This is a genomic window from Bacillus salacetis (assembly GCF_003581585.1).
Lineage (GTDB): Bacteria > Bacillota > Bacilli > Bacillales > Bacillaceae_B > Rossellomorea > Rossellomorea salacetis.
Window position 1 is genome coordinate 1 of sequence record NZ_QXIR01000038.1, and the last position, 51,231, is coordinate 51,231.

Below are 51,231 nucleotides of genomic sequence, written 5' to 3' on the forward strand. Positions count from 1 at the left end.
GAGCACATATGTCTATTCCCAAGGGTACCTTCCTTGGCTAATCATTCCCCTTCAGGCTGCTAGACCAGACTCTAAGGGCATGTTTATCCTCTATTCGTGCCTCTTGAGCAAACTTTCCCTATTTCCAAGGGTTCATTTATTTGTCAATCCTATCTTTACTTCATGCGGGACCTGTCTCCAAGAGCACAATCCCTCATTTATCTTACCCTTTCAAACTGCCATTCTTGTCTTTAAGGGTATATTTACCTTCTATTCGTACCACTTACGACCGCTCCCCTTCCTCTGGTGATCCCCATACCAGATATCATTCACTCCACCTCGAAACATCATGCTCATTTAGCCCTCTTCTCAAGATCCTTGACGGTTTGACTGGTTTCAACTTCTGTCTGTTCCTTCAGTGTCCCAAAGATTGCATCGACAAAAGGAGTTGAAACACCGTACCAATAGTTTTCATTTTTGAAGTGGTGAAGGGTATGAGTCCTTTTCACCCATTTCCCGAACCTGGTCTTAGGCTTTATCGGCCGGTGAGCGATGAAATGTCTCCACTCATAGACGAGCAGCAACGTGATCAACCCCGCACCGAAAGCCACTGTACCTTCCACTGTTCTGGTAATCAGATAGAATATCACCGACAGGGCTGCAAAATTAGGGAGGCTGTACCATACTGGTAAAAACAGCAGCTTTAAATCATTAGGATACTTATGATGATCATAATGTAAGCGCTTTAAAAATTTCAGAAGATAAGGATTATCAGGAGCTTTTAAATGGAAGAGAAAACGATGTGTGAGGTATTCACTGAACATGAATATCAACAAACCAATTCCGAAATATAATATTTCATAATAACCGGGAACCATGAAAATGGACAAAACGGCCATCACACCCAAAATGGACAGCATAATCAAAATATCGATATGAAAAAAGAAATCACGAAATTGACCTTTATTCTTCAAGGTTTTCACCCTCCACTTGTTTTTCATCCCATAAATCAAGACTTCTTTTCATCACATCCTTTGTAAGACGATCCGCTTCCTCTACCTTTCTGTTCAGCAGCGCTTCTAGAAAAGAATGATAATAATTCAGGGAAACCTGGCGATGGTTCTCATGACTGAAATATCTTTCTCCTACTTTCAAGTAAACGTCTCTAAAACTATTCAGAATCAATAGATAAATAGGGTTTGGGGACATACCTGCCATGCTGTGCTGAAGGTTCCAGTCAAATGCTGCAAATGATTTGGGGTCGTCCTGCAAATCCTCCCATTCGGAAAATAAGGAGATCACTTTTAGAAGGTGATGCGATACAGCATCTGAAATATACGCTGGGGCAAGAGTGATGCGCAATTCCAACAGGTTTCGGATAAAAGTGTCCGGAATATCTTCATAGAACGAGAGGATTTTTGCAATCGTCATTAGATTACCGTTTTTCCAATAATCATTGATGATAGCCGGCATTCCCTTCCGGACCGTGATCCAGCCATCCCTTTCTAATCGCTGCAAAACTTCTCTTATCGTCGGCCTTCCGACGTCATAAGCATCTGCCAACTCTCTTTCTGGCAGCAAAGAGGTATTGGCGGCGTATTCCCCTTGGAGAATATTTGTAATCATTTGTTTCTCAATTCTGTCGGTAGAACGTTCTTTCACAGAGGTTTTTCAGCCCCTTCCTAATTTGGTATTACCAATTTTATTCATGGTAATACCAATATATGATTTTATCATCCTATTTGTCAAATTTTTCAGTAAATTTATTATACTTTTAAATTTATTCCTTGCTTTCCTCATAAAAAAGCCGTTTTCAGAAAAATCCCATGTGCAGGATTTTTCCCCTGTTTTCAAAATTTTCACTATCAAATAGAACGAGCAACTCTTTTCTTTCCTGCTCACCAGGGTTTTTTACGGCGATTTACCAGGATATTATTTGAAATTTATAAGAAATAGCAGCAAAGTTTAAGAAAAAAGCCAAAAAAAAAGAGCCATCAGTAGAAAGCTCTTCACTCATGTACCTCTTCCAGTACCGTACTCAGGTAGTTGCCGTATCCTTCCTGGATATGCAGTCCCTGCTTGATTAATTCCGTCCATATCTTATGGTCTAGTTTGAACAATCCGGTGCTATGCAGCACATGCACTTCCTGATCGGTCATCTTCACCTGGAATTCCTGATCAAGATTTTTGATGACCAGTTCATAATCCCTGAGCTTCATCACCAGGACCTTATAGCTTACATCCCACTCATTAAGCTGCCGTTCAACAGTTTCAGCCACATGTTTCAAGAAGTCCTCGCTGTTCATGATCTGCACCATATAGCTTCTGACCATTCGATTGATCTGCATGAAATTTCCTCCCGGTTATAGCCTAAGGTACTATTATATATCCTATATTCCCTCCCGAGCTTAGGTGAAACTTTTCAGCTCTTAGTTTTGCCGGGTAACTGTCCCACTATCCAGTAAAAGGTTTCCTTTTGGCATTTGCTTTCCTTAAGTTTTATAGTCTTTCATATCTCAATTAGTTCTTTTTTAGAGTAAAAAATCTTTTGCTAGTATCCATAACTTCTTTGTTAATGCGGGAAAAAAAGCAGGTTATGAACGGTGTCTTCCACTTTTCCGAAGATGCTTTTGACTCCGTTCTTGATGAAGGTCCTTATTTTGGCGGTGGTCATGACATTGTAAGGAACGTCCGGTTAGGAATTCATTTTGCCGGCTTTGCTCAGTTTGCTGACTTTGTCTACGCCCTTGATTCCGAAAATGGATGCGGCGATATAGGTCACCGAATAGGTGAAGTACCTCGATCTGCTTCGAATATCCCCCATTAACGACATCCTCTTCAAAGGATTGCTTCAGGCCTTTCCAAATATATTTGGAGGTGTCTATCGGATGCAGGACGGTATCTTCTTGCGTAAAAAATGAAATCCAAAAAGCACTTGTTTCCTTATTGGAAATCAAGTGCTTTATAAGTTTCAATTATAAATCTGCTTTACAATCAAAGTTTATAGTTTATTATTTTGCACCTCTTCAAACCACTCATCAGCAATCTGGCGAGCGGTTTTAGTTTCGTGATTTGTATAAAGTAAATCATACTTGTATTCAGCTTTGAGTTTATTATTCTTAACATCATATGTTAACTTCATTTCAGTTGGCATGTCTTTTTCATAATCCATACATAGTTCTTTAACTTTTTCAATATCTTCATTTAAGACTTCTAAAACCATAAACTGTCGTTCAGAAGATACATTGTATCTTTCAGCACCGTTCGCCAAAGCATCATTCACTTTATGAGGCTTTACATACTTATTATTAATTAAATAAAAAAACTTGCTCGAAATTATACTTTCCTCACATGAAGCATAAACATATACTTTATCCGCTTTATCTTCAATATATTCCATACAAATGTCTATCATATCAACTTGCAATTCACTAAATCTATCTTCAAAAGTATTCACCTAGTTTTCACTCCTTGGTTTAGTTTAAAAGGACTTCAGAGAACGACTCACCATCAATTGTGTATTTAACTAGGAATTTTTCCGGTCTCACATTATTACCAGAATAAATTACTTCTAGATTGATTTTTACTTCTTTTGGTGGGATTTCCTTTAAGGCTGCAGCCCATTCATCTTCAATCTTCTGAGGGACGAAGGGACAGGTTCCATGTCCCATGCTGGTTCAATTTATTATATTCAGAAAAAAGACATGTGGCGATGACATGTCTCTTTGGCATGCCCAAGGGATCAATAGGTAATTCACACCTCAAGCACCTAGATCAAAGCTAAGAATATTCAAAGTTAAAGAATTTTTACTGGGAATATATGGAGGGATGAGGAATCTGTCCCTATGTCCCACAGTGTACCAAGAAACTGGGAAAATTTTTGCGACATCCAAACAGAAGCATCTATTTTCAATAAATAAATTGCCTTAATTGTATATACATCATGAACTCTCGATTCTTTTTCTCCACAAATGTCAGTTTTCCTATTAGTAAAACTAAGAAGCCCTGAAAGAAACCTTTCAAGGCTTGTTTTATTATTGGTCATAAATCATCTAATAGTTCCAAATAATATTTATCATTTTCTTTTATTTTCCTTAAAAATTCTTCAAGAGAAGTCGCAATTTGAATATCGTAATAATAAACTGCACTTCTATCATTTTCATTTAATTCTATAGACAATAAAGCAGATTCGCTGCCTTCAAAAAATATTAGTTTGTTATCCTCAAACTCATCATAGATTTCTATATCGGGATAAAACTCAAAATCATTAACTCTTAATCGAAAATCTCTTACAGAGGATGGGTCCATTATACGATTAATACAAAACTCTGATCCTTTAATAAATCCGTAGCCGACTTCTTTATAAAAATCAACTAATTCCTTGGGGAAACTTAACTCGAGTTCCTTCTCAACCTCTGATAATTCGTTCTCAGTCACAGGGTAAAAACTATTTTCTGGGTTTGCCTTTATAAATTCATAGTTCATTATTTTTTACCTCCTTTAAATAGTCTATTTGCTGGTGAACCAGTTCCATGAATACCAGCTTGATGCTCATTTGGAAATTTTGCAGGATGAATATTCCACCATACATGTTCTCCTCCAAAAGTATTCTCAATTATATGATGGGCATCATACTTATCTCCTTGTTTCCTAACAATTCTACCTGTTTTTTCTGAAATAACATTTGTATTATATACAGGCCAAATTTGTCCAGTATTTTTTTCCCATTCTTTAATTACTTTAATTCTTACTTTATCAAATTCTACCCTATGCCTAGCTGTTTCTATAGGTGGCATTTTTTTATTCTCTTTATTTCTTAATGCTTCCTTCAACTTCTCTATTTGGTTTTTAGGTAACTCTCTACCTGTTCGGCTCTTTATATCTCTTAAATATTTTTTTATTGAATCAGAATCAATTTTTTTACTCGAACCGTTATGTCCACCATCAACCCTCTCACCCTGCGAAACCTTCCCAGGAATCACCACATGCCCCTGTTCATTCAACAAAACTCTGCCCATCCTGGAGAAGACATCAGATTGAACAGCCTTGGAGATCGGTCCCGCTACCACTTTTTGATAGGTTTTGTCGATGGCGGTTTTGATTTTGTCCGGGTTGAGGACGTTTCTGGTTTTTCTAAATAAGTCTTGGAGGTGCGTGGAAAGTCTGTTTAGTTCCATTGCTCTGATTCCGCTTCGGGAAGAAAGCAGATTATGAATGGTGTCTTCTACTTTTCCGAAGGTGCTTTTGACACCTTTCTTGATGAAGGTCTTTATTTTGGCGGTAGTCATGACGTTGTAAGGAACGTCCGGTTTGGAGTTCATTTTGCCGGCTTTGCTCAGTTTGCTGACTTTGTCTATAACAGTAACAAATCAAAAAAAGAAAAACCTTTAAGAAAATATTTCCATTCAAGGTTTTAAGTATCTACGAATTATCTTTTATAAAACTATAATTAACAATTAAAATATGCCTTCAACAAATCAAAAAACGATGACCAACTTTCATGTAACTCACCTTTAATAAGCAGTTCATCTCCACCCTCAAAATTAACTATATAAACTTTATCTGTTACAGTATCCAGTACTAATACAGCATTTGCTGACATTTCACTTAAAACCAGATATTGCTTCGGTAAACCATGTTCTTTTCTAGAAATGAGTGTGTATGATTCAATATTGTTTTCTTCATCTGCTATATCAAGTAATTCAAAAGGTACATGCTCTTCCCAAAAAGGCCCTGCATACTGGGTATAAAATTCTTGGAAAGTATCCGATGCGTTTACACATAGCCTTATTAAAGCATCCTGTACTAAATTGCTATCTTCACGTTTATATATTTCCTCTCCTAGAACTTCATCAAGTCTCTCAGGCAATATGCTCATATTATCTTCCTACTTTAATCTTTGACCCTGTGGTAGAGACCAAACCCCACCCTCTAATCTATAATTAGCCCAGTTATTAAGTCGTCTAACAAAGGTATTATAGTCCCTATAAGTATCTATTATTGCTAACAATTCATTATGTGCCTAGTTGAGACTAATCCTCCATGAACACGATTTGAAAATCCTTTATTTCACAATCAAGGCTTTAAGTTCATATGTTTTTAACTAGTACAAATTTGTAAGATTTTATTTTAACAGTATGACACGATTGACATCACTACTACTGTATCAAACTTAATAATTTGTATTGGTACGTAATTTCTGCATAAGTATCCCCTGCATAACCTAATAGTATTTTACAAGTTATCAATTCCTTCTTGAAAAATGTCTATTACATAGTCATCAAATGTTTTATATCTTGGATGTAAATCTGTTCCCCCCCTTTCCCAACTAAAAACTCTGTCATCATCAATTTCTGCACTATATATACATCTAGCAAACTCTCCTGAGTCCTCTACCACAATTAAGTTCATAGCCAACCCTAATTTTCTCCATCTCTCTGTTGCATCAACTACAGATGCTCCTAACTTGTCCTGAACACCTTCAAGCTCAACCCCACAAATCCCCCCCGAACCATATTTTTTTATAAAATCGCGATATCTTTGAGGAAATTTAACTCTAAGTTTTTCTTCAGCCTTATTAACATATTCTTCTGATACTTCTCCAAAAAAATCATCTTCTTCACCATAATTTTCGACCATCTTAATAATTCTTTCATCCATAAATTATACTCACTCCTATTATTCATTAGCACGCATTTTCCAATAGTTACTTCTAAAGTTATTATACGTTTTTTCAAGTTCTGGATTATTTCTAAAACTCTTCCCATTTTCAACCAAACCATGTAACGTCATATCGTATTTATCATGAGTTAGCTCCGCAATTTCAATCATTCCACCTGGCTCTTTTTGAATTAAATGGTGTAATTCAATTTTACTTTCAACCCCATCTTTTACAATATAAGGTGATTTGCCCTTTTTCATTAATTCTCCATTTGATTTTCCTAGTGCTTTTGGATTATTAGGTATATAATTTTTATCAATCTCAATTTGGTAGACTCTTCTGGAAACATCTACTTCCGTTCCACCAACTTTAACTGTTCCTTTCACTTCTACAGCAGTATATTTGTCAGCCAGCCAATCTAATTCAATTTGTTCAGAGGATAATTTTCTGGATTTAAGCCCTGCAACTTTACCCATACCCTTAGCCCCGTTAAAATCCTTCCCCTTCCCAGGAATCACCACATGCCCCTGTTCATTCAACAAAACCCTTCCTATCCTGGAAAAAACACCAGATTGAACAGCCTTGGAGATTGGTCCATCTGCTACTTTTTGATAGGTTTTGTCGATGGCAGTTTTTATTTTGTCCGGGTTGAGGACGTTTCTGGTTTTTCTAAATAAGTCTTGGAGGTGCGTGGAAAGTCTGTTTAGTTCCATTGCTCGTTTTCCTTCGGGATGAAAGCAGATTATGAACGGTGTCTTCTACTTTTCCGAAGGTGCTTTTGACACCGTTCTTGATGAAGGTCTTTATTTTGGCAGTGGTCATGACGTTGTAAGGAACGTCCGGTTTGGAGTTCATTTTGCCGGCGTTGATCAGTTTGCTGACTTTGTCTACGCCCTTGGATCCGAAAATGGATGCGGCGATATAGGTCACCGCATAGGAAAAGTATCTCGATCCGCTTCGGACATCCCCATTGACGACTTCCTCTTCATAGGATTGATTCAGTTCATTTCAAATGTTAGGGTTTTGATTTCGATAAATACATATTTTCTGATGATATCTAAATGTATAATAAAAAGAAAACACTGGATGCCTAAAAGAAGACTATCAAGTGTTTAAAATTAAATTAATAAAATTCGTGAACTGAACTGCCTACTGAATTGGTCCCCTTAATTCAGTAATTAAGAAGATATATTCCTTTAGTATACAATTTTATGGCTTTTCTAGTGACTGAAAAAATAGCTAATACCTAAGTAAGTTCCTCGAACACTGCACAATCCAATTTAACATCAACCAATTTCTTTAACATTTAATATTGTTTTTCAAGTAAGGACTTCCTTTACTTAAGGAATCTATCCAAAAACCGTTTTAATCTTCATTAAACATTTGCTCATCAACTTCTTCTAAATATCTTTCTGTATCTAAATATGATTCTATAAGATTATCTAAAAATTCAATACTAACCTCTCTGTTATCTTCATAAATCTGAACATTAGCACCAGCCTCTAATAATAAGCTTATTATTTTTCTCATTTCTAGCAATTCATCAGTTTCTAAAAGATCATACGATAAAATGAAATCATTATTATTAATTAATTCTTTAATTTCAGATATACTCTTATTAGTATTTTTTCTTAAAATAGAAATGTATTTAACCTCATTAGCATCTTTTTCTATTTGAACATTCATTTTGGCCATTTAAATACCTCCTCAATAAGATTAATTGGTCTACCTGGTAGGCTATTTTTCCAATTACCGCCATGCCAACCTTTTAAATGCTCATTAGGTGTTGCTGGATATATAATTTCCCCTTTATCCGCTAAGTGAGGATATTGTGAAGCGCTATAGGAATGATGTCCTTGTACGATTTCTCCATTTACCTTAGGTTTCTTACCCTTCAAAATATCATTTATTTGTTCTTGATTCCAGTTTCTTGTTGGAGTTTCGTTATTTAATATTCTTTGACGTTCTTGATACCAAAAATCGAAAACACCAGAATTCCTATGTTTAGTAAATTTTTTATTCCAGGTATATTGTTGATATTCAGCTTTGGTAATAGTCCTATTCTCTATTTTTCCTTTCAATTCTTTCATCTTTTTAGCACTTAATTGTTTCTGCTGAATAGGATGTGGGTTTAAATCTAATCCCTTAGTTCTATCAGCTATAATTAGCTCTGCTGGTTTAGTTTGGCTGGTTTGCTTAATTCCAATATCCGTACCCTTAGCCCCGTTAAAATCCTTCCCCTTCCCAGGAATCACCACATGTCCCTGTTCATTCAACAAAACCCTTCCTATCCTGGAAAAAACACCAGATTGAACAGCCTTGGAGATAGGTCCAGCTGCTACTTTTTGATAGGTTTTGTCGATGGCGGTTTTGATTTTGTCCGGGTTCAGGACGTTTCTGGTTTTTCTGAATAAGTCTTGGAGGTGCGTGGAAAGTCTGTTTAGTTCCATTGCTCTGATTCCGCTTCGGGATGAAAGCAGATTATGAACGGTGTCTTCTACTTTTCCGAAGGTGCTTTTGACACCGTTCTTGATGAAGGTCTTTATTTTGGCGGTGGTCATGACGTTGTAAGGAACGTCCGGTTTGGAATTCATTTTCCCGGCTTTGCTCAGTTTGCTGACTTTGTCAACGCCCTTGGCACCGAATATGGATGCGGCGATATAAGTCACTGCATAGGAAAAGTACCTCGATCCGCTTCGGACATCCCCATTGACGACTTCCTCTTCATAGGATTGCTCCAGGCCTTTCCAAATGTATTTGGCGGTGTCTATCGGATGCAGGACGGTATTGAGAGTGCCCTTGAAGAAGCCGATGGGATCCGTGAACAGGGCGATGAGTGAGTCGGCCAGACCGCTCACGATATCGACGATCGCAAAGAAACCCCCTTCCAGTGTACCAAGGAACTGGGAAAATTTTTGCGACATCCATGCAGAGGCAAACTCTGATAATGTTGATTGAAACGATAATTCCTCAATACTGATCTTATTATCCTTCTCTATTATACCAAGCTTTCCTTTTTGAAAAACAGTTTGAAGCTGCGTGATTTCCTGCATCATGGAGTGGACTTGCTTTTCTAAAGAAGAGAGGGATCCGGTTTGAATATGGTCGAATTCGAGCAGCCTTTCTATGCTGCGTTCTTTTTCCCGCTGGGCGATGGCTGCCTGTTGAAGAAAGGGCCTGTCCTGTATCCGTGGCACTGACACGATATCTGATACCCTCCGTAGTGCGGCGTTTGCCTCACTGGTCAGATCCATGGTCGTCTGCCGTGCACGCTGAATGCCTTGCTCGACATCGCTTTCCAGGAAACTCTGCCTGATGTACCCGGCAGGGGATGGTTCAAGGGAATAAAGGGCTTCTTTCATTTGCCTCAGGACGGATTGGTAGTCTGATAGAAACAGCTGGTACTTTTCCAGCATGGGAAGATGCTTGCTGCGGTAAAAATCGCGGATCGCACCCCCTCCTTCTCCCTTGAAAGCATCATCCAGATTGACTACCTCAGTGACGGCTTTTTCAACCTGCTCTACCTGATCTTTCTGTGAGGACAAGGTTTCCTCCATTTCTCTCAATCCACTATGAAAGGCTTCCACATCTAGTATTTTCATAGAGTGCCTCCCTACCGGCTTAAGGTGATCATGGAAGAAAGGGAATGATCGGTTTCTTCCATGGTTTCTACGGAATATTGTGCAGCCGCTTGATTTTCCAAGAGAAGCTGTTTATAGCTCTCAAGCATTTCCTGACATTGTTCGTTGAGCTCATTCAGCTTGTTGATGACCTGCAGTTCATTATCTCCGCCAACCTGCCTTGGATAAGCGGAGTTCCAGGCATGTACTGCCTGCCTAAGCATCGAAAGGGCTCTTTCCGTCTCTTTGTACTGAATTTTGATTTCAGTGGCCATTTAATCGGTCCTTTCTAATTGTTTTTAATTTAGATATCATTATTTAAAAAACACCTATAAAATTCCAATTCATAAATATAGTACCATCGTTTACCAGAGCATTCTATTTTTAACCTGATTTTTAGCAAAAACAGGAAAATGCTCCTCGTACTTTAGTATTGTTAGTGAACTGTTAATTAGGTTGTATTTTATAAAAAATCATCCAATAAACCCAATTCCCACCCATTTTTATGTTAGCATTACATTTGTTGGTTAATTTCCAATTCATTTGTAATTACAGAGGGGGAGATAAAGATGAATAAGCGATATTTAGTAGTAATGACTTTATCGTTGATGTTACTGTTACTCGCTGCCTGCGGAAATTCTTCTGAAGAGTCGAATGCGGGTGCTGATAACCAGGAATCCACTCAAAATGAAAAATCCTCGGATACAGAGACGGACGATAAGAAAGCAGAAGAAACGGCAGCTGAGTCAGATGATGAACCATCTGAGCAGGATAGCACGTCCTCTGATTCAGACTCAAATGATACAGCACAAGCCACTGATGAGACTGATTCGGATGCAAAAACCAAATCAGAATATCTGGAAAAACTGAACAAAATGGAAGAAGAAGATAAAAATGCAGAGGCCAAAGAGACAACGGTTGAAATGGAAGAACAAGAGCAGGAAAGATATGCGAAATGGGATAAAGCGTTGAATGAAATTTATGGAACGCTGGAGGATCAGCTAAGCAAAGAAGAGATGGACAAGCTGCGTGTTGAGCAGCGGGAGTGGGTCCAGCAAAGAGATGAAGAAGCAAAGAAAGCCTCCCTAAAGTATGAAGGCGGCACGACAGAATCATTGGAATATGTAGCGACACAGGCCACGCTTACTAAAGAGAGAGCGTATTATCTTGTATCCCACTATATGGAGTAAATCGAATTCACTTTATCGCTTTAAAGCGCGAAGAGGGACTGTCCCTTTTCGCGCTTTAAAGCATTAAACTATCTTGTGGAATTTTCAGGACGGAGAAATGGAACTTCCTGCCTGCTTATTGCTATTGGTCAATTGAAAAGATAAAAAAAGATCCAGGCAGCGGTAATTGCCTGGATCTTTTTTAGTAATGACAAGTCAAAACTTTTCTGAGAAGAAAATTAGTTTGCCTATTAAACTTTAAATGGCCATCTCACTCAAAATGCGCCAGATGAACTACATTTGTTCAAACTCCAGAGTCACTTTTTCTGTTCCTTCATTTGGCAGGATGTTTATATGGGCAATGTATCCTTTTATTTCCGACCTGCCATCCCATACAGCAGCCTCCTGGTATTCAATTGTCTTGATTCCCTCTAATTCATCTATGCTTTCTTCATCATCCAGAAGCAATTCCTGTATTTCCGGACTGGCGTCATAGGGAATATAATACATATCCAACCGATACCTTTGGTCCGGCTCGGGTAACTCAAACACAGCAGCCCTTGCTGTGCCTCCTGTTCCAATCTCCCTTGCATCCCTTTCTATTTCCTTTGCCTTGGGTTCCGCTTTATATTGCTCAAATTCCTCTAAATCCGCGTCAGGATAATATTGTTTGAGTTCATATCTGACTACTGCACCAGCTGGAAGGTTGGTCTGGCCCGTAACTACAATACTATTGCCTTCTAATTCCGCTCTGCCTCCAAGGGTAATCTTCCTCTCACCTTTTGGAGCCTCGCCCACCTCTTCCTGCTCCTGAACCTTAACTACTTTACGGTGGTCCTTCTGGGTTTCTATTTGTTCTTCCTTTTGGGCCGTGGGGTCAAAAACAATCCGGCAGCCAGTCAGAATTAAGAGAGAGAGTACTAATGGTACAAAAAACATTGCTTTTTTTCCTGACATTCAATCACCTGTAACTTTCTAGTTTATTTACATCATCTTACATAATTGTAACATGACTGCAAAAACATTTGTATTATCCGGCTGGAAAGGCAGGTTCGTGTATCTGATCTGAAGACCGTGTCTAACAATAGACTAAACCCTGTCATTTTATCTTAAAAGCTTCATTTATCCTATAACATCTCTTCAAATAAAAAAACGCCTGTGAGCACAGGCGCGTCTACAATTCTTTTCATTTACTGTCTTATCCCTAAGGCATAAACCAGATGTTCATCCGTATCCCATTCTGGCTGCCTTTCCAGCCCGCATTTCTCCGCAACCTGGATGGACGGGATATTGGCCTCACGGATTTGGGCGGCCACCGGAATGTCAGGCAAATGGGTCCTCCCCATTTCAACAGCATACCTGGCAAGCTCGGATGCATATCCCTTTCCCCATGCTTTAGGGGAAAACCGGTAGTATAGGTTTAACACTTCCTTCTCATCCCAGCGGTTGGGTCTCAGACCGCCGATCCCGATAATTTTCTTTGTTTCGGGCAGGCTCACCAACCAATAGCCGAAGCCATGGGTGTCCCAGTCCAATTGCCATGTTCTCAGGTTTTCCTGCGCTTCCTTGATATCCTTCATCGGTCCTGCAGGTCTGAACAGATTGGTCTTCGGATCGCTCTCGATTCGAAATACTTCCTCTGCATCATCCATCTTTGGCCGAAGCAATAATAGCCTCTCTGTTTTTGCATTTTCAAATTGTTTTTTTATCCTTTCTATTGAGAAAACATGAGCCATTCAAAGCTCTCCCCTTTTCAGTCTATTATTATTAAACCTGTAAACTCTTACTCTCAGCTTCCTTTTCTTCCTCAGGAGATGCGGGTTTTAACAGGATAGTTGTAATTGTTCCCCATCCAACTTTACTAAAGACCCTCATGACCCCTGAATAATCATTGATCAATTTGAAGCAAATGGTCAAGCCGATTCCCGTTCCTTTTTCTTTATTCGTATAGTACGGCTCCCCGATCCTCATTAGTCTGTCTTTTGAAATCCCTTTCCCGTTATCAATGATCCGGATCCGGATGTTTCCGTCTGTTTCATCCAGCTTTATTTTTATCTTACCCTTATCAGCCGTTGCCTCAAAACTATTTTTTAAGATATTCAACATGACTTGTTTGAAGTGGGAAGGATTGAATACAGCCAGCCGGTCATTGTCCAGTCGGTTAACAAGGATCAATTCTTTATTCTGTTCAGCTGCCACGGCATTAAAGAGGATTTTGATGTTGCAGAGCTCCTTGTGGACATCAATCTTCATTATGCCTTTTTCAGCTTGGGGCTGTGCCTCCGGCCTTGCCAAAAGCAGCATCTCTTTCAGCACCTCATCGATTCGGTCGATTTCTTCTAAAATGATTTTTTCATATTGAGGTTCATTGTTTCTCTCTTTCAAAACCTGGATGAATCCGCGGATGGTCGTCAAAGGATTGCGGATTTCATGGGCGATACTTGCTGACAGCTCGCCAATCACTTTAGATTTTTCCGAAGAAAGCTGCAGCTGCTCATTCATTTTTTGATTGGTCAAGTCGACCCCGAAGTATAGAGTATATGACTCTTCGTCAAATTGATTCAACACTTTGGAGCCCCACTGAACATACTTGTTCTCTCCGTCCCGGCAGTTGATGCGCACCGTCTCCCCTTCCTGTATTTCAAGGTTGAAGGGGGCCATTTTCATCCTATCAAAATCCTGTCCCACTACCTCTTCCTTCCCGCAGGCGAGCAGGGACTCCATTGCATCATTCATTTTAATGATCCGATTATCCTTGTTGAGAACGGTTATGAAGTTCGGATTGTTTTTCATGATTTCTTCGAGCAAACTGCTCTGCTTGGCCAGGCTTTGATTGGCTTGGTTCAAATTTTGGGCTTGCATTTGGAAGAAACCCAGAAACAAAACAACGGCCACAAGAATGGAATTGAAACTGGAGATGTATAAAGGGAGCGTTCCAAAACCGCTTATTACGCCATTCACAAAAATGAAAACGGCTCCGATCACAAGCTTTTGATAAAAGGCCCTGTAGTAACGATCCCCCAGTTTCAAGGAAATCACCAGCAGGAAAGCCGTATGGACAAAGACTAAGATAATATTGATGATATAGGTAATATGAAATGAACCATATACCGGTAAAAGATGCGGGTGTGAGAGCATCCTCGACGGCATCCATGTATAGGATTGAACACCGGAAGAGGTAAAGTTGATTGCATAGACAAGCACACTGTAAGAAATCATTGTCCAAAACAGCTTCCGGTTAAAGAACTTTTTATAATATGTCATTCCAGGATTATTTCTCACCAAATAATAGGTGAAGAAATAGATGATCGGCATAATCATAATCGGTCCTGCCCTGAAGATCCTGAATAAACTATCTATGGTGTCCAGTGATAAAATTTGATGAGAATATAGCAGGGCAATTTCCACCTGCCAAAAGCTCAACATGAGCAAAAATAGTGATAAGCCGATGGATAAAGGCGATCTGGATTGGAGCATTAGTGATAATGAGATAATCAATGGTATTATGGCAATCGACAATAATAAAGCAAAATCCATGGTCTGTCCCTCCTCCTTCTTGGCATCTACTCTTTCATTCTACAAGTATCGACAAAGAAAATCCCCGCTTTAGTGAAATTCATCCGAAAAGAAGGTCCTTTATCCTATTGAAGACAACCCCAACGGTTCCTATTTCCTTAAATTTAGTCCTTTTACCTAAATTAAAAGGTTTTATCCAATGAGTCACGAAGTAGTAGGGTAAGAGAAGGAAGGTGTCCCAATGTCAAAACATGTATGTAAGCATGTGAATAGCAACACTTGCACTCACATTCTTTATTGTTACAAAGAAATAGACTCTTATATGAAGAATGTCATGGATTACTTGGTTGATGGAGTGGAATCTGGAGAATCTGTCCTTTTAATTGAAAGTGAAAGAAATCTAATGGTATTAGAGGTTTTGTTAAAAGAGAGGTTGACTGACAAGCAAATGCAGAAAGTCAACAGGATAAACAATTATGAGTTCTACCAATCCAGCGGCAGCTATCATCCTCCGGCAATTTATGAACAGATGAATATAGCTTTAACCCCTTATTTTAAGAATGATATACCTTTTCGGACCTGGACTAATGTGGAATGGGGTACATTGGAAAACCCATCCCACATTGTCGACTTTTTCGAAGAGGCAGTTGATCACGTGGTACTTGAAAAAGACCTGACTCTAGTCTGTGCTTATGACGGCAGAAAAATGCCCGAGGGTTTGCATGAGACATTAGCTTTATCCCACCCTCACATCATGACAGATGAAGATTTAGTAAGGTCGGTCATGTACAAATACAGGGGAAGTGACGCCGTTAGTCTGCTTAATGAAGACCCTGGCCGTAAACTTTCCTTCTAATGATATTAGAGCCCTTTGAAGGCCAGTCATAACGAAAGCAGGGGTGTTGCCTGGTCTTCTGAAATTGCAGTGAAATTTCCCTATCCAGTTTAATAGGGATTTACTTAAAAAAACGCCTGCATAGACAAGCGTTTCACCTTCCGTTATCCGGACAATCAACAGGTTCCCATCCCCGTCTTGTTATCCTACGTTTAATAGAGGCAATGCTGCCACTGTTTTATTAATAACCAGCTCAATTCATGATGTCAATTTCAATCCCAATACGGCAGTCAGGATGAATCCGATGAACAAGATTCGTTTCCAGTCTTTTGATTCTTCATAAAACAGCATGCCGATCACTACCCCGCCCACAGTGCCGATCCCGGTCCACACTGCATAGGCCATTCCCATAGGCAGAGTCTCCATGCCCATACTAAGAAAGCCAAAGCTCAAAAGGAATCCTAAGAACAATATAATATAGGATTGCATGTCTTTGTGCCTGCTGACTTTATTCATCCCAGTTACGCCAACGACTTCAAAAGCACCAGCCAGAATTAAATACACCCAGGCCATTTACACAGCACCCTCTTTCTCTTTGGAGTCATCAGTAACCAATTTCAGGCCCAGGACACCTGTCAAAAGCAGAAGAATGAATAATACTTTTGACCAGCTGAATGGTTCCCCGAATATCAGGATTTCCACCAGGGCTGTGCCCGCCGTCCCTATTCCTGTAAAAACCGCGTAAACAGTGGCAACCGGCAATTTAGTGGTCGCTTTTATAAGGATGACAAAAGACAGGTAGATCAGAAAAAGCGTTGCTGCCCATGTGATGAAATTATAGGAATACTTCAACCCTGCCGCCCACATCACCTCAATAACACCCGCTGCAATAACATAAGCCCAATTCCGGCTCATCGCAAACCCTCCTGTTCCATCTTAATGAATCGATAATCCCCGCCAAAAAAGGTACCATGAAGCATCCAGCCGCTTCTTCAATCGCTCGGGACCACCATACAACATTTCAACATATATGCCGTCCAGCACACCAAGGAATGCAGACGTTGCCTGATATACTTCTATCTCAGAGCTGATTTCTCCATTTTCTGCCGCCTCTTTGATAACCGGGAAGAATATTTCTTCTAACCTGTCCAAGTAACCATATACATCCTTCATTATCTCAGCATTAAGGTGCTGCGGTGGAAAAAAGGCAGTCCTGATCATGAATCTGGTAGAATCATACTTCTCATATCTTTCAATGCCGAGTTTGAGAAAACCGTACAATAGATCCTTAATAGGCTGAGCAGAATGACGGTTGATGAATTCCATTACATCTGCAAGCTCCTGCTGGAATGAATCCTTGCAAAGCTCCAGGAAAATCTCATCCTTTCCCTTGAAATGAGTATAGATGGATTGTTTTTTGATCCCCACATCATTCGCTATATGTGACAGGGATGCCCCTTCATATCCATTTTGAGCAAAATGCTTCAGAGAAACAGCTTTAATTTGATTGGCAGTTAACATTCATGCATCTCCCTTCCGAACGGTCGTAAGGTAACTTTAGCATCTACTCTTTACTAAGTCAAACCTTGGTGTCGCGAGTGCTGCATTAGGCACTAGGTCGATATTATTGCAGCAGCCATTGTATCTCTAAAGTCGTATATAAAAAATGGCCGATCACCAGCCACAACACCCTTTCCATTTGCGATCAAGCTTCACCAAATAAATAAACGCCTGTATAAACAAGCGTTTACAATTCAAACAGCAGCCCTGAATATCGCTGCTGTTTCATCTCCTGTACAGTTGTTTCCTATCCATTAAGGAATGAACCAATAGAGTCATAGATTTCTTGTATATCTTCCTTGGAATCCATCAGGCTGAAGAAGTTAAAGAATCCATGAATCTGGCCTTCTTCCCTTCGCAGTGTTACAGGCACGCCTGCTTCCCTCATACGTCCTGCGTAAGCTTCACCTTCGTCCCTGAGAGGATCATATTCAGCTGTTATCACTAAGGCAGACGGCAACCCACTTAGATCTTCTGCATTCATCGGGGCAGCATGCGGATGAAGGGCGAACTCTTCATTTTGAACATAAAGTTTGCTGAACAGACCGATGTTCTCCAAGGTCAGGAAATACCCCCTGCCATTTTCCCTGTAAGATTCATATTTTTCCGGATTGAAGGAATCCGTGACTGGGTAAATCAGGACCTGCTTATTAATCGATAGTCCCCCTTTTTCTTTTGCCAGCATAGAGACAACGGTTGCCAGGTTGGCCCCTGCACTGTCTCCCGCCACCGAAAGCCTGGAAGGATCACCATTCAATTCATCCGCGTTTTCATATACCCATTTTGCTGCAGCATGGCAGTCATGCACCGCTGCCGGGAAGGGATTCTCGGGAGCCAGACGATACTCAATGGCCACTACGATTTGCTGTGATGCATTGACTATTCCTCTGCACAAGGCATCATGACTCTCTAAATCTCCATAAACAAAACCCCCGCCATGGAAGAAGACGACCAAAGGAAAGGGACCGTCTCCTTCCGGGGTATAAATTCTGATCGGAAGCTGGCTTTCCGGTCCTTGTAGGGTCCTATCTTCCACTTTATGGACATGCTCCGCTGCTCCGAAGCTCACTCGAGCCCTTGAACGAATATCCTCCAGTGATGGTGTGTAGCCTGCCGGATAGTCAGGCAGGAAATTCTTTAAAAAATAGTTCATTTTCGGATTTAACTCAGCCATTTATTTCCCTCCATTAAGACTTTCAATTTGTTCGTTTCCAAGCCAATACCTATTGGTCTTACTTTACATTGATTCCTTTGCTGCCTGCATAATCATTACGTTTCAGCTTAGCTGCTTTTCTTTTAAATGAAAAGGTGTAGCTTGGCCAAAGTGTCGAGTTCCTGCCGGTTTCATCAAGATACCAGCTGTTGCACCCTCCCGATGTCCAGACCGTCCCTTCCATCAACTGATTAGTCTCCTTGATGAATCGTTCCTGGGCATCCGGTCTGGGTTCAATGGTTTTCAGCTTCTGTTTTTTCATATGTTTCAGGGTTTTAAGGATATGCTCCACCTGGGCCTCGATCATCACAATCACAGAAGAATGGCCAAGGCCTGTGTTGGGGCCCTGAAGCAGGAACAAGTTCGGGAATCCGGAAACGGTGGTGCCCATATACGCCTTGGGACTGCCCTGCCATTCTTCCTTGAGGGTCCGCCCTTCCCTGCCATAGATGTACTTTGAAAAAGGCAGCTCCGTCACTTGAAAGCCAGTTCCGAAAATGATGCTGTCAACGGCTATGGTCCTGCCGGATGAATCTATGACTGCATCTTCAGTGACCTTTGCAATCCCTGATGTGTTCACTTCCACGTTTGCCTGGGCCAATGCGGGATAATAGGAATTGGAAAGCAGGATCCGTTTACAACCGATCCGGTAATCAGGTGTAAGCTGTTCCCTCAAGTCAGGATCTTTTACCGCTTTATGAAGGTGGTGCCTCGCGATGCTTTCCATGGTTTTCATCCATTTGGGATTCCTGAAGGCTATGACCCTCACTTCCCGCTGCACATAAATTTTCAGCCTTTCCATCTTTTGAAGGAGCTGCGACCGGTTAAAGGATTCCTTTTTTTCCTCAGGAATCGGTCCGTCGAGCCTCGGGACCACCCAAGGAGGCGTCCGCTGAAAAACATGCAGTGCATCAGCTTCAGGCTGGATTTCCGGAATGAATTGAATGGCGGAAGCCCCCGTGCCGATTACAGCAATCCTTTTTCCTTGTGCCTGGAAGTCTTTCGGCCACTCTGCTGAATGAAATATTTCCCCCCTGAAGCTTTCCATCCCTTCCAATTTGGGAATGGAGGGGTTGCTGAGCGCGCCAAATGCACCTATGACAATCTGGGCGAAGAATATACTCTGGTTCGTTTCGATCCGCCATTCTCCCAGGTCCTCCTGCCAGTCCATCCTCTTGACTTCATGATGAAAGCGGATGTGTTGCTTCAGACCGAATTTCTCCGAACAGTCCTGCAAGTAGCTGTGGATTTCCGGCTGGGGAGAAAACACCCTGCTCCACTGGGGATTCGGGGCGAACGAAAAGGAATAGAGATGTGATTCCACATCACAGGCACAGCCTGGATAATGGTTATCACGCCATACCCCTCCTACATCTCCCTTCCGTTCGAGTATAATGAGGTCCTGTTCGCCTTCCTGCTTCAGCCTCACCGCAGCCGCTATTCCCGCAAAACCCGTTCCGATAATGATAATTCTGGCTTTTGTCATTGATTGCTCAATAATATTCTGATCCAACTCATCATCTCCTCTTCTTTGATGAACAGGTAAACGCTTACAGTTCTTTACAAATTTATTGAGGTCTGTCCCATATTCAGACCTTCAATGGAGAAATTTCTTTTTTAAAGGAGTTTATCAGTTATTATCGAAATTTTCAATATTTTTACATCTGTTATGGTAATCATTTGGTAAAATAAATATATTGAACTATATGTACAACAGAAAGGGGATTTAGACCTGACGCTGATCACTCATGATAAAAAGCGGTCGCTTCACAGCTATCTTTTCGAAAAATTCTTAGCCCTCCGCAACACAAAACGAGGGTTTTCAACCGTTGAACATACTACCCGCTACGTCCAGCGGACAGGATTGGAAAACAATAAGCCCTACTCCCTCGGAAAAGTGAAGCTGGCAAGTGAAGTTAAAGAAGAAATTATCGAAGAAATCAAGGTGTTCACCTTGAATGATCATGAGGCGCCGAATCAAAGAGTGATTTTCTACATCCATGGCGGCGCGTGGGTCAACCAGCCGTTGAGTCTTCATTGGAAGTTCATGGATCGATTGGCACAGTCTCTGGATGCCAAAGTCGTCGCCCCTATCTACCCGAAGGTCCCTCATTTCAACTACCAGCACACCTACCCGAAATTGTTGAACATCTACAAAGATATCATTGCAAAGGTGGAAAATGCGGCACAAGTGACACTGATGGGAGACTCAGCTGGTGGAAACATCGCCCTCGGTCTCGCTCAGCTATTGAAAATAGAAGGAATTAAGCAGCCAAAGGACATCATCCTTCTTTCCGCATGCGTGGATATGCGCCTTGATAATCCCGGTATTCCCGAGTATGAAAGCAAGGACCCCATGCTGTCTGCAGGAGGGATGGAAGTCATCACCAAAAAATGGGCAGCGGATAAACGTCTGGATGACCCTATCATCAGCCCCATCTACGGTGATCTTACCGGCTTGGGTAAAATCACTCATTTTGTCGGGACTCATGAAGGGCTATATCCAGATGCCCTTAAGTTTGCTGCAAAATTGACCAATGACGGAATTGAACACCAAACATTCATATATCCAAAAATGAATCATGTATTTGTCGTGATGCCCTTTCCGGAAGCCAAGGATGCACGGGAGAAAATTGTAAGTATCATAAATAGCTGATGAGTGACGTGGACAGGTGATGTAAAAAAAGATGCGGTGCTGCTTCCAAACTCCTTCGTGCTAACCACCTTTCGTCATTACTCTGAGTGGTGCAGGATTTTGTCGCCAGGAAGATAAATCGCCATAATTGCAGATAAAATACCAGCAGCCGCTGCCTGTCCATGAGCAAGATCCCGGCATCGCGGACGTCAATCCAGTAAAATACAATTCAAAAGGAGTGATGAATAAATGTCCATACAAGTTCCGGAAATTACATTGAATGATGGAAACCGCATCCCTGTTATGGGTCTCGGTACATACAAATTGAAAGGGAACCAAGGTGCAGCGTCCATCCAGCACGCCATCAATAACGGTTACCGTTTGATTGATTCAGCCTACAATTATGAAAATGAAGGGACAGTGGGAGAAGCGGTCCGCCGCACCTCCGTCCCGCGTGAACAGTTGAAGATCACTTCCAAGCTCCCAGGCAGATACCATGGATATGATGACGCGGTCACCACCATCCAGGAATCACTTTACAGGGCAAACCTTGATTATTATGATTTATATATCATTCACTGGCCAAACCCTAAGAGGGAGCAATACGTAGATGCCTGGCAGGCGTTAATCGATGCGAAGAAATGGGGTCTGGTCCGCTCAATCGGCGTCAGCAACTTCCTGCCGGAGCACCTTAAACGCCTGGAAGAAGAAACCGGGGTCATGCCAAGCATCAATCAGATTGAACTTCATCCTTTCTTCAATCAGGAGGAACAGCGAAAGTGGCACGAGGAAAATGGTATCGTGACAGAGTCATGGAGCCCCCTTTATCGTGCTTCAGAGGTATTCCAAAACGAAACTTTAAAAGAACTCGCTTTGAAATATGATAAAAGTATTTCCCAGGTGGTTCTGCGGTGGCACTATCAACTGGGAGCCGTATCGATTCCCAAGTCATCCTCCCCTGCACGGCAGCTGGAGAACCTGTCCATCTTCGACTTTTCATTAGAAAAAGAAGACATGGAGACAATTGCGGGGCTTTCCAGGGAAGATGGCCGGCTCAACGACCAGGATCCTGCTGTTTATGAAGAATTTTAAGAGGTAACTACGAAAAGACTTGCCAGATTTGGTGAGTCTTTAGTTTATTTTGAAGAGACTTTTTACTGCAGTGTATCTCATTTTGACTGCTTCTGGTTCTTGCATGTTTTTCTTCAAGAGCTAATAGAATGACTCTTTTTGGAACAGAATAGATTATAGAAGTAAAGGGGAGTGATATTCATGGGTTACCCAACAAAGGAAGATATTAATAAAGTTGATAACCTTCTGACCGATATGAGGCTGGAAAACTTTGTTCATGAAGATTTCCTAACTCCCCAATGGTGGTTCTTATTAAGCTTGTTGGTATTGCCCTGGATTGTCTGGTGGTTCCTTGTAGATAAATCAAGGATTAAACAAATTTGGCTTTTTGGTGTATTATTATCAATCCTTATCATTTATTTGGATGATATCGGCAGTGAATTGGATTTGTGGAATTACCCAATTAAACTAGTTAACATTGTTCCCCGGCTTAACCCGATAGATATAAGCGTCCTTCCAGTTATGCACATGCTGATATATCAATATTTCACAAGATGGAAACCGTTCATTGCTGCTAATTTGATTATGTCACTTTTTAATTCCTACATAGCTGAACCATTCTTTGTCAAAATCAATATTTACGAACTGACCAACTGGGAATATTCCTATTCAGTACCAATCTATATTCTCAAAGCAATTCTCATAAAGGCACTACTTGAAAAGGTTTTGCAAAAAAGCAAAAGATAAATGCTTATAGATAACAATTTCTGAAGTGTTCCATCTCTGACTTGAATACAAAAAGGCTCGTCAACTTGACGAGTCTTCTTGTTCTATAATCATCATTCCAACCGGAAATCCAACATGCTTCTTCCCTTCAATTCATTACCTTTTTTCCACAGGAACTCAACGGCAAATTGCTGATCAATCGTTTCTTCATCAACTTCCATATCAAAAGGAGTATTCTCCCTATCCAGCCTTTTCGTTTTTATCACTTCATAGTTTTCTGTATTGATTTGAAGTAAATTTATTTCGTCAGGTTTCGGATTCATCGTATGCCAATCGATCGATATCTTGTCACCTATTTCAACATCGGCTGAATGCATTTCAGGGTGGTTATACAGATTGTTGTTTTCACAATTGTTCCAGCAGACTTCGGTATAACTAAAGTCAATATTCATACCATTAAGTCCTGTATCTCCCTTTTGTATCGAGGGCATTTCCATAATGGTGAAATCAGGGAGATCACCAGACTCATCAAAGGTTTGCTCGGGTCTTTCTTTGATTAATATGTTCCCGGCATACTGCGCTTCGTTCGTGGAATCAATGAAATTAACTTCCAGTACAAAATTCCCCTCCATGTCCGGGAATTGAAATTCTCTGCTATCATTCAATTCGAGGTCGATCTGCTCACCGTTATTCCAAAGGGCAGCCGTTATCGTTGGATCCGTCCAGATATCTCCTCCATTTTCCTCATTCTCTTCAAAGTCCAAAAAACCTTTTTGGTTAGTAAACACTGTAATGGTCTTTTCCTGTGATAAACCATATTCTTCTAAATGATCTTCTTCAATTTCCTTCTTTACATCGCCGCTGGAAGAACTCCAATCAACAGCCGCTTCCGCTAATTGTGTCCGCTGGCTCTGCATCCCCACTTCCACTTGTAAAAATGCAGTGGGAACACCAACATCGTAATCTTCCCCAAAGCACCCGGCCAAGGCTGTAATTAAAAGAATGGCCGCAGCCAGATTGAATAATTTTTTCAAAATAAGACACTCCCTGCTTTATATATCCGAACTTCTCGCAACAACTAATAAATCTTGAGGCTTCATCAGCCTAATCAGCGAGAACCATCATCATTCGTTTATATCCCGAATATATCCGGGAGCTGTACACCCATATCAAACAGCATACTCATAATAAAGAGAAAGAAAAATAAAACTACACATATCAATACGATGATGGATCCCCATGTTCCAACCTTATATTCTTTCTCTTTATAATGGTACTTATTCTTTCTATACAAGCTCTGTACTTTCCTAAGTTTTTGTTTTCTTTCTTGTTTGTCAGGATTCATCCGCATTACCCCTTTCCTGAAGGAGGGTTTCTTCTAGTGAATATTTACTTGCCTAAGCAAATCTCAAATTCAACCCCCGTAGGTTTTTGGAATGGTAATTTGAGTTCTTGAAAGATGAACGTAATGTCTGAAAGATTCTCGGGCAAAGCCGGAGATACAGTATATGTAAAGGAATGATGCGTTCCAGACCCCCCGCCAAAATTATTCCGGCAATCATAGTCAGTCTTTCCACCACTGATGGAGAGGTCAAAATAAGAATGATCCTCAAAATCACGGTGACCTTGTTCTGAGTCTTCTTTGTCCATGGTAAAATGGACAATACTTGCATTTCGGTACTGCCTGACAAAGGTGACGGTATAAAATGTCCCATCTGTTTCAAATGATTTCAAAACAGGGACATTCTTCTGGAAACCTCTAGGTTCAACAACTGGCTTATATACCTCTTCATGAAAAAAATGAGAAAATGTACTATTCAAAAAGTCTTCATAAAAGTTATATTTCTTGGACCACTTCAATATGAGCTCTTTCGTCGGAAAGCCAGAATTGTTATTGGAAATTTCCTTTCGCTTATGAATTAACTGGCAAATCTGCTCATCCACTGCTTCTAATTTATGATCGTAATGATTAGTTGGTGGTTCAAATCGCATCCTTTTCATTGTATCACCCCCTGTATGTTTTGCTGGTCCTATTTTAACATATATTGGTTTTATATCTCCTTCCAGTTTCGCAGAATATACACTTTTGGGTGCTCTGTAAACTGATTAAAAGAGAGGGAAAACAGCTGATGATTTCCCTTTAATTATTTGGAGCTGTATTACACACTAACCCTCCAGATGCTTGGACCAAATCAACTTTGTCTCATTTTCGACGTTGGTTTGGCTGTACCCCTGTTGATCAATGGTTCCTAAAACAAATCCATTGGCAGAGTAGAATCTACATGCAGGTGTATTCACGTTTTGAGTTTCCACCGACAAAGTTTTACAGCCACGTTCCTTGGACCAATGGATTATTGCTTCCAGCAGTTTCCTTCCGATTCCCTTTTTTCTGGCGTCAGGATGAACACGCAAATCCCATAACACGGCCGAGTCTTTTTTGAAGCCTTCCATTTCAGGCGCAGCGGCAGCCCCGCCAACAAGCATACCGTTCTCAACTGCGATGAAAATCCCCCAGGTATCCAGTTCAAACTGGTCTTTCCAATTAAGAGGGTGGCAATCAGGCAATAGATCATAGTCTTTTACGTAAGGAGTGCATGTTTTCTCAACCTGCTGAAGCCCCCCCAACCCATTATCTATGGGGCAAATCTCCAGTACGGTTTTTATTTCATAGGCTATAGAGACTCTTGCGTATTCATTAAGCTTAGAATGACTGACTTGTTCAATATGCATAAAGCCTTCTCCCCCATATCCTTCCCTTTTTCATTATATACTTGTAATTCTTCGTTTCAGTGCTCTGCTTACCATTCAATAATGGATTCTAGTTCATCAATTTTCTATTTATATAAATATACGTAATGGCTAACAAACTCAACATAGCAACAAGAAGAACTGTGCTTTCATAAGCATAATCAATGAAACTATGGATAACCAATCAATCCTAAAGGCAGAAAAAATAATCCTCCTGCCACGTTTCCCAATAATGATTTGTTCTTGATGTTTTTTTCATTGAATCCAGCTAACAACCATGTTTGCTTCTTCACGGCTACCAGGTACGAAACAAGCAAAAGAGCGACGCCAATAGCTAATAAACCGTAATCCACGATCAAAACCTCCCATTACATGATGTAAATAATAATATTTACGAAAATGGATAAAAAAGGTTTCATTATTTAAAGATTAATGAGAATAAACTTGAAAGATACCAGTTCTGAATGGTTGAAAATGTGAGAGAGGCTCTTTGTCGTGGTGGATTCCGGGAACTAGAGAACCTATGGGGTTATTGAGGATTTTTGAGGTTGTCGTTTCTAAAATAAAGACAATCGGTGTCGTCATAGGGGTTCAATGAGGGGGGCGATTATGAAAATTAGACAATCGGTGTGGGCATAGACACTCAATGATGGGGGCGATTCCGAAAAATAGACAATCGATGTGGGTATAGACGCTCAATGACGGGGTCGATTTCGTAAATTAGACGATCGGCGTGGGCATAGACACTCAATGACGGGGGCGATTCCAAAAATTATACAATCGATGTCGTCATAGGGGTTCAATGACGGGGTCGATTCCGTAAATTAGACAATCGGTGTGGGCATAGACGCTCAATGACGGGGTCGATTCCGTAAATTAGACAATCGGTGTGGGCATAGACGCTCAATGATGGGGGCGATTTCGAAAAATAGACAATCGATGTGGGTATAGACGCTCAATGACGGGGTCGATTTCGTAAATTAGACAATCGGTGTGGGCATAGACACTCAATGACGGGGTCGATTCCAAAAATTATACAATCGATGTCGTCATAGGGGTTCAATGACGGGGTCGATTCCGTAAATTAGACAATCGGTGTGGGCATACACGCTCAATGACGGGGGCGATTCAGAAATTAAAACAATCGATTTCGTCATAGAGGTTCAATGAGGTCGATTCCGTAAATTTAACAATCGGTGTGGGCATAGACGCTCAATGACGGGGTCGATTCCGTAAATTAGACAATCGGTGTGGGCATAGACGCTCAATGGTGTAATTGTACTTAGAAGAAAGAGAATCAGGTTTTTTCCTCAAATTCTTAAGAACCCTGCTATGATGATGAATGGAAGAGGGATAATCGGCACTATAACTAAGAAGGCAATGAAAATCCCGCTTTTCTTTCTATTTTTAATGAGATAAATGATGTTTGGAATGAGGAGAACCACAGTAATTTGCGCTATTACCGCTGCCATATCCTGTGTATATGTTTCCTTATCGGCAGTTAAGACTATACCTGATATGAAAACTAGAGTTAAAAATACATACGCTGGCAATAACTTTAAATTGAATTTCAGAAATTTCATTATCATGCTTTCACCTCTCTCTACAAACAGATCAATAACAGGACTTGCCCTTTCCAGGACAAGCCCTTTCAAAATTCCTTATTTCCAATCAACCACCGGTTTATCCAGTTGCGGCGGAATCTTTAATTCTTCAAATGCAGCAACAATAAATTCCCGGCAGAAGTAGTAACTGCGATGAAGAACAATCTTCTCGTTCTCAACCTCTTGATACTGGATGTCATGAATCGCCGGCCCGTTTTCTCCATCATGGAAAACCACGATGACCTTTTTCCCCCATAGCAAATGTTCCTCAGCACGGAAGCCGGGAAGGCCATAACGCATAGAACCCGATTGCATTTCTTCTTTTGAAAATTCCTGAAAGCCCATCGACGCCTCATTATGCGCAGGTTCGCTCATGAGTTCGAGAACCTTATTTACATTGCCCTCATTCAGCGCTTTCAGATAGGACTGGATGACTTTGTTTGTTGTCGTGTTTTCCACAGCGGCACGATCCGATTTTTCCTTCATCGGATTGTCAGATAATCGGGTGTGCATCCTCCTTACGGTAGCATAGACGGCGCCGGGTGTTGTGCGGACCATATCCGCCACTTCCTTTGCTGTAAAAGTAAAGACCTCTTTCAGCAGGAATACAGCTATTTGCCTCGGATTGAATAGTTCCATAAGATATTCTAATGCTTCTTCTGCATCGAAGCTATGCGAGAAATCTTCGACTGGAATATTCTCTTCTTCCAGAGTACCGACAAACCGCTTTTGTTTACGGCAGTGATCAATCCAGGTTGTGGTCGCGATCCTGTAGAGATAAGACTTAGGGTTTGTGGGATGCCAGCGCTGATAAATGCTGCCAAACGCTTTGATGATCGTTTCCTGAAAAAGATCCTCGCCATCCCAAGGAGATCCTGTTAAATACCTGCAATACCTCCATAACTCTCCCTTATATTCATTGATGATCTGATTGAACTCTCCCATTAATTCACGATTCTTTTCTGATAGTGAGACCATATCATTTCCTTGTAATTTATCCATATTTTCCTCCTTTAGTTCACTCACTATGTATAACGAATAAGAAGGGAAGAATTATACCTTTTACTAAAAAAAGATTAATATAATTCCATATGTGATTGTCCTGCAACTTGAAAATGACTTATAAATCAATTTCCATCCGTCTGCTCTTCGTTCTTAAATTCATGGATTCATAGAATTTTATGGCACCCTCATTAAATTCCCACACGCTCAATTCCAAGGAGTCTGCCTTTTCCTTTTGTGCGAACTCGACTATTTTTTCAAAAAAAAGTTTACCCAGACCCCTTCCTCTATAGTTGATGTCCACCCCAAAATCGTCCATATAGATGACCTTCCTATGAACAAGAATCGGTCTCTTTTCTGTGTTTTTAATCGTCAGGATGGTATATGCAACCGTCTGATCTTCCTCAAGTAAGAATACCTTCGTACTTTCGCCATCTATCAAGTTATTAAAATAATTTTTGTCCAACGTGATATCGGCCATTTTATAATGATCTGGCCTTTCCATTGTATGCATTTCATGCACTTGCTTTTGTATTCTATGTACCGCCTCATAATCGTTCTTTACAGCTTCCCTGATGTGTAATTCCACTTTCCTTCCCCCTTGATAACGTATACTGACCATTTTAACATCCATTTCCTTTTTATGGACATAGAAAAAGGTGTCTCATGGATACTCCATATGACACCCTGCTCTCGTTTTACTTTGAAACACTCATTGACGATAGAGGAAAAAGCCATTTTAATAAACAAAACCATTTCTGATTCAAGAAACGGCAGAATCAAGTGATTCACTTCTTTTCCATCACCGCAAAGTAGTTTTCTTCATTGTCTGCGAAGTTAAATACCTGGCCGGACGGCATATTTACGATTTCTCCGACTGTAACATTTTTGGATGATAGGTCTTTGCGCAATTGCTCGAGATTTTCAGTGAAAAACATTAAAGAAGGAGTTCCCAGATTTAACTCAGGTGACATTTTGGAAATAAAGTCCCTGTCGTGGAGGATGATGCTGGTTTCTGCGCTTCCTGATGGAGCGATTTCAATCCATCTCATTCCATGGCTGTTACTCTCTTCAGCTATCACCGTAAAACCTAATTTCTCTGTCCAGAATTTCACTGTTTCATCCTGATCATTGACATACAGCATGATTTGACCGACTTGACTAAACATGCCCTGCTCACTCCTTTAGGAAAACTCACTTCTTTCTATTAGTTCTCTTTTTGAATGGCAAAATCCTTTAGGCACAAACCTATTTAATGGCTGCTTGAACACTGGAATATAATTCCCACTCCAGCATCGTCTTGTTCAGGAGGCCTTTGATATCCCGCAAGCGAACCTCTCCACAATCACTTTTGTTAACCAGATCCAATAGTGCTATGCTGTCCAATAATTTTGCTTTCTGCAGCCACTTCTCAGGTAAGACACCTCCATTAGCAAGATAGCTTACGATAAAGGGTTCTATGAATGAGGACTCTTGGATATTCTCATACCGAAGCATATTCCCGATATCAATCAACGGCGAATTACTGAACGAAAACTCCCAGTCCAATATCCCCGTAATGTTAATGCTGCTTCCTTCTTTTTGAATAAGTATATTCAATGGATTAAAATCGCTATGTATTAAAGAAGATTGATTTCCTATGTCGTCCACTAAATGAGCTTGGCCGGATGTGAATTTCTTAATGCTGCTGATCATCTCTGTCCCTAAATTATCATGCACTGGCCTTTCATTGATAATTTCATTGATAAGATTGAGGAATGCCGGGGACCCTGTTATCTCAAACTTCTGGATATTGAGGTGTTCATCAAAGAAACCTGGAGAGGTAAATCGGATGGAATGCATTTTGGCTAAATGTTTTCCAATTTCACTTCCTGCATTTGATATTGATGATTCATCTCCAGTTAAAAACAGCTCTGATAACTGAAAACCTTTCACCCAATTCAAAATTATAAAAGGATACTGAATATGCGACAGTGTAAAATCATGATAAAGGACGCGGGGCACTGGCAAAATGTTTGCAGCACGTTCCAATACATTCTTTTCGATTTTTGCTTTTGATCCAACGTCATTATAGATACGCAGAACAACCGTCTCTTCATTTTCGAGGATGATTTTTAAATTAGAATTACTGAGGCCGCCGCCAAGAATCTCAATCTTTGCGATCTTTGTTCCTTTAAGAAAATCCTGCAGCATTTTAGTAATTGTATGATAGTCCGGATGAATAAGCGGTTTGCTTCTTTCCCACCCTGTCTTCAATCAGTATCACTCCTTCTTCAGCAGTAAATTATTTCTTAAGGTTTATATAATTTTAAAGCTTCAATAATGGAGGCAGTTAACAGCAATGGCAATTCTCCAGCACTGCCATCAATAAATATCCTTCTTGGCGGTAATTTACCGATGACTGAGACCTTTGCTTCTTCTATATCTCCCTTGAAAAAATGGTAAGCATTCTCTCCATATTGCTTCGTCACCTTTATTGGGGCTCCTTGGAAAGTGAAGGAAGCAACCGAATCTTTGAAGCTCTTGCTCTCTCCATCAATGACAAATTGGTCGTTGCATCCAGGTGAACTAATCCGTACATTCCAGCTGCTCCCAGTCAATCCTTTTCTTCCTCTATCTTTTTCTACTAGTACAACCATCCTGCCCTGGCTGTCCGTTCCCTTAATTCTAACAAAGTAGTCTGGCAGAATCAGAGAAACCATTTTTTGAAAAACTGAATCAAATTCCCTTTTCAGCTCTCCAATATAATTCGTCTTTATATCGATAACTTCAACAGGTCTTGTCATGATCTTGACTGGGTTTTCAGAATAAAACCCTTTTCTCTCCAGACGATCAGATATTCGTGGTGTCATCTCTACCTTCCCGCTGCTCATCCTATAAATGACTACCGCAAATATGATGACTGCGCACAGCACTCCGATCAGGAACCAGCCTGGCATATATCCGCCTCCGTACACACCATCACCCTCCTCTTTTGTATGTGAGTTGACCCAGGAACACCCACTCTCCTGCCAATCCACATCTCCGGCTTCACCCGAATACTATTTCATAAATAAGATAGAACCGGTACAATGCTCCCGCAAATACAATGGCCAAGACAGTAATGAATATGTATCTGAATTTGTAGACCCAATAGTACTTATACTCTTCTGGATTCCGCCACTTCTTCATATCGCTTCTCAGGTGATAGAACAGGATGAATAACAGAGGAGAAACAACAAAGATGATAATGAACAAAAAGAGTGTTTGATTAAAATGAACCATTGCCTCACTGGAAAGAATCGACCTCAGAACCTCTCCTACCGATACCAGAAACAATACAAACAACATGATATTGGAAGTGAATATGTCCGCAGGCTTCTTCCCGTTTTTCATATCTCTCAGTACAAAAAATGGTAGAAGAAATAATAAAAGAAATGCACCTATTAAAAAAAATGTCGTATTACCTGTCATGGAATTCCCTCCTTTCCTTTCTTACGAAAACCCATACAAAAGGTTTCAATTCACTTCCTAAGTAAGGCTGTCATTGAATTTCTGCATCCCCATCATCAAAATGCTTTCACAACGACAGGCTTTCGATCCGTAGAAAAGAGGGAATTAATCTCCCTGCTGTATCGTTCATCCGAGATTTCCATCAGTCCCCATCTTAGAAAGAATTCAGCATTTTCCACTCCCATCACCATTGAAGAAAATTCAGATATATCCATTTTTATTTCCACATCATAAGAACCGTTTTCATTTAACTCGACTATTTTCCCATTTTCAAAGACGGCTGTAAATGGAAAAGAATTCGACGGATAGAAACGATCTTGAATGGAAAATTTCACGGATAGTGCAGCTCGAAAATTGAATTGATGATTCTTCTCTTGAAGGTCTTTGAAGAAGTTGACACTATTGATGATCCTGTACATGACCCCGATGCCTGCATTTGCTGCATGTTTATTATCAGTGGCGGAAGGAAAGTCAACCATGCCCGTTTCGCCGCTTTCTGGAGAGTTTACAAAATGTAAAAGCTCTTCGGAATTAGAGTTTATAATCACACGTTTGATTTGGTCTGACTGGCTGTTCAGAAAGGTTGAAATTTCTCTTATTACCTTTGGGGATTCAAAGAAAAGTTCATGAATATATAAATCTTTTTCTTCGATGCTGTACACAAAATAGCCTTTCACTTCTCCCTCGTCAACATAACCAATCACCCTCCCAAACCAAAATGGCCTGTTCAATTCCCTTTCAAAAGGGAATCTTTTCGTCATTCCATGTGTTCGGGAGTAGACCCTATTGTAACAATCCAGAACCCTTTCTCTGTCTTCAACACCTAATTCAACCAAGTGGCGCTTTTCTTTGTAATCAGGAAATTCACCTGGATTTATGTAAAATTGATAATTCCTAGTCCCGATCCCAAACCCCATTTTCTTATAAAAACCCACTTTAAATGGGTACAGCATGGCAAGATTGGTATCTGCTTCTTCATTCATCCGAAGAAAATGCTGCAGCAGTTGATAAGCACTTCTTTCTCTTTTATGCAGCATATCAACGGCCAGCATACCGACTCCGCCGGCATTGATCGGGGTAGAATGATAATTCACTTCAAAATCAAACGTTCTCATTCCCGCTATCACTTCTTCGCCTTTGAACACACCAAATAAATGCTCCCTGGTTGTTTCTTCAATGTGTTTTTCCAGCCATTTTTCAGCATTCAAACCTTGAAATGCTGAATTGGCTAGCTTGCTAAACTTCTCGTAATCGTTCCCGGCTATCTTTCTGATTTGTTTCTCCATCCAATTCCCCCTATACCAAAACTGCTTACTGATAACTTTTTTAAGTTTTCTTCATCTAATCACATTAACATAATTTTCCGTGGATTTCTTTATTTACAGAATAAAAAAGCCGCCTTATATGGCAGCCTAATCAGGATTTTCCTCGTAACATCTCCGCTAGTCATTTTTCATAACCGCAAAATACCCTACGCAATTATCTGTATATTTAAAACACTTGTCCAGATGGCCTATGTACACTCTCTTCTTTGGTTAGATGACTAGTTGATACTCAGTAATTTAACGTTTAGATAAATTCCAAAATCTTAATATCCACCATATCAATTGTGCCGATTATCTCTTTTAGATCCCATAACATTATTTTGGAAGTCTCATTATTCTCTATAAACGGCTGGAGCTTACTTGTTATTGAAGAGTATACGGGGTTATATCTAATTTCTTCATCCTCAGTTTTCTTGGTCTTTAATAGCCCTCTGAATTTCAGGTCTGTTACAATTTGTCCCGTTTCTTCATAGAGTTCCCTGATTGCACATTCCTTCGGGGTTTCATTGTTTTCTCTGCCTCCAGCTGGTAATTCCCATTGTTTTCGCCACACGTTATAACACATTAAATACTTGCCATCACACTTTAGCACAGCAAATGAACCCGCGAGTGGATGGTAACTTAGCAGTTCTTCTTCTTGTATACTAATAAACTCAATGAATTCTGATCCATTACTCTTAAGTATATTCAATTTACTCCCTCACCTTAAAATTATGGCATCAATTGACTCACCCAATGAATATTTTAAATAAGATTAATTTTTTTCTATCCTGGAAGAATTGAAACATTGATCAAACTGATATCCTGCCTGTAAGCCAGCCCTCAATATAATCTTGTAAAGAGGATGCTACCCAAATTCGACTATCATCCTCGTGATTCCAAACGTATATATCGGTTTTTTCAATCGTTCCATTTTTGGTTATAGCATAACAAAATAAATCACCATTGCCTGCATCTGAGAAAAACAAGAGGTTATCAAAAGGCATATAGAGGTCCTGGTATTCTTCAAAGTTCCTAAAAAACAGATTATCTTCTAACACTTGCTTCGCTGACCAGATCAAAGGACAATGATAATAATCGAAAATCCCATTTGTTTCACTAAATAAACCAACTAGTTCCTTTGTCAATTCAACATTTAACTCTACTTGCAATTGAGTAACATCTGTTTTTGAAGCTGGATTTCCAAAGTGATATTCATTTGAAATGGCAGTGACAAATTCTTTCCACATCGTTCATTTCTCCATTTTATTTTTTGTAAGGCTTTTTATAAATTTTGTTGCTATTTAATATGGTTTCAAATAATAACTTGGTAAATCTCTTTAAATATTCCGGTAAGCAGGTAAGAAAAGAACTGCTCTTTCTTTTCGAGAGGAACACCTTGCAATCAGGGGAAAAATCCGGCACTTGGGCTTTTTCCAAAAGCAACTATATGCGAAAACAGCTTTTTGTAAAATAAGTTTGAAATATAATTTTTTACATTTTCTTAAGTTCACGATTCTTAGCGCGGTTGAAGGCCAGGATGAATGCAGATACAACACTCCACAATATATATTTCACTAATCCGTCCACAAAGAAATCAATGGCTGCCAAACAAATGATTAAAGCAAGGACGCTTGCTGAAACACGAAACACTACTTTCATATATGTAACCCACTTTCCGGGATTTTCAAAATAGGCTATCTGGTTATGTATTTTTGATGTATTAACAGTCCCAGGAAACTAAAAGTTCCCGCATTTATCAGTTGGATAAAGGGAATGATCTCCCCATTGCCCGCAAGTATGCCCCAGGAAAATGACAGCAAAAAATAAAAGCTTGTCAAAATCAATACATTCCTTAGCTTATTCAATGATTTGTTCATTCTTCCAAACCACGATATTTAATAATAATGAAGTCGTTTAAACTGGTCCATCACCGAAGAAATCATAAGCGATTTTGTTCATTTCTATGGGTTTTTCAATAACTGTCCAATGACCGCAATTTTCTATTTTCATTAAACGTGCATCAGGAACAAGATCTGTCAGCAGTTCCTTTATTTTCGCCGGAGTTAAAATATCATGGTCTCCCTGCACTGTTAAAATAGGGATCGAGGATAACCTTTGTAATGCAGGAGTTAAATCATAATGATTGTTGATATCCGTTCCAATTCGATCGTTGACAACTTTATTTACAGGTGTTTGAACTTTATTCTGCAAAGCATCTTTTGAATAAACATAATAAGGATCTAGGATTTTCAGCATTGCTTCCATACTTGCTTTTCCTTTTTTTATTTTTTCATCGACGAGGAAAAGCTTTATTTTGTCCACCAGCTTCATTCTGGAAAGTAACTGCTTTTGAAATTCTATATATCCTTTGGAATCCACTCCTATTGCAGCAGTTAACAATAGTTTATTTACATTTTTCGGGTGGGCAGCGGCATAAAGTAAGGCAAGTATTGAACCCCAGGACTCCCCAAACAGGTTCAGCTTTTCTAACTGAAGCTCTTGCCTGAGCATTTCCAAAGTGGCGACTTCATCCTGCATGGAATACGCGTTGTCTCTTAAACTTCCTGACCTGCCGCACCCATTCTGGTCATATAAAACAAGTTTATAATGTTGTGATAATGGCAGGACATGGGGCAGGAAGAACTGATGGCTGCTGCCAGGTCCCCCGTGAAGAAAGATGATTGCTTCTCCTTCTCCTATTGTTTTTACAAATATTCTTCTATCCTTCAACTGAAGAATAACCTCGCTGCCTTTATCCAATGTGATTCTTCCTCATCCCTTTCTTGTTTCCCATTAAAATAAACCCCATCAAATACATAATACTCGTTACACCAAACAGAGCAAACACACCAGGTGTTAAGACTAAATAAAGACTGAGTGGCAATGACCATATAAACGACAGGAACAGCCACTTTGGTTTCCTTTTGATTGAAGCCGCGATGGCTAGAGCGCCTGGAAGACACAGCATAAAGAAAGTGATGAACATTGGTCCAATATCCGTGACAGTTGAATAGGGGTTATGAAAGCTGAAGAGCAGCCATAAAGCTAAGCTGGCAATTCCGCTGCTCATTCCAAGAATCATCGCTGTCCTTTTAATTGTAATCCCCCCTCCTTGTTTCGAGTGCCAGCTGGATCACTTTTTCAAACCAGAACTTATTTAACCGCCGCCTCCATTTGTATAGTTGTTATCCCCCATCGTGTAGTTCGAACTGTCACCAGGTTTGTTGTTGGGGTCGGTTGGAATAGGAGGATTATTGTTATTTTTCCTTCGTCTCCAATCAATGAATAAAGAGAATAATATTATCCCTCCAATTAATACCACAAACCACCACATAAGCGAATCCCTCCTAATATTGGTGTTGGTCATCCCTTTTTCCATTCATTTACTTTATACCAATTATTCCAAAATTCACTGATCCTTACAATATATATATGTAAAAAAAGCGCGGTGAGTAATCAGCGCGCTCCTTTTGTATGGCTATGATTTAGTAAAATAGTGTATGGGGAAACATAATCAGCTTAAGCAGCCAATCCCTCTACCTAACCTCTTGCCTTTCGGAAAACCTCGTATACGTTGAGTGCAGCACTTGCCATAAACGCAATGATCACCCCACTGGTAATCCACGTTTCCATTTGTTTAGCAGATGTGGAAAACAAATCACTCATATACACTAGGAAGTCCTGGTTAAATAAATCAGGATTGAGTAAGATGATAATGAAAACCAGGGTGGAGAGAAGCTCGAAAGCCGCATTAGCGGCCGCCATTTGTTTGGTCCATTGCCCTTTGATCAATTTGTACAGAGCGAATCCTGCTTCCAGGGCAATGATTGCGATAACGATCGGCCAATATCCCATTAGGATGTCCTGATTCAAGGCGGGAATCACAAATTCCAGGCCATCTCTGCCACCTTCATATACACCTGCCAGGTGGTCCGCATTGAAATAAAGTGTTGCCCAAATGGCTGTCCATAGGAGACTTCCAAATACGTCGAACTTGCTGATTGCTTTTTTCTTTGGGATATAGGGGATGCTTTTCAGATCATCAGGTGTCCATTTTGTCAGGCTTGCTGATAATGGCAGCGGTTCTTTTTCTTTATCCATTCTTTCAATTATAGCGAACACAATGGTTAACCAGAAGAATACCTGGATTCCGACTTCAATGACGTTCCATATTCCTTTACCCATGATCGTCAAAACAACATTAATTACAGCTTCATCCCCGCTGTATCCAATAAAGTACTCAGCCGCCATAGAGATCACGGCAATAACAGCCGCAATCGGCAATATCATTTTTAATAACGACACATATACATCGAAGTAGCGCGGACCGATGAGATGCATCGGCTGATCACGGTACCCATTCGCTAGTGCTGCCGGGCTTCCCAGCTTTGCAAGGACTTCTTTAACATCCTGCTCGCTGTAATCTTCAGGAAGCGCGTCCTCAATGGTAGAACGAAGCTCGAGCGCTATATCCGCGCGGCTTTTTTCCGGAAGCCTCCGGGTGACTTCTTGAATATATACCTCAATCAAGTTCATCTTCTTCATCCCCTTTTAACAAACCATAAAGTTCCTTCGAATTCTTGATCCATTCCTGTTTCAATTGTACAAACACTTCCATCCCATAATCACTTAGAACATAATACTTGCGCGGCCGGCTTTCAGTGGTATCCCAGCTGCTCGTAACCAATTCTTGTTTTTCCAGACGGCGGAGCAGCGGATACAAAGTGCTTTGATCGATGGTTATACCCGAGTGCTCCAGTAACTGGACGAGGGAATATCCATACTGTGGGGATCTCAATTGGCTCAAGACCGCCAATGTCAATGTTCCTCTCCTCAGCTCTGTCGTTAATGAATTCATTAAATTACTCATTCAGCCACCTCAACTTTATACACTATATGTCATACACTATATGGTTTATACTATGTATCATACACTATTGTTGATACACTAACAATAGCCTCTTTTTATAAGGCTCTTTCGTAAACTCCTTGCTATTCTATATGAATTCAAGTGATGTCAATGTAAATCGCCGTATCAATGCCAGGTAAGCAGGTACGAAAAAAGCTTTATTGAGAGTAAAACCTTGGAATAAAAGGGGTAAATCCGGTACTTGGGATTTTTCCGAAAGCAAAATATTCGAAAACAAACTTTAATAATCATAATTGGCTGGGACCTCTATTTTCTTTGGACAACAAAAAGCCCGATTTCTCTATGTCATTAATAGAGAAATCAGGCTGAATACCCCAAATAATGGGTTGATAAATATGTATTTCAAATCGAAAATTATTCCCTCTATATTCATTTTACTACGAATATAGAGGGAATTACAGACTACTCTTTCTGGCTTTCCTGCCCTATACTGTTACATATAATCCCAAAGAATCAGAGGTGTATCAGGATGAATGACAAGAAAGATGTATTGGATAACGGACCATTCTTCCATGGAACTAAAGCAGAACTGAAAATCGGCGACCTGTTAGACCCGCAGCGCCTTTCCAATTACCAGGACAAAAAATCGAACTACATCTATTTCACTGCCACACTGGAAGCTGCCAAATGGGGCGCTGAATTGGCAAGGTCTTCAGCAGAAGAAAGAATTTACATTGTAGAACCATCAGGCACCTTTGAAAATGATCCCAATTTAACGGATAAAAGGTTTCCTGGAAATCCAACAAGGTCTTACAGATCAAAATCTCCTTTGAAAATCATTGCCGAACTGGGATCTTGGGAAAGACATTCCGATGAAGAAATCAAGCATATGCTGACCTCTTTACAAACGCTTCGTGATCAGGGCAAAAATGTCATTTACGATTGATCTGATAGACAAATTCATGTTGCTGTCTGGACGCAATTTTCCCTTAGGGTGAATTGCGTTCATTTACCATTAATCTACCGTAGCAGCCCTGTATTTCCTTCCTTAAAGCCACCATTTTTCCTGCGGGATCAACACAGGCTGAACTTGAAACTCTCTTTCAATCCATTCTTTGATCAACGTCTTCTTAACGAGATACTCCGATGCGGAGTGCGATACACCGATAAGCGACATGGATGTGTGTTTCGCAAATTCCAGCATTTTTTTATATTTCATTTTTCCGTAATCGTTATCAATGTGACAATGAATTTCTCCAGTTATATACGCCTGGACGCCTCTCTGTTCTGCTTGCTGCATCCAGTCCACTTTGTCTCCGCACCCTGCTACGATGGCAATTTTCTCAATACCCTCTGCGTCTTTTCCCTCGAAATCAACATATGGAAGGTCAAAGATATCCTTTGCTTTCTGTATAAGTGATGAGGTGTCTGTCTGGCTGATCGCACAAATCAGCACCAGAGGATTCCCGTTTTCATCCGGCAGAAAGCCATCTACAATTTCGGCATTTAATGCTTCAGCGATTGCAGCACTTGTGCCTAATTGTTTATGGTAATCCATAGGTACATGACAAGTGTATATAGACAATTGTTTCTCCATAACCTTTTCAAGGTATTCTTCTTTGATCGGTACAAATCCACGGCCCCACTTCCCTTGGGGATCACCGCATTCCATAAGCAGAGGATGATGCATGAAGAGTAAATCTCCCGGGACACTTTCATTGATGAACCTTTCCAAAACATGATCAGTTGGAAAGACAGCCAGGAAAATATTTTTCACCTCAGGAGCACCCTTCACCATAAGTCCATTGAACAATTGGGTGAAACCATCCTCAAAGATACTTGGCCAATCGACTTTGGATGCTGAATACACCTCGGGGATGAATCGGCTGAAAGCTGGATCTTTCCCAAAGGATTCTATATCAAACTCTGTATCTAATTTATTTACAAGCACGTTTAATTGCATACTTTCTCCCCTTCCACTGTAATCCGGTGCGAAAATCCTGTTAAATCGGCACATGACCCATCAAATGATTTTGTTTAAAACTGGTGAAGAAAGGTTCATCATTGTATACGGTTCGCCGTATTCCATTGATAAGTCGATAAATTCTTCCAGCATTTTATAGGTCTCTGTAACAATCTTGACTAAATAACTGTATTCCCCTGTTAATCTATGGCACTCGATTACCAATGGATTTTCCTTGCAAAACTCCCTGAATGCTTGGCACCGGTGAGTTTTCATTAGTATAAATGCCTGGACCGGCTTTTCAATCTTCGAATTGTCGATCACTGCCCTGTATCCTGTAATGACTCCTTGATCCTCGAGCTTCCTCACCCGCTCTGTAACCGCAGGAACAGACATAGAAATTTTCTTCCCTAACTCTGTCATTGAAAGCCTGCCTTCCAATTGTAATGCATTTATGATTTGCCGATTAATGGGATCCACTATTCCACCTTCATTTTTTAAGAATTTTTTTAAAAAATACATTTTTTATTAAGTGTACCAAGTTAAATACCTTAAGAAAAGGATGTTCGTGGTTTTCCTTTTTAACTAAACTGAGTGTATACCAAGTGAAGGGGGTTTGGAGATGGGATTAGAAATGAAGATCCATTGTGAGAGATGTGAAAACGGATTGTCTGGCAATGCCTTTATATGTGTTCATGAATGTACGTTTTGTGAAGACTGCACAATTGCTATGGCGGGTGTATGCCCGAACTGTTCAGGAGAACTTGTAAGACGGCCAAAGGGACCCGATATTGCTCGGTGGGCTAAATACTTGAAGAAAGAGGTGGGTCAATGAAAATGGCATTGTTAATCATCGATGTCCAGAATGCATTTAACGATCCCAGTTGGGGACATAGAAATAACCTCCAAGCTGAAGAGAATATCAAGGCGTTATTAGACCAGTGGAGGAGCCAGGGAGATGAAGTCATCTTCATTCAGCATATTTCCGAAAACCCTCATTCCCTTTTTTACCATTCAGGGGCTGGCAGCAAGATTAAAGACATCGTAAAACCGCAGGAAAACGAGAAAATCATTAAGAAACAGGTAAATAGCGCCTTTATTGGGACTGATCTCGAAAAGCACCTGCATGATTGCCACGTCGAAAAAGTTATTGTTACAGGGCTGACAACCCCTCATTGTGTTTCTACCAGCGTCCGGATGAGCTCGAACCTTGGCTTTGAAACCATCCTTATTTCTGATGCGTCGGCTGCCTTTGGATTATATGATCACAATGGTCAATATATTGACGCCACAACCGTTCATGATATTACAATCGGCACTATCCATAAGGAGTTTGCAGCGGTATTTTCCACAGACCAATTTCTTACTGAGCTGAAGCATGGCCTGTAAAAATACTGCGCTTCCAAAGAAAACAACCAGCTTTCACTTTTGCCTCCATTCTTGTAGAGGACATTGCATACTATCAATTTACCGCATCTGACGAATTCCCACTATGTAAATCTTAATGGACATCTCAGTTAGACGCATGCAACCTAAGGAAATATTTGTTAAAATGAAGATAACTCAAAAAACGAGGTGTAAAATGAGGTCTTCATACTTGGTTCTATTAAGTATTCTTTGTCTGCTTTTGGGAGGCTGCAGAGTAATCCTGGTTGATGATTCGATCGAAAATCCTGATTCGAAATACAAACTGGATGCCAAAGTCTATATTAAGAGGGCAACTATTCTTATAAGGAGTGAAACCACTCTCCCTCCTGAGACAGAGTTGGAAATTTCAATCCTCCCCTACTCCGACCAACAACCCAGAGGGAAAATACAGGGATACCAAGTTGAGCCGGAGGACAAAAGTGTGATCAGTACAACTGCTACTGTGGGCAATAAAGGAAAAGTGGATCCTATTGTCCTTAATAGACCTGATCCCTCAAAGAGGTACAGGATAGAAATAGCTGTAAGCAAAGAAAACGGCACGGAAGAATTTGCAGAAGCCTCTTTTGCCAGATACATTAATTTAATGAAGATAGAAGACCCAGATGGAATTGGGGCTAACCTGGCCTTTTTATCAATGTCAGAGATCAAAGAGCTTTTTCAAACACCGCTTCGATCTGCCCAAAGCAACTAACTCAAAAGCCGAAGGGGAGCAGCGATAAACTGCATGCTCCCTTTCAGGTAAGGCTTCATATTTCAACTAGCCTTCCACCTGCTTCATATAAGCAATTTCTTTACCGTCAACAACAGCAATGGTGATCGGACTGTCAGTCTCATAAATCTTTGTGCCAACCGGCAGTATATTAGCGTCACCATCATCAAAGCCAAAAGAATTAGTTGTCTGTTTTGTGATTTCCCCTATTTGTTCTCCCAGGGAATACTCAGTCTCTTTCACCCATTCCAGACGTTGAACATTTGAATAAACATAGCCATCCAGCATGAAAATGTCTGCACCCTCACTTTTTAGATAATCAGAAGGTGCCGGGCTGCCATTATGATTACAGCCGACCAAAATTCCTGCCGTTAATACCAAACTTAGAATCTTGTAAATCACTTATGCCTCCCTCCCCATCATCCATTTAAAAAAACCTAACGAATTGACAAGAAAGAGCTAATTTCCAATTACGATTTCTCCTTCACCATTTGGAATCTCAAAATCTTCCAAGTACGATGTTAAGAGCTCCTCTGAAATCGGGAATGAATTGGCATCAAAACGCTTGTTTCGTAACTTCAGTCGTTTTCGAAGCTCATCATGATGTACCTTAAGGTATATCAATTTCCAGCTGCCACCAGAATCCTCAATCATTTGCTTATAAGCATTCCTTCTTTTGCGGTCCCAGAAACTGAAATCAATCACTGTATCCTGTTTGTCACGCAGCAACTTCAGCAATCGGACTTGCAGTCTTCTTTCAGCAGCTTTCCTGTACTCTTCAAACTTTTCCATTGGAAAATCGACCCCCCAGCGGCCATTCACTGCCCATATTTCTTCATCAATCGACAGCCGGACAAACCCTTCCTGCTCCAATATTTTTGAAAAGGTTGTTTTCCCGGAACCCGCTATCCCACACATCATCACGCCCAAAGGAGCTGCCTTAGTTCTTTCCCGGTAAATCAAGTCAAAATCAAATTCTTCAAACATCCCTTTCTCCCCCATCAATGCGCTCAGTCTTATGAACCGCTCATGAGTTAACTTTATCGTGTTACTCCTGCTTTTGTTCTTCCATAACAACACTAAAAGTGATATTCAGTTTATCGCACAACCATGCGTGAAATACTTGATCAATATTTTTCTTCAACTCTCCATCTGCCAATTCCCCATCAATACCTAATTCTTCAAGGGTGAAGGTTTCAGAAGCCTCTGTTCCATCAAAATTCATACTTTGAAAAGCAAAAGTGACAGTTCTACCCATGGTATTTCCTCCAATCCGGCAAATTACATGCCCTGAGCTTTTTTATGTTTCTTTTTTTCAGTTGATTAATAGTCGGCAGCAAGGGATGGAGGAATACTCCGAATGAGATAATCCCGGTGGCCAGTCAACAATGTAAATGAAGAGAAAAAGAATTGGAAAACCTATGAACACGAGAATAAAAACAAAAGCACAAAATGATTGCGATTCATAATTACCCGCCAGATTCTATCGTTAGTACTCAATAAAGAATTCCATATTCATCCATGCACATATATTACCATACCCCAAAATTTATGAGTGGAAAATAGGACTCCTTATCCACCACCATGGTAAGATAGATTGAAGCGAACATATATTCTGCCGGAAAGGATGATTTGAATGAATAAAGAAAGAAGCCTGACCGTTTTCATTGCTGCCAGCCTCGATGGATACATAGCGACAAAAGATGAATCGTTGGAATGGTTATTCAAGGTTGAAGGCGAAGGGGATAACGGATACTCCGAGTTTTACGAAACGGTGGATACCATCTTGATGGGAAAGCGGACATATGACTGGGTGATGGAACAGGAAGGCGGCGAATTTCCTTATAAAAATAAAGATTGCTACGTTTTCACAAGATCAGCAGCAGAAGATACTGCAAACGTAAAGTTTATAAATGGTGATGATATCAAAGGTTTTACCAACACCCTTAAAAACCAGGAAGGAAAGCGGATATGGATGGTAGGCGGCGGCGATGTTTTGCAGCATTTCTTCACAGAAAAACTGGTGGATGAATTGATTATCACCGTTGCACCAGTCGTGCTCGGCAATGGAATCCCTTTGTTCAAAGAAGGCGATTACCAGCTGGACTTGCGATTGAAAGGCACAAGGACATTCAACCAGTTTGTCGAGCTGCATTATATTTCAGAAAGATAATAAAACGGCTCTTTTTCCCATTGAAAGAGCCGTCCCTGATATAGCTATAATGCTCTTTCCGTAAACATTGTTGCTGCTTAATAGTTTTACAAATAAAATCCGGGTATCCAAGAAAGAAAAAAGCTGTTTTCCATCTTTCGAGTGAAAATCTCTGGATCACAGGGTAAAAATCCGGCTGATTGAATGTTTCCAAAAGAAAAAAATGAATGTGGAGGTGCTTGATGTGAGACCCAGCCTGACCAAGGAGCTCGCTGTAGATCTATTTAAGGATTACTATTGGTTGAAACAAGAATTGGAATCATTTTGCAGAGAGAATGGATTGAGTGCTTCGGGTTCTAAAGGTGAGCTTTCTGATAGAATTGAAATTTTTCTGAGAACAGGGAAGATCAAACGTCCCGCAAAGAGAGCTAAAAGAAATCCAGCCTCTCATACACCATTAAACCTGGATACCGTAATTTCTGAAAGTCACCGCTGCAGCCAAACTGTAAGAGCTTTTTTTCAGACTCAGATCCCAAATTTTCAATTTTCCACCCACATCCAAGACTTTTTTAAAAGCAATGCAGGGAAAACCTACGGGGATGCTGTTAATGCCTGGTATGAGGAAGAAGAACGAAAGAAAGACCCTTCTTACAAAAGAAGCATTGCTCCCCAATTCGAATATAACCAATTCATCCGGGATTTTTTTGCTGACAGTAATAATAAAGGAAAGAGCCGTGAAGAAGCCATTAATGCCTGGAAGAGCATTAAAAAACTTCCTGGAAGCAATACCTATTCACCAATCTAACAGGTTAATGGCGCTCACAGGTTCACTATTTTTTCAGAATGCAGGATAATGGTCTTTACCTTTAATTCATGGCTCCTGAAGCTCATCGACCATTTTGGTGACTTCTTCCTTCGATAGCTTTTCGGGGGTCACGCCTTCGGTTTCCAGGTAGTTGATACGCAGTAAATAACTTTTATCTCCCTCAATCCATGTGACATCCTGGGATTGCCCTCCTTCCCCGAACAAGGCGATCCTGCCTTTGTCTATATGAATTTCCTCATATTTAATTGAAGAGTCTTCCTTGAATTCCACACTGTTTTCAGCTATAAAAACCAACTCGTGCTCTGGCCCCGTATAGTTGAATTCGATCATTTGGCTGTTGTCCTTGGTTTGGGTCACACGAACCGTTTTTTCCTCGACTTTGAATGGCAGTTTCGCTACATTTATTTGCTTTGGCTCAAATGCAAGCTCTTTCAATGCATCTGAAATAGGCATTTCCTTTGCATCCCGCAGCTCTTTAAAAGTGTCTTCTACACGGGTTTCTTCTATATAATCTGTTAGTTCACCATATGAATCTGATTGACTGCAGCCTGAGAGAAATCCAGCGATTAAAATGGGAAGGATGATTTTTTCAATTGACAGCACTCCATATCTTCATTTGTCAGAGGAAATTAATTATTGGTGAAGAACTTCAGAGAAAGTTTGTTCGTAAAATATAATCTCATTTATGTAATTCCCATCTTATAGCTTCCCTAAAACCCAATAAGTTTCCTGCTGCAACTGGAAACATTATTGAATAGAGAAAAGCGGCAAACGCCTTTATTCCCAATGCAAATATTTAAAAAAGAAGACCCGTCGATTGACGAGTCTCAATAATTATCACTTACTTCCCTGTCTCGGCAAATGTATGAATGCGTTCTCCGATTTCATCTCTTACACGCTGAAAAAACACCCATTTCTCTTCGTCTGTTCCCTGGGCCTTGGCTGGATCATCGAATCCCCAGTGTTCCCTTTTTACATGCGGAGGCGTCATAGGGCATTTATCCGCTGCATCACCGCAAAGTGTCACTACCAAGTCAGCATTATTCAGGATTTCTGGATCGATGATATCCGACGTTTGGCTGGAAATGTCAATCACTGCTTCTTTCATGGCTCTAACCGCATTAGGATTCAATCCATGTGCTTCGATTCCTGCACTGTAGACGTTCCATTCATCTCCGAGATGTTTTTTGGCCCAGCCTTCTGCCATTTGGCTCCGGCATGAGTTTCCTGTGCATAGGAAGTAGATTGTCTTTTTTGTCATGTTGAATTCTCCTTTAGGGTTCGTTTTTTAGATGATCAGTAACCAAATATATAGGCCAACGAGTGTAATGAACAATGTTGGAATGGTTAAAATAATTCCTGTTTTGAAGTAGGTTCCCCACGAAATTTTCACTCCTTTGAGTGACAGGACATGCAGCCAAAGAAGGGTTGCCAGGGAACCGATCGGTGTGATTTTCGGACCTAAATCCGACCCGATTACATTCGCATAAATGAGCGCTTCGCGAATGACACCGCTCGTATCTGTATCAGCGATGGCAAGGGCATCAATCATGACAGTAGGCATATTGTTCATCACTGATGAGAGGATGGCGGCAATGAAGCCCATTCCGATTGTGGCAGCGAATAAGCCTTGATCTGCCGTCACTTGGATAAGGTCAGCCAATACATCCGTCAGGCCAACGTTCCTCAAGCCGTATACCACGACATACATTCCGATTGAAAAGAAAACAATTGCCCACGGCGCTCCCTTGACGACCGTCCGGGTATCAACGGCAGCACTTCTCCTTGCCATGAGGAGGAAGAAAACCGCGACAATCCCGGCTATGAAGGAAACAGGAACACCGATGAATTCACTCGCTAAGTAGCCCGCTAACAGGATGGCCAATACGAGCCATGATAAGTGGAACATTTTATGATCACGGATGGCGTCATGAGGCTTTTTCAAGTCAGCCATGTCATAATTCTTAGGAATACTTTTTCTAAAGAATAGGTATAAGACAATGATACTCGCTATCAAGGAAAAGAAATTCGGAATGATCATCCTCGTTGCGAACTCAACAAATCCTATATCGAAAAAGTCTGCCGAAACGATGTTAACCAGGTTGCTGACAACAAGCGGCAAGGAAGTTGTGTCCGCTATGAACCCGCTTGCCATAATGAAAGGAAACACCATTTTTTCATTGAAATTCAAGTTCCTCACCATTGCCAGTACAATGGGCGTCAAAATCAGTGCAGCTCCGTCGTTGGCAAAGAAGGCCGCTACAATTGCCCCCAAAATCGAGACATACACGAACATCCTGACTCCATTACCTTTTGCAGCTCTAGCCATATGAAGGGCCGCCCACTCGAAGAAGCCGATTTCATCCAGGATAAGAGAGATGATAATAATTGCGATGAATGCCAATGTAGCATTCCATACGATGGATGTCACATCGATGACGTCACTGAAATCTACGACTCCAACGATAAGGGCAAGTACTGCCCCTCCGCAGGCGGACCATCCAATCGATAATCCTTTAGGCTGCCAGATGACTAATACAAGGGTGATTAAAAAGATCACCGATGCCAAAATGATTTGCGTCAAAACTCTTCCTCCTTCTACTCACAGGAAATTCTCAAGCCCTGTGCTTCCAATTCTTTTAGTCTGAATCCCTGGTCTGGAATCTGCTCCAGCAAACTCTTTATCAAGGGGTAAAACTCACTGGTTGTATTGAGGGAATAAATAATCCACTGCCCTCTTCTCGACTCCTTCACCAAGCCGACATCCTTCAACTTCCGGACATGCTGGCTGATGGCCGGCTGGCTTGTATTGAAGATGGCAACAAACTCACATACACAACAATCATTCTGTTCCAGGATCTTCATCATCGTCAGCCTGGTTTTATCTCCAAGGAGTTTTAATATTACGGCAGCTTTTTCAATCTCCATACTTACTGCAGTCATATGCAACACCCTCCATTCTTCGGATAATTAAAATATGATTTACTAATAAGAGCTCACAATGGTAGTATGAACAGTGTCTGCTCAGGCGCTTGAATTATGCTGACCACATATAAGAGTATGCTTATATAATAAATTGCTTATATAAAATTAGCAAGTGTGAAAATGTTAAGTTTTTGTTAAGCTGATGAAGCAAGCTGGTTAAGTTAGCTTTGAATTGAGCAGTCATTCTCAAATGCGGGTTAAGGAGAGCGGAATAGTTGACTGAATATGTTTTAGATTTTCTGAAAGCATTTGGCGGCCTTGCCTTTACAATAAGCATACTATTAAATATCATCATCAGTATCCTGGGGGTGGTGCCCAGCGTTTTTATCACTGCCGCAAATATAAAATTTTTTGGATTCGAACAAGGCTTGATGATATCCATCGCGGGAGAGGCACTTGGTGCAATTGTCAGCTTCTATCTGTACCGGAAAGGTATCAAAAAATTTACAGATCCAAAGAAAATCAGGAATAGCTATCTCATAGCATTACATAACTCCAAAGGGATTAAAGCAACTCTTTTGATTATTGCCCTTCGAATATTTCCGTTTGTACCCTCCGGCTTTGTAACCCTTGCCGGAGCCATCAGTAAGGTAGGAATCATCAATTTTTCCTTAGCCAGCACAATAGGAAAAATCCCTTCCCTCCTTATCGAAGCCTATTCTGTCCAGCAAGTCCTGATATGGAATTGGCAAGGAAAAGTAATCTTTAGCATGTTTTCATTGGTGACTGTATGGCTGCTGCTAAAGAAAAGCGGAAAAAAGTCTTTCAACAATAAAAAATGATAAAACCCGGTACTTTGATTCCGGGTTTTATCTTAATATGCTGTAAGGAAACAATCGGGTCTTATCTTCAGCAGCAAGTTGACCCTTCTTCATTAGCCGAATTACAGCAAGTTATTCCCGGTTTCTTTTCTTCTTCCACAATTTTAATTTTGCAGCAATCAGAAGAGCCTTTATTCTTGCCCATAAATATCTTTAAAAAATTCATTTCAACCATCTCCTTCGGTTTTTTAAATCAAATTTTCTTGATTTATCGTTATTATATTCATACTTCTTTCTGATCGCAACCCTTTAAATCAAAAAAAATTGATTTAATATTGACACTAGAAAAATTTGGTCATATGATGTAAGTATCAAGAAAATTTGATTTTAGGGGAGGTGCAGAAAATGACCCAAAATAATAACATCCCATTAAAAGATATTTCTCAAGAATCGTTCTTTGAAAAGTATGAGCAGAGGTTCAAAGCGCTGGCAGACAAAAAGAGACTGCAGATCATGAATATCCTGACTCAGAGGGGATCGATGTGTGTCTGCGATTTGGCACCAGTGGTTGGAATGACACAATCAAAATTATCCTATCATTTAAAAATCCTTCTGGACGCCAATATCCTTACCAAGGAAACAAAAGGAACATGGAGTTATTATGACTTGAATCAACAGGAACTAAATAATCTTCTATCATCCGAATTATGCTGTATCTTCAAACCAAACTGATTTCTTTTTTTAGATTGTATATCAATTTTTTTTGATTAAACAATGCTGAATTATATATCAAATTTTCTTGATTTAGGAGGATGTATTATGTGGATTCAAACGCTTAAGGATTTTATTTATATCGCTTTGGAACTAACTATCTTATTCATTTTCATTTCTTTTTTAATCAGCCTTCTTCAAGGATATATTCCTTACGGAAAAATAGAGAAAAAATTTAAAGGCAAAAACAAATTGATAGCCGGATTGGCGGCCATTATCTTTGCTTTCATTACTCCTTTTTGCTCCTGCTCAACCATCCCCATGGTGGTGAATATGCTTAAAAAGAAACTCCCCTTTGGGATTATCATGATTTTCCTGTTTGCCTCTCCTCTTCTGGATCCGACGATTCTGACCATCATGGGAGTAGTGATGGGATGGAAAGTGACCATTTTATACATTCTGGCTACAATGATTTTCTCACTGGTAATAGGATTCACTCTTGAAGCACTCGGTTTTGAAAAGTATGTAAAAAATGTGGTGATTACGGGGTATGAAGAATCAAGCAGTAAATTTGATTTCAAACGGGCTATTCAAGAAACACTTTCTTTGATAAAAAGCGTGTTCCCTTACCTCATGATTGGTGCGGCAGTGGGAGCAATCATCCATGGACTTGTGCCGACAGAATGGATATCATCCATATTCGGGGAAGAGAATTGGTGGCTGATCCCGATCGCTGCTCTCATAGGTATCCCTCTCTATATCCGCCTATCAAGCATGATTCCGATTTCTCAGATTTTGATAATGAAAGGGATGGCACTTGGACCCGTCATGGCGATGATGATCAGCTCAGCTGGAGCCAGCCTGCCTGAAATCATCCTGCTAAAATCGATTTTCAGAAAAGAACTGGTTGTTATATTTGTCCTTTCAGTGATCACGATGTCTACGGTTTCTGGATATATCTTCTATCTTCTTTGAATATGGTAATAGAAAGGCTTGAAGTGTTGACTTCAAGCTTTTTTCAGCTTCCATGCAGGAATCAAAGAATGAAATTTAAAGAAGTAACTCATAGGAATATGTATGACAGTGTAGATGGCAAGGGTGATTCCATAAGTTAAAAACCAATGTGCCAGTGTCTCGTCCAAAAAGGTATAAAGCAGGAACATCCCCACCGGAAACGGCACCAGGACGATCAGCCACATCGGACTTCCTGCAGCCTCTGTCAAAGCACCGAGCGTAACCACTGAAAAACCGATCAATAATGCTTGCCAAAAAGCCAATTCATTATCGAGAAAAAAGCTGGCAATATAGTAGGAAAACCCATTCAGCGTTATAGCTAAAAGATAATCGAATAAATACTTCATCCAGGCACCTCTGTCCGATCTTTAAAGTTAGACGAAAACGAAGAGTAACATGTTTCAATTTTAATAGATGAATCATTGATTATATAGCTTTTTTGTTTGGCTCCATTGCAGTTTGGGGCTCTTTTTGACTTGTGTGTTCGTTTGTGGGGGGATTCGGACTTTTTTTAGGATTATTTGCTGATTTTTTGTCCAAATCCTTCGGTGATTCGGACAGTTTTCCGCTGTCTTGCTTGATTTCTGTCCGAATTCTGCCCTGATTCGGACAGTTTTCAGCTGCGTTGCACGGTTCTGTCCGAATCCCGCCCAGATTCGGACACTTTCCGGCTG

At 40.5% G+C, this 51,231-nt stretch carries 70 protein-coding genes and 2 pseudogenes; 17 read left to right on the top strand and 55 right to left on the bottom strand.

The genetic code is table 11. From position 1 onward, the window contains the following. Positions 1-332: 332 nt before the first annotated feature. From D3H55_RS20245 to D3H55_RS20260, 3 genes are all read right to left on the bottom strand, one after another. Positions 333-980 (bottom strand): sterol desaturase family protein, encoded by a 648-nt coding sequence (locus D3H55_RS20245; RefSeq protein WP_119549123.1) that lies wholly within the window; start codon positions 978-980, stop codon positions 333-335. After that, positions 943-1,641, bottom strand: coding sequence for a GntR family transcriptional regulator (locus D3H55_RS20250; protein ID WP_276310258.1), 699 nt, complete (start codon positions 1,639-1,641; stop codon positions 943-945). Before D3H55_RS20250 ends, D3H55_RS20245 begins: the two co-directional genes overlap by 38 nt. Positions 1,642-1,988: 347 nt before the next feature. Continuing rightward, positions 1,989-2,327, bottom strand: a complete 339-nt coding sequence (locus tag D3H55_RS20260; protein ID WP_119549125.1) for a hypothetical protein — start codon at positions 2,325-2,327, stop codon at positions 1,989-1,991. Positions 2,328-2,554: 227 nt separating this feature from the next. On the opposite strand from D3H55_RS20260, the gene D3H55_RS23880 reads away from it, so the two are divergent. After that, on the top strand, positions 2,555-2,806 hold the full coding sequence (locus tag D3H55_RS23880; protein WP_168413188.1) for a hypothetical protein: 252 nt from the start codon (positions 2,555-2,557) through the stop codon (positions 2,804-2,806). 174 nt (positions 2,807-2,980) lie between these two features. On the opposite strand, the gene D3H55_RS20265 is transcribed toward D3H55_RS23880, so the two are convergent. The 9 genes and pseudogenes from D3H55_RS20265 to D3H55_RS20300 all read right to left on the bottom strand — a co-directional run bounded on the left by D3H55_RS20265 (position 2,981) and on the right by D3H55_RS20300 (position 7,353). Then, positions 2,981-3,436: an immunity protein YezG family protein gene (locus tag D3H55_RS20265; RefSeq protein WP_119549126.1), complete on the bottom strand. Its 456-nt coding sequence runs from the start codon at positions 3,434-3,436 to the stop codon at positions 2,981-2,983. A gap of 19 nt (positions 3,437-3,455) precedes the next feature. After that, positions 3,456-3,650: a DNA/RNA non-specific endonuclease gene (locus tag D3H55_RS20270; protein ID WP_119549127.1), complete on the bottom strand. Its 195-nt coding sequence runs from the start codon at positions 3,648-3,650 to the stop codon at positions 3,456-3,458. 125 nt (positions 3,651-3,775) lie between these two features. Next, a complete protein-coding gene (locus D3H55_RS24545) occupies positions 3,776-4,024 on the bottom strand; it encodes a hypothetical protein (protein WP_168413189.1) in 249 nt (82 codons plus the stop codon). After that, entirely contained in the window at positions 4,021-4,464 is a 444-nt protein-coding gene (locus tag D3H55_RS20275) for an SMI1/KNR4 family protein (RefSeq protein ID WP_119549128.1), read from the bottom strand. Before D3H55_RS20275 ends, D3H55_RS24545 begins: the two co-directional genes overlap by 4 nt. After that, a pseudogene (locus D3H55_RS20280) lies at positions 4,464-4,910 on the bottom strand (LXG family T7SS effector ribonuclease toxin YxiD); the annotation flags it as partial. The gene D3H55_RS20275 and the pseudogene D3H55_RS20280, both read right to left, overlap by 1 nt. A gap of 518 nt (positions 4,911-5,428) precedes the next feature. Further along, a complete protein-coding gene (locus D3H55_RS20290) occupies positions 5,429-5,857 on the bottom strand; it encodes an SMI1/KNR4 family protein (RefSeq protein WP_119549130.1) in 429 nt (142 codons plus the stop codon). A gap of 9 nt (positions 5,858-5,866) precedes the next feature. Beyond that, positions 5,867-6,027 (bottom strand): annotated as a pseudogene (locus D3H55_RS25545) (WXG100 family type VII secretion target); the annotation flags it as partial. Positions 6,028-6,213: 186 nt separating this feature from the next. Beyond that, positions 6,214-6,639: an SMI1/KNR4 family protein gene (locus D3H55_RS20295; RefSeq protein WP_119549131.1), complete on the bottom strand. Its 426-nt coding sequence runs from the start codon at positions 6,637-6,639 to the stop codon at positions 6,214-6,216. Between the two features lie 18 nt (positions 6,640-6,657). Next, complete coding sequence (locus tag D3H55_RS20300) at positions 6,658-7,353, bottom strand: HNH/ENDO VII family nuclease (RefSeq protein WP_240628709.1); 696 nt, start codon at positions 7,351-7,353, stop codon at positions 6,658-6,660. A 31-nt stretch (positions 7,354-7,384) separates the two neighbouring features. Between D3H55_RS20300 and D3H55_RS20305 the strand changes: the two genes are divergently transcribed. Beyond that, the gene (locus D3H55_RS20305) at positions 7,385-7,756 is read left to right on the top strand and encodes a hypothetical protein (RefSeq protein WP_119549132.1); all 372 of its coding nucleotides are present in this window, start codon (positions 7,385-7,387) and stop codon (positions 7,754-7,756) included. Positions 7,757-8,005: 249 nt separating this feature from the next. On the opposite strand, the gene D3H55_RS20310 is transcribed toward D3H55_RS20305, so the two are convergent. The 3 genes from D3H55_RS20310 to D3H55_RS20320 are packed head-to-tail and all read right to left on the bottom strand — an operon-like array spanning position 8,006 to position 10,535. Continuing rightward, positions 8,006-8,335: a hypothetical protein gene (locus tag D3H55_RS20310; RefSeq protein WP_119549133.1), complete on the bottom strand. Its 330-nt coding sequence runs from the start codon at positions 8,333-8,335 to the stop codon at positions 8,006-8,008. Then, positions 8,323-10,242: a T7SS effector LXG polymorphic toxin gene (locus D3H55_RS20315; RefSeq protein WP_205685514.1), complete on the bottom strand. Its 1,920-nt coding sequence runs from the start codon at positions 10,240-10,242 to the stop codon at positions 8,323-8,325. The genes D3H55_RS20310 and D3H55_RS20315 overlap by 13 nt, the downstream gene beginning before the upstream one ends. Positions 10,243-10,253: 11 nt before the next feature. Beyond that, complete coding sequence (locus tag D3H55_RS20320; protein ID WP_119549134.1) at positions 10,254-10,535, bottom strand: YwqI/YxiC family protein; 282 nt, start codon at positions 10,533-10,535, stop codon at positions 10,254-10,256. Between the two features lie 294 nt (positions 10,536-10,829). Between D3H55_RS20320 and D3H55_RS20325 the strand changes: the two genes are divergently transcribed. Then, positions 10,830-11,450 carry a lysozyme inhibitor LprI family protein gene (locus D3H55_RS20325; RefSeq protein WP_240628711.1) on the top strand — a complete coding sequence of 207 codons (621 nt, stop codon included), beginning with the start codon at positions 10,830-10,832 and terminating at the stop codon, positions 11,448-11,450. A gap of 273 nt (positions 11,451-11,723) precedes the next feature. On the opposite strand, the gene D3H55_RS20330 is transcribed toward D3H55_RS20325, so the two are convergent. The 3 genes from D3H55_RS20330 to D3H55_RS20340 all read right to left on the bottom strand — a co-directional run bounded on the left by D3H55_RS20330 (position 11,724) and on the right by D3H55_RS20340 (position 14,966). Continuing rightward, entirely contained in the window at positions 11,724-12,368 is a 645-nt protein-coding gene (locus tag D3H55_RS20330) for a hypothetical protein (RefSeq protein WP_136035757.1), read from the bottom strand. A gap of 251 nt (positions 12,369-12,619) precedes the next feature. Then, positions 12,620-13,165 (bottom strand): GNAT family N-acetyltransferase, encoded by a 546-nt coding sequence (locus D3H55_RS20335; protein WP_119549137.1) that lies wholly within the window; start codon positions 13,163-13,165, stop codon positions 12,620-12,622. Between the two features lie 31 nt (positions 13,166-13,196). Beyond that, on the bottom strand, positions 13,197-14,966 hold the full coding sequence (locus D3H55_RS20340) for an ATP-binding protein (protein ID WP_119549138.1): 1,770 nt from the start codon (positions 14,964-14,966) through the stop codon (positions 13,197-13,199). A gap of 220 nt (positions 14,967-15,186) precedes the next feature. Between D3H55_RS20340 and D3H55_RS20345 the strand changes: the two genes are divergently transcribed. After that, positions 15,187-15,801, top strand: a complete 615-nt coding sequence (locus tag D3H55_RS20345) for an MEDS domain-containing protein (RefSeq protein WP_119549139.1) — start codon at positions 15,187-15,189, stop codon at positions 15,799-15,801. Between the two features lie 237 nt (positions 15,802-16,038). On the opposite strand, the gene D3H55_RS20350 is transcribed toward D3H55_RS20345, so the two are convergent. From D3H55_RS20350 to D3H55_RS20370, 5 genes are all read right to left on the bottom strand, one after another. Beyond that, on the bottom strand, positions 16,039-16,353 hold the full coding sequence (locus tag D3H55_RS20350) for a DMT family transporter (RefSeq protein ID WP_119549140.1): 315 nt from the start codon (positions 16,351-16,353) through the stop codon (positions 16,039-16,041). Next, positions 16,354-16,695, bottom strand: coding sequence for a DMT family transporter (locus D3H55_RS20355; protein ID WP_119549141.1), 342 nt, complete (start codon positions 16,693-16,695; stop codon positions 16,354-16,356). Between the two features lie 21 nt (positions 16,696-16,716). Next, on the bottom strand, positions 16,717-17,301 hold the full coding sequence (locus D3H55_RS20360; RefSeq protein WP_119549142.1) for a TetR/AcrR family transcriptional regulator: 585 nt from the start codon (positions 17,299-17,301) through the stop codon (positions 16,717-16,719). Positions 17,302-17,587: 286 nt separating this feature from the next. After that, positions 17,588-18,514 (bottom strand): LipP1 family hormone-sensitive lipase, encoded by a 927-nt coding sequence (gene lipP1, locus D3H55_RS20365; protein ID WP_119549143.1) that lies wholly within the window; start codon positions 18,512-18,514, stop codon positions 17,588-17,590. A gap of 58 nt (positions 18,515-18,572) precedes the next feature. After that, a complete protein-coding gene (locus tag D3H55_RS20370) occupies positions 18,573-20,066 on the bottom strand; it encodes a flavin-containing monooxygenase (protein ID WP_240628713.1) in 1,494 nt (497 codons plus the stop codon). A gap of 219 nt (positions 20,067-20,285) precedes the next feature. Here D3H55_RS20370 and D3H55_RS20375 point away from each other — a divergent pair, with 219 nt between their 5' ends. The 3 genes from D3H55_RS20375 (at position 20,286) to D3H55_RS20385 (ending at position 23,006) form a co-directional block, all read left to right on the top strand. Continuing rightward, the gene (locus D3H55_RS20375; RefSeq protein ID WP_119549144.1) at positions 20,286-21,209 is read left to right on the top strand and encodes an alpha/beta hydrolase fold domain-containing protein; all 924 of its coding nucleotides are present in this window, start codon (positions 20,286-20,288) and stop codon (positions 21,207-21,209) included. A 228-nt stretch (positions 21,210-21,437) separates the two neighbouring features. Further along, on the top strand, positions 21,438-22,280 hold the full coding sequence (locus D3H55_RS20380; protein WP_119549145.1) for an aldo/keto reductase: 843 nt from the start codon (positions 21,438-21,440) through the stop codon (positions 22,278-22,280). Positions 22,281-22,460: 180 nt separating this feature from the next. Beyond that, positions 22,461-23,006: a CBO0543 family protein gene (locus D3H55_RS20385; protein ID WP_119549146.1), complete on the top strand. Its 546-nt coding sequence runs from the start codon at positions 22,461-22,463 to the stop codon at positions 23,004-23,006. Between the two features lie 92 nt (positions 23,007-23,098). Here D3H55_RS20385 and D3H55_RS24760 read toward each other — a convergent pair whose 3' ends face one another. The 21 genes from D3H55_RS24760 to D3H55_RS20480 all read right to left on the bottom strand — a co-directional run bounded on the left by D3H55_RS24760 (position 23,099) and on the right by D3H55_RS20480 (position 38,008). Next, entirely contained in the window at positions 23,099-24,019 is a 921-nt protein-coding gene (locus D3H55_RS24760) for a hypothetical protein (protein WP_205685515.1), read from the bottom strand. Between the two features lie 98 nt (positions 24,020-24,117). Next, positions 24,118-24,330, bottom strand: coding sequence for a small membrane protein YnzI (ynzI, locus tag D3H55_RS20395; protein WP_119549147.1), 213 nt, complete (start codon positions 24,328-24,330; stop codon positions 24,118-24,120). Positions 24,331-24,374: 44 nt separating this feature from the next. Further along, positions 24,375-24,986 carry a hypothetical protein gene (locus D3H55_RS20400; protein ID WP_119549148.1) on the bottom strand — a complete coding sequence of 204 codons (612 nt, stop codon included), beginning with the start codon at positions 24,984-24,986 and terminating at the stop codon, positions 24,375-24,377. Positions 24,987-25,151: 165 nt separating this feature from the next. Beyond that, positions 25,152-25,715: a GNAT family N-acetyltransferase gene (locus D3H55_RS20405; RefSeq protein ID WP_119549149.1), complete on the bottom strand. Its 564-nt coding sequence runs from the start codon at positions 25,713-25,715 to the stop codon at positions 25,152-25,154. Positions 25,716-25,903: 188 nt separating this feature from the next. Then, positions 25,904-26,086: a DUF3784 domain-containing protein gene (locus D3H55_RS25055; protein ID WP_240628715.1), complete on the bottom strand. Its 183-nt coding sequence runs from the start codon at positions 26,084-26,086 to the stop codon at positions 25,904-25,906. 957 nt (positions 26,087-27,043) lie between these two features. Next, positions 27,044-27,388, bottom strand: a complete 345-nt coding sequence (locus tag D3H55_RS20415) for a hypothetical protein (protein ID WP_119549150.1) — start codon at positions 27,386-27,388, stop codon at positions 27,044-27,046. 6 nt (positions 27,389-27,394) lie between these two features. Further along, entirely contained in the window at positions 27,395-28,339 is a 945-nt protein-coding gene (locus tag D3H55_RS20420) for an RNA polymerase sigma factor (protein ID WP_240628718.1), read from the bottom strand. Positions 28,340-28,457: 118 nt separating this feature from the next. Then, positions 28,458-28,928, bottom strand: coding sequence for a GNAT family N-acetyltransferase (locus D3H55_RS20425; RefSeq protein ID WP_240628720.1), 471 nt, complete (start codon positions 28,926-28,928; stop codon positions 28,458-28,460). 199 nt (positions 28,929-29,127) lie between these two features. Next, entirely contained in the window at positions 29,128-29,508 is a 381-nt protein-coding gene (locus tag D3H55_RS20430; protein ID WP_119549152.1) for a VOC family protein, read from the bottom strand. Between the two features lie 79 nt (positions 29,509-29,587). Further along, the gene (locus D3H55_RS20435; RefSeq protein ID WP_119549153.1) at positions 29,588-30,595 is read right to left on the bottom strand and encodes a phosphotransferase family protein; all 1,008 of its coding nucleotides are present in this window, start codon (positions 30,593-30,595) and stop codon (positions 29,588-29,590) included. Between the two features lie 35 nt (positions 30,596-30,630). Beyond that, positions 30,631-31,296 carry a tubby C-terminal domain-like protein gene (locus D3H55_RS20440; protein ID WP_119549154.1) on the bottom strand — a complete coding sequence of 222 codons (666 nt, stop codon included), beginning with the start codon at positions 31,294-31,296 and terminating at the stop codon, positions 30,631-30,633. A 73-nt stretch (positions 31,297-31,369) separates the two neighbouring features. Beyond that, complete coding sequence (locus tag D3H55_RS20445) at positions 31,370-31,792, bottom strand: hypothetical protein (protein WP_119549155.1); 423 nt, start codon at positions 31,790-31,792, stop codon at positions 31,370-31,372. 95 nt (positions 31,793-31,887) lie between these two features. Next, entirely contained in the window at positions 31,888-33,117 is a 1,230-nt protein-coding gene (locus D3H55_RS20450; protein ID WP_119549156.1) for a GNAT family N-acetyltransferase, read from the bottom strand. A 283-nt stretch (positions 33,118-33,400) separates the two neighbouring features. Next, the gene (locus D3H55_RS20455; protein ID WP_119549157.1) at positions 33,401-33,847 is read right to left on the bottom strand and encodes an NUDIX hydrolase; all 447 of its coding nucleotides are present in this window, start codon (positions 33,845-33,847) and stop codon (positions 33,401-33,403) included. A 100-nt stretch (positions 33,848-33,947) separates the two neighbouring features. After that, positions 33,948-34,385: an SMI1/KNR4 family protein gene (locus tag D3H55_RS20460; RefSeq protein ID WP_119549158.1), complete on the bottom strand. Its 438-nt coding sequence runs from the start codon at positions 34,383-34,385 to the stop codon at positions 33,948-33,950. A 244-nt stretch (positions 34,386-34,629) separates the two neighbouring features. Next, the gene (locus tag D3H55_RS24550; protein ID WP_168413190.1) at positions 34,630-34,797 is read right to left on the bottom strand and encodes a hypothetical protein; all 168 of its coding nucleotides are present in this window, start codon (positions 34,795-34,797) and stop codon (positions 34,630-34,632) included. 255 nt (positions 34,798-35,052) lie between these two features. Further along, the gene (locus tag D3H55_RS20465) at positions 35,053-35,898 is read right to left on the bottom strand and encodes an alpha/beta fold hydrolase (RefSeq protein WP_119549159.1); all 846 of its coding nucleotides are present in this window, start codon (positions 35,896-35,898) and stop codon (positions 35,053-35,055) included. Continuing rightward, complete coding sequence (locus D3H55_RS20470; protein WP_119549160.1) at positions 35,891-36,220, bottom strand: hypothetical protein; 330 nt, start codon at positions 36,218-36,220, stop codon at positions 35,891-35,893. The genes D3H55_RS20465 and D3H55_RS20470 overlap by 8 nt, the downstream gene beginning before the upstream one ends. A gap of 75 nt (positions 36,221-36,295) precedes the next feature. After that, a complete protein-coding gene (locus tag D3H55_RS24555) occupies positions 36,296-36,472 on the bottom strand; it encodes a hypothetical protein (protein ID WP_168413191.1) in 177 nt (58 codons plus the stop codon). Positions 36,473-36,678: 206 nt separating this feature from the next. Beyond that, the gene (locus D3H55_RS20475) at positions 36,679-37,674 is read right to left on the bottom strand and encodes an HAAS signaling domain-containing protein (protein WP_119549161.1); all 996 of its coding nucleotides are present in this window, start codon (positions 37,672-37,674) and stop codon (positions 36,679-36,681) included. Further along, complete coding sequence (locus tag D3H55_RS20480; protein ID WP_119549162.1) at positions 37,661-38,008, bottom strand: PadR family transcriptional regulator; 348 nt, start codon at positions 38,006-38,008, stop codon at positions 37,661-37,663. The genes D3H55_RS20475 and D3H55_RS20480 overlap by 14 nt, the downstream gene beginning before the upstream one ends. Before the next feature lie 529 nt (positions 38,009-38,537). Between D3H55_RS20480 and arr the strand changes: the two genes are divergently transcribed. Continuing rightward, on the top strand, positions 38,538-38,954 hold the full coding sequence (arr, locus tag D3H55_RS20485; protein WP_119549163.1) for an NAD(+)--rifampin ADP-ribosyltransferase: 417 nt from the start codon (positions 38,538-38,540) through the stop codon (positions 38,952-38,954). Between the two features lie 102 nt (positions 38,955-39,056). Here arr and D3H55_RS20490 read toward each other — a convergent pair whose 3' ends face one another. Together D3H55_RS20490 and D3H55_RS20495 are read right to left on the bottom strand one after the other, a co-directional pair. After that, on the bottom strand, positions 39,057-39,971 hold the full coding sequence (locus D3H55_RS20490) for a Nif3-like dinuclear metal center hexameric protein (RefSeq protein ID WP_119549164.1): 915 nt from the start codon (positions 39,969-39,971) through the stop codon (positions 39,057-39,059). A 60-nt stretch (positions 39,972-40,031) separates the two neighbouring features. After that, complete coding sequence (locus D3H55_RS20495) at positions 40,032-40,451, bottom strand: Lrp/AsnC family transcriptional regulator (RefSeq protein WP_119549165.1); 420 nt, start codon at positions 40,449-40,451, stop codon at positions 40,032-40,034. Positions 40,452-40,593: 142 nt separating this feature from the next. Between D3H55_RS20495 and D3H55_RS20500 the strand changes: the two genes are divergently transcribed. From D3H55_RS20500 to D3H55_RS20510, 3 genes are all read left to right on the top strand, one after another. Then, entirely contained in the window at positions 40,594-40,806 is a 213-nt protein-coding gene (locus D3H55_RS20500; protein WP_119549166.1) for a DUF1272 domain-containing protein, read from the top strand. Further along, positions 40,803-41,360, top strand: a complete 558-nt coding sequence (locus D3H55_RS20505; RefSeq protein WP_119549167.1) for a cysteine hydrolase family protein — start codon at positions 40,803-40,805, stop codon at positions 41,358-41,360. The genes D3H55_RS20500 and D3H55_RS20505 overlap by 4 nt, the downstream gene beginning before the upstream one ends. A gap of 163 nt (positions 41,361-41,523) precedes the next feature. Continuing rightward, positions 41,524-42,090, top strand: a complete 567-nt coding sequence (locus D3H55_RS20510) for a hypothetical protein (protein ID WP_136035759.1) — start codon at positions 41,524-41,526, stop codon at positions 42,088-42,090. A gap of 66 nt (positions 42,091-42,156) precedes the next feature. Here D3H55_RS20510 and D3H55_RS20515 read toward each other — a convergent pair whose 3' ends face one another. From D3H55_RS20515 to D3H55_RS20525, 3 genes are all read right to left on the bottom strand, one after another. Continuing rightward, complete coding sequence (locus D3H55_RS20515) at positions 42,157-42,510, bottom strand: hypothetical protein (protein ID WP_119549169.1); 354 nt, start codon at positions 42,508-42,510, stop codon at positions 42,157-42,159. Positions 42,511-42,567: 57 nt separating this feature from the next. After that, on the bottom strand, positions 42,568-43,095 hold the full coding sequence (locus D3H55_RS20520) for a P-loop nucleotide/nucleoside kinase family protein (protein WP_119549170.1): 528 nt from the start codon (positions 43,093-43,095) through the stop codon (positions 42,568-42,570). A gap of 61 nt (positions 43,096-43,156) precedes the next feature. After that, positions 43,157-43,366 (bottom strand): hypothetical protein, encoded by a 210-nt coding sequence (locus tag D3H55_RS20525; RefSeq protein ID WP_119549171.1) that lies wholly within the window; start codon positions 43,364-43,366, stop codon positions 43,157-43,159. 378 nt (positions 43,367-43,744) lie between these two features. Between D3H55_RS20525 and D3H55_RS20530 the strand changes: the two genes are divergently transcribed. Both D3H55_RS20530 and D3H55_RS20535 read left to right on the top strand, forming a co-directional pair. Further along, positions 43,745-44,281 (top strand): dihydrofolate reductase family protein, encoded by a 537-nt coding sequence (locus tag D3H55_RS20530; RefSeq protein ID WP_119549172.1) that lies wholly within the window; start codon positions 43,745-43,747, stop codon positions 44,279-44,281. Between the two features lie 223 nt (positions 44,282-44,504). Next, positions 44,505-45,065, top strand: coding sequence for a DUF6434 domain-containing protein (locus tag D3H55_RS20535; RefSeq protein WP_119549173.1), 561 nt, complete (start codon positions 44,505-44,507; stop codon positions 45,063-45,065). Between the two features lie 66 nt (positions 45,066-45,131). Here the strand turns inward: D3H55_RS20535 and D3H55_RS20540 are convergent, their stop codons facing one another. The 4 genes from D3H55_RS20540 to D3H55_RS20555 all read right to left on the bottom strand — a co-directional run bounded on the left by D3H55_RS20540 (position 45,132) and on the right by D3H55_RS20555 (position 48,029). Further along, the gene (locus tag D3H55_RS20540; protein ID WP_119549174.1) at positions 45,132-45,689 is read right to left on the bottom strand and encodes a hypothetical protein; all 558 of its coding nucleotides are present in this window, start codon (positions 45,687-45,689) and stop codon (positions 45,132-45,134) included. A 238-nt stretch (positions 45,690-45,927) separates the two neighbouring features. Next, entirely contained in the window at positions 45,928-46,347 is a 420-nt protein-coding gene (arsC, locus tag D3H55_RS20545; RefSeq protein ID WP_119549175.1) for an arsenate reductase (thioredoxin), read from the bottom strand. 27 nt (positions 46,348-46,374) lie between these two features. Next, positions 46,375-47,670, bottom strand: a complete 1,296-nt coding sequence (locus D3H55_RS20550) for an arsenic transporter (protein ID WP_119549176.1) — start codon at positions 47,668-47,670, stop codon at positions 46,375-46,377. Positions 47,671-47,684: 14 nt separating this feature from the next. After that, positions 47,685-48,029, bottom strand: coding sequence for an ArsR/SmtB family transcription factor (locus D3H55_RS20555; RefSeq protein WP_119549177.1), 345 nt, complete (start codon positions 48,027-48,029; stop codon positions 47,685-47,687). Between the two features lie 257 nt (positions 48,030-48,286). Here D3H55_RS20555 and D3H55_RS20560 point away from each other — a divergent pair, with 257 nt between their 5' ends. The 4 genes from D3H55_RS20560 (at position 48,287) to D3H55_RS20575 (ending at position 50,518) form a co-directional block, all read left to right on the top strand. Next, positions 48,287-48,853: a TVP38/TMEM64 family protein gene (locus D3H55_RS20560; RefSeq protein WP_119549178.1), complete on the top strand. Its 567-nt coding sequence runs from the start codon at positions 48,287-48,289 to the stop codon at positions 48,851-48,853. Next, positions 48,850-49,131 (top strand): hypothetical protein, encoded by a 282-nt coding sequence (locus D3H55_RS24560; RefSeq protein ID WP_119549179.1) that lies wholly within the window; start codon positions 48,850-48,852, stop codon positions 49,129-49,131. The genes D3H55_RS20560 and D3H55_RS24560 overlap by 4 nt, the downstream gene beginning before the upstream one ends. 106 nt (positions 49,132-49,237) lie before the next feature. After that, a complete protein-coding gene (locus D3H55_RS20570; protein WP_119549180.1) occupies positions 49,238-49,564 on the top strand; it encodes an ArsR/SmtB family transcription factor in 327 nt (108 codons plus the stop codon). Between the two features lie 87 nt (positions 49,565-49,651). Then, positions 49,652-50,518 carry a permease gene (locus D3H55_RS20575; protein ID WP_119549181.1) on the top strand — a complete coding sequence of 289 codons (867 nt, stop codon included), beginning with the start codon at positions 49,652-49,654 and terminating at the stop codon, positions 50,516-50,518. A gap of 32 nt (positions 50,519-50,550) precedes the next feature. On the opposite strand, the gene D3H55_RS20580 is transcribed toward D3H55_RS20575, so the two are convergent. Both D3H55_RS20580 and D3H55_RS24765 read right to left on the bottom strand, forming a co-directional pair. Continuing rightward, positions 50,551-50,904, bottom strand: coding sequence for a hypothetical protein (locus D3H55_RS20580; RefSeq protein ID WP_119549182.1), 354 nt, complete (start codon positions 50,902-50,904; stop codon positions 50,551-50,553). Positions 50,905-50,983: 79 nt separating this feature from the next. Beyond that, a partial coding sequence (locus tag D3H55_RS24765) for a hypothetical protein (protein WP_205685516.1) occupies positions 50,984-51,231 on the bottom strand: 248 nt, incomplete at its 5' end.

Excerpts from the sequence above, each read along its gene's own strand:
- D3H55_RS20245 (WP_119549123.1), bottom strand. The coding sequence starts at position 980 with ATGAAAAACAAGTGGAGGGTGAAAACCTTGAAGAATAAAGGTCAATTT.
- D3H55_RS20260 (WP_119549125.1), bottom strand. The coding sequence starts at position 2,327 with ATGCAGATCAATCGAATGGTCAGAAGCTATATGGTGCAGATCATGAAC.
- D3H55_RS23880 (WP_168413188.1), top strand. The coding sequence starts at position 2,555 with ATGCGGGAAAAAAAGCAGGTTATGAACGGTGTCTTCCACTTTTCCGAA.
- D3H55_RS20270 (WP_119549127.1), bottom strand. The coding sequence starts at position 3,650 with ATGGGACATGGAACCTGTCCCTTCGTCCCTCAGAAGATTGAAGATGAA.
- D3H55_RS24545 (WP_168413189.1), bottom strand. The coding sequence starts at position 4,024 with ATGACCAATAATAAAACAAGCCTTGAAAGGTTTCTTTCAGGGCTTCTT.
- D3H55_RS20275 (WP_119549128.1), bottom strand. The coding sequence starts at position 4,464 with ATGAACTATGAATTTATAAAGGCAAACCCAGAAAATAGTTTTTACCCT.
- D3H55_RS20290 (WP_119549130.1), bottom strand. The coding sequence starts at position 5,857 with ATGAGCATATTGCCTGAGAGACTTGATGAAGTTCTAGGAGAGGAAATA.
- D3H55_RS20295 (WP_119549131.1), bottom strand. The coding sequence starts at position 6,639 with ATGGATGAAAGAATTATTAAGATGGTCGAAAATTATGGTGAAGAAGAT.
- D3H55_RS20300 (WP_240628709.1), bottom strand. The coding sequence starts at position 7,353 with ATGGAACTAAACAGACTTTCCACGCACCTCCAAGACTTATTTAGAAAA.
- D3H55_RS20305 (WP_119549132.1), top strand. The coding sequence starts at position 7,385 with ATGAACGGTGTCTTCTACTTTTCCGAAGGTGCTTTTGACACCGTTCTT.
- D3H55_RS20310 (WP_119549133.1), bottom strand. The coding sequence starts at position 8,335 with ATGGCCAAAATGAATGTTCAAATAGAAAAAGATGCTAATGAGGTTAAA.
- D3H55_RS20315 (WP_205685514.1), bottom strand. The coding sequence starts at position 10,242 with ATGAAAATACTAGATGTGGAAGCCTTTCATAGTGGATTGAGAGAAATG.
- D3H55_RS20320 (WP_119549134.1), bottom strand. The coding sequence starts at position 10,535 with ATGGCCACTGAAATCAAAATTCAGTACAAAGAGACGGAAAGAGCCCTT.
- D3H55_RS20325 (WP_240628711.1), top strand. The coding sequence starts at position 10,830 with ATGAATAAGCGATATTTAGTAGTAATGACTTTATCGTTGATGTTACTG.
- D3H55_RS20330 (WP_136035757.1), bottom strand. The coding sequence starts at position 12,368 with ATGTTTTTTGTACCATTAGTACTCTCTCTCTTAATTCTGACTGGCTGC.
- D3H55_RS20335 (WP_119549137.1), bottom strand. The coding sequence starts at position 13,165 with ATGGCTCATGTTTTCTCAATAGAAAGGATAAAAAAACAATTTGAAAAT.
- D3H55_RS20340 (WP_119549138.1), bottom strand. The coding sequence starts at position 14,966 with ATGGATTTTGCTTTATTATTGTCGATTGCCATAATACCATTGATTATC.
- D3H55_RS20345 (WP_119549139.1), top strand. The coding sequence starts at position 15,187 with ATGTCAAAACATGTATGTAAGCATGTGAATAGCAACACTTGCACTCAC.
- D3H55_RS20350 (WP_119549140.1), bottom strand. The coding sequence starts at position 16,353 with ATGGCCTGGGTGTATTTAATTCTGGCTGGTGCTTTTGAAGTCGTTGGC.
- D3H55_RS20355 (WP_119549141.1), bottom strand. The coding sequence starts at position 16,695 with ATGAGCCGGAATTGGGCTTATGTTATTGCAGCGGGTGTTATTGAGGTG.
- D3H55_RS20360 (WP_119549142.1), bottom strand. The coding sequence starts at position 17,301 with ATGTTAACTGCCAATCAAATTAAAGCTGTTTCTCTGAAGCATTTTGCT.
- lipP1 (WP_119549143.1), bottom strand. The coding sequence starts at position 18,514 with ATGGCTGAGTTAAATCCGAAAATGAACTATTTTTTAAAGAATTTCCTG.
- D3H55_RS20380 (WP_119549145.1), top strand. The coding sequence starts at position 21,438 with ATGTCCATACAAGTTCCGGAAATTACATTGAATGATGGAAACCGCATC.
- D3H55_RS20385 (WP_119549146.1), top strand. The coding sequence starts at position 22,461 with ATGGGTTACCCAACAAAGGAAGATATTAATAAAGTTGATAACCTTCTG.
- ynzI (WP_119549147.1), bottom strand. The coding sequence starts at position 24,330 with ATGAATCCTGACAAACAAGAAAGAAAACAAAAACTTAGGAAAGTACAG.
- D3H55_RS20400 (WP_119549148.1), bottom strand. The coding sequence starts at position 24,986 with ATGAAAAGGATGCGATTTGAACCACCAACTAATCATTACGATCATAAA.
- D3H55_RS20405 (WP_119549149.1), bottom strand. The coding sequence starts at position 25,715 with ATGCATATTGAACAAGTCAGTCATTCTAAGCTTAATGAATACGCAAGA.
- D3H55_RS20420 (WP_240628718.1), bottom strand. The coding sequence starts at position 28,339 with ATGGATAAATTACAAGGAAATGATATGGTCTCACTATCAGAAAAGAAT.
- D3H55_RS20430 (WP_119549152.1), bottom strand. The coding sequence starts at position 29,508 with ATGTTTAGTCAAGTCGGTCAAATCATGCTGTATGTCAATGATCAGGAT.
- D3H55_RS20445 (WP_119549155.1), bottom strand. The coding sequence starts at position 31,792 with ATGACAGGTAATACGACATTTTTTTTAATAGGTGCATTTCTTTTATTA.
- D3H55_RS20450 (WP_119549156.1), bottom strand. The coding sequence starts at position 33,117 with ATGGAGAAACAAATCAGAAAGATAGCCGGGAACGATTACGAGAAGTTT.
- D3H55_RS20460 (WP_119549158.1), bottom strand. The coding sequence starts at position 34,385 with ATGTGGAAAGAATTTGTCACTGCCATTTCAAATGAATATCACTTTGGA.
- D3H55_RS24550 (WP_168413190.1), bottom strand. The coding sequence starts at position 34,797 with ATGAAAGTAGTGTTTCGTGTTTCAGCAAGCGTCCTTGCTTTAATCATT.
- D3H55_RS20470 (WP_119549160.1), bottom strand. The coding sequence starts at position 36,220 with ATGATTCTTGGAATGAGCAGCGGAATTGCCAGCTTAGCTTTATGGCTG.
- D3H55_RS24555 (WP_168413191.1), bottom strand. The coding sequence starts at position 36,472 with ATGTGGTGGTTTGTGGTATTAATTGGAGGGATAATATTATTCTCTTTA.
- D3H55_RS20475 (WP_119549161.1), bottom strand. The coding sequence starts at position 37,674 with ATGAACTTGATTGAGGTATATATTCAAGAAGTCACCCGGAGGCTTCCG.
- D3H55_RS20480 (WP_119549162.1), bottom strand. The coding sequence starts at position 38,008 with ATGAGTAATTTAATGAATTCATTAACGACAGAGCTGAGGAGAGGAACA.
- arr (WP_119549163.1), top strand. The coding sequence starts at position 38,538 with ATGAATGACAAGAAAGATGTATTGGATAACGGACCATTCTTCCATGGA.
- D3H55_RS20490 (WP_119549164.1), bottom strand. The coding sequence starts at position 39,971 with ATGCAATTAAACGTGCTTGTAAATAAATTAGATACAGAGTTTGATATA.
- D3H55_RS20500 (WP_119549166.1), top strand. The coding sequence starts at position 40,594 with ATGGGATTAGAAATGAAGATCCATTGTGAGAGATGTGAAAACGGATTG.
- D3H55_RS20505 (WP_119549167.1), top strand. The coding sequence starts at position 40,803 with ATGAAAATGGCATTGTTAATCATCGATGTCCAGAATGCATTTAACGAT.
- D3H55_RS20510 (WP_136035759.1), top strand. The coding sequence starts at position 41,524 with ATGAAGATAACTCAAAAAACGAGGTGTAAAATGAGGTCTTCATACTTG.
- D3H55_RS20520 (WP_119549170.1), bottom strand. The coding sequence starts at position 43,095 with ATGTTTGAAGAATTTGATTTTGACTTGATTTACCGGGAAAGAACTAAG.
- D3H55_RS20525 (WP_119549171.1), bottom strand. The coding sequence starts at position 43,366 with ATGGGTAGAACTGTCACTTTTGCTTTTCAAAGTATGAATTTTGATGGA.
- D3H55_RS20530 (WP_119549172.1), top strand. The coding sequence starts at position 43,745 with ATGAATAAAGAAAGAAGCCTGACCGTTTTCATTGCTGCCAGCCTCGAT.
- arsC (WP_119549175.1), bottom strand. The coding sequence starts at position 46,347 with ATGACAAAAAAGACAATCTACTTCCTATGCACAGGAAACTCATGCCGG.
- D3H55_RS20555 (WP_119549177.1), bottom strand. The coding sequence starts at position 48,029 with ATGACTGCAGTAAGTATGGAGATTGAAAAAGCTGCCGTAATATTAAAA.
- D3H55_RS24560 (WP_119549179.1), top strand. The coding sequence starts at position 48,850 with ATGATAAAACCCGGTACTTTGATTCCGGGTTTTATCTTAATATGCTGT.
- D3H55_RS20570 (WP_119549180.1), top strand. The coding sequence starts at position 49,238 with ATGACCCAAAATAATAACATCCCATTAAAAGATATTTCTCAAGAATCG.
- D3H55_RS20575 (WP_119549181.1), top strand. The coding sequence starts at position 49,652 with ATGTGGATTCAAACGCTTAAGGATTTTATTTATATCGCTTTGGAACTA.
- D3H55_RS20580 (WP_119549182.1), bottom strand. The coding sequence starts at position 50,904 with ATGAAGTATTTATTCGATTATCTTTTAGCTATAACGCTGAATGGGTTT.